General features: G+C 56.0%; 46 protein-coding genes and 1 pseudogene (1 of these 47 running past the window's edge). 32 read left to right on the plus strand and 15 right to left on the minus strand.

The annotated features are described in order from the left end of the window. The 4 genes from OR1_RS14895 to OR1_RS14910 all read right to left on the minus strand — a co-directional run. Nucleotides 1-585: 4Fe-4S dicluster domain-containing protein (locus tag OR1_RS14895; protein ID WP_041972696.1), on the minus strand; the 585-nt coding region annotated here is incomplete at its 3' end. Between the two features lie 113 nt (nt 586-698). Beyond that, nucleotides 699-1,511: an electron transfer flavoprotein subunit beta/FixA family protein gene (locus OR1_RS14900; protein WP_041972697.1), complete on the minus strand. Its 813-nt coding sequence runs from the start codon at nt 1,509-1,511 to the stop codon at nt 699-701. A 41-nt stretch (nt 1,512-1,552) separates the two neighbouring features. Next, a complete protein-coding gene (locus tag OR1_RS14905; protein WP_041972698.1) occupies nt 1,553-2,368 on the minus strand; it encodes a GNAT family N-acetyltransferase in 816 nt (271 codons plus the stop codon). Nucleotide 2,369: 1 nt separating this feature from the next. Continuing rightward, complete coding sequence (locus OR1_RS14910) at nt 2,370-3,233, minus strand: radical SAM protein (RefSeq protein WP_041972699.1); 864 nt, start codon at nt 3,231-3,233, stop codon at nt 2,370-2,372. 358 nt (nt 3,234-3,591) lie between these two features. On the opposite strand from OR1_RS14910, the gene OR1_RS14915 reads away from it, so the two are divergent. From OR1_RS14915 to draG, 3 genes are read left to right on the plus strand one after another with little or no spacing between them, the layout of a single operon-like run. After that, nucleotides 3,592-3,825, plus strand: coding sequence for a hypothetical protein (locus tag OR1_RS14915; RefSeq protein WP_041972700.1), 234 nt, complete (start codon nt 3,592-3,594; stop codon nt 3,823-3,825). Next, on the plus strand, nt 3,816-4,112 hold the full coding sequence (locus tag OR1_RS14920) for a hypothetical protein (RefSeq protein ID WP_041972701.1): 297 nt from the start codon (nt 3,816-3,818) through the stop codon (nt 4,110-4,112). The genes OR1_RS14915 and OR1_RS14920 overlap by 10 nt, the downstream gene beginning before the upstream one ends. After that, nucleotides 4,109-4,975 carry an ADP-ribosyl-[dinitrogen reductase] hydrolase gene (gene draG / locus OR1_RS14925; protein WP_272946200.1) on the plus strand — a complete coding sequence of 289 codons (867 nt, stop codon included), beginning with the start codon at nt 4,109-4,111 and terminating at the stop codon, nt 4,973-4,975. The genes OR1_RS14920 and draG overlap by 4 nt, the downstream gene beginning before the upstream one ends. 23 nt (nt 4,976-4,998) lie before the next feature. On the opposite strand, the gene OR1_RS14930 is transcribed toward draG, so the two are convergent. The 4 genes from OR1_RS14930 to nifX all read right to left on the minus strand — a co-directional run bounded on the left by OR1_RS14930 (nt 4,999) and on the right by nifX (nt 6,919). Continuing rightward, nucleotides 4,999-5,793, minus strand: a complete 795-nt coding sequence (locus OR1_RS14930) for an NAD(+)--dinitrogen-reductase ADP-D-ribosyltransferase (protein ID WP_041972702.1) — start codon at nt 5,791-5,793, stop codon at nt 4,999-5,001. Nucleotides 5,794-5,839: 46 nt separating this feature from the next. Continuing rightward, on the minus strand, nt 5,840-6,169 hold the full coding sequence (locus OR1_RS14935) for a NifB/NifX family molybdenum-iron cluster-binding protein (RefSeq protein WP_041972703.1): 330 nt from the start codon (nt 6,167-6,169) through the stop codon (nt 5,840-5,842). A gap of 66 nt (nt 6,170-6,235) precedes the next feature. Continuing rightward, complete coding sequence (fdxB, locus tag OR1_RS14940; RefSeq protein WP_041972704.1) at nt 6,236-6,499, minus strand: ferredoxin III, nif-specific; 264 nt, start codon at nt 6,497-6,499, stop codon at nt 6,236-6,238. Nucleotides 6,500-6,532: 33 nt separating this feature from the next. Then, a complete protein-coding gene (nifX, locus tag OR1_RS14945) occupies nt 6,533-6,919 on the minus strand; it encodes a nitrogen fixation protein NifX (protein ID WP_041972705.1) in 387 nt (128 codons plus the stop codon). 275 nt (nt 6,920-7,194) lie between these two features. Here nifX and OR1_RS14950 point away from each other — a divergent pair, with 275 nt between their 5' ends. Further along, a complete protein-coding gene (locus OR1_RS14950; RefSeq protein ID WP_052440492.1) occupies nt 7,195-9,585 on the plus strand; it encodes a PAS domain S-box protein in 2,391 nt (796 codons plus the stop codon). Nucleotides 9,586-9,658: 73 nt separating this feature from the next. On the opposite strand, the gene OR1_RS14955 is transcribed toward OR1_RS14950, so the two are convergent. The 5 genes from OR1_RS14955 to OR1_RS22120 all read right to left on the minus strand — a co-directional run bounded on the left by OR1_RS14955 (nt 9,659) and on the right by OR1_RS22120 (nt 17,076). Then, nucleotides 9,659-12,340 (minus strand): sensor histidine kinase KdpD, encoded by a 2,682-nt coding sequence (locus OR1_RS14955; protein ID WP_152609929.1) that lies wholly within the window; start codon nt 12,338-12,340, stop codon nt 9,659-9,661. Further along, the gene (kdpC, locus tag OR1_RS14960) at nt 12,340-12,909 is read right to left on the minus strand and encodes a potassium-transporting ATPase subunit KdpC (RefSeq protein ID WP_041972707.1); all 570 of its coding nucleotides are present in this window, start codon (nt 12,907-12,909) and stop codon (nt 12,340-12,342) included. Before kdpC ends, OR1_RS14955 begins: the two co-directional genes overlap by 1 nt. An 84-nt stretch (nt 12,910-12,993) precedes the next feature. Continuing rightward, nucleotides 12,994-15,060 carry a potassium-transporting ATPase subunit KdpB gene (gene kdpB, locus OR1_RS14965; RefSeq protein WP_041972708.1) on the minus strand — a complete coding sequence of 689 codons (2,067 nt, stop codon included), beginning with the start codon at nt 15,058-15,060 and terminating at the stop codon, nt 12,994-12,996. A gap of 2 nt (nt 15,061-15,062) precedes the next feature. Then, entirely contained in the window at nt 15,063-16,847 is a 1,785-nt protein-coding gene (kdpA, locus tag OR1_RS14970; RefSeq protein WP_041972709.1) for a potassium-transporting ATPase subunit KdpA, read from the minus strand. 19 nt (nt 16,848-16,866) lie between these two features. Further along, nucleotides 16,867-17,076 carry a hypothetical protein gene (locus OR1_RS22120; RefSeq protein ID WP_152609925.1) on the minus strand — a complete coding sequence of 70 codons (210 nt, stop codon included), beginning with the start codon at nt 17,074-17,076 and terminating at the stop codon, nt 16,867-16,869. Between the two features lie 411 nt (nt 17,077-17,487). On the opposite strand from OR1_RS22120, the pseudogene OR1_RS14980 reads away from it, so the two are divergent. The 5 genes and pseudogenes from OR1_RS14980 to OR1_RS15000 form a co-directional block, all read left to right on the plus strand. After that, nucleotides 17,488-17,724, plus strand: a pseudogene (locus OR1_RS14980) (chemotaxis protein CheW); the annotation flags it as partial. A 217-nt stretch (nt 17,725-17,941) separates the two neighbouring features. Further along, on the plus strand, nt 17,942-19,480 hold the full coding sequence (locus OR1_RS20995) for a response regulator (protein ID WP_052440493.1): 1,539 nt from the start codon (nt 17,942-17,944) through the stop codon (nt 19,478-19,480). A 27-nt stretch (nt 19,481-19,507) separates the two neighbouring features. Next, a complete protein-coding gene (locus OR1_RS14990) occupies nt 19,508-20,152 on the plus strand; it encodes a response regulator transcription factor (RefSeq protein ID WP_041972711.1) in 645 nt (214 codons plus the stop codon). Nucleotides 20,153-20,317: 165 nt separating this feature from the next. After that, nucleotides 20,318-22,291, plus strand: a complete 1,974-nt coding sequence (locus OR1_RS21000) for a response regulator (protein WP_052440494.1) — start codon at nt 20,318-20,320, stop codon at nt 22,289-22,291. A 100-nt stretch (nt 22,292-22,391) separates the two neighbouring features. Then, entirely contained in the window at nt 22,392-24,017 is a 1,626-nt protein-coding gene (locus OR1_RS15000; protein ID WP_041972712.1) for a methyl-accepting chemotaxis protein, read from the plus strand. A gap of 87 nt (nt 24,018-24,104) precedes the next feature. On the opposite strand, the gene OR1_RS15005 is transcribed toward OR1_RS15000, so the two are convergent. After that, a complete protein-coding gene (locus tag OR1_RS15005; RefSeq protein WP_041972713.1) occupies nt 24,105-26,864 on the minus strand; it encodes a bifunctional nitrogenase iron-molybdenum cofactor biosynthesis protein NifEN in 2,760 nt (919 codons plus the stop codon). A 357-nt stretch (nt 26,865-27,221) separates the two neighbouring features. On the opposite strand from OR1_RS15005, the gene OR1_RS15010 reads away from it, so the two are divergent. The 20 genes from OR1_RS15010 to OR1_RS15105 all read left to right on the plus strand — a co-directional run bounded on the left by OR1_RS15010 (nt 27,222) and on the right by OR1_RS15105 (nt 54,287). Beyond that, the gene (locus tag OR1_RS15010; RefSeq protein ID WP_041972714.1) at nt 27,222-27,401 is read left to right on the plus strand and encodes a hypothetical protein; all 180 of its coding nucleotides are present in this window, start codon (nt 27,222-27,224) and stop codon (nt 27,399-27,401) included. A 151-nt stretch (nt 27,402-27,552) separates the two neighbouring features. Next, entirely contained in the window at nt 27,553-29,331 is a 1,779-nt protein-coding gene (locus tag OR1_RS21005) for an MASE3 domain-containing protein (RefSeq protein WP_152609926.1), read from the plus strand. Between the two features lie 65 nt (nt 29,332-29,396). Continuing rightward, nucleotides 29,397-31,370 carry a PhnD/SsuA/transferrin family substrate-binding protein gene (locus OR1_RS15020; protein WP_052440496.1) on the plus strand — a complete coding sequence of 658 codons (1,974 nt, stop codon included), beginning with the start codon at nt 29,397-29,399 and terminating at the stop codon, nt 31,368-31,370. 50 nt (nt 31,371-31,420) lie between these two features. Then, complete coding sequence (locus OR1_RS15025) at nt 31,421-32,887, plus strand: PAS domain S-box protein (protein WP_041972715.1); 1,467 nt, start codon at nt 31,421-31,423, stop codon at nt 32,885-32,887. Beyond that, a complete protein-coding gene (locus tag OR1_RS15030; protein WP_041972716.1) occupies nt 32,884-34,968 on the plus strand; it encodes a TonB-dependent siderophore receptor in 2,085 nt (694 codons plus the stop codon). Before OR1_RS15025 ends, OR1_RS15030 begins: the two co-directional genes overlap by 4 nt. A gap of 31 nt (nt 34,969-34,999) precedes the next feature. Further along, a complete protein-coding gene (locus tag OR1_RS15035) occupies nt 35,000-37,075 on the plus strand; it encodes a TonB-dependent siderophore receptor (RefSeq protein ID WP_041972717.1) in 2,076 nt (691 codons plus the stop codon). A 16-nt stretch (nt 37,076-37,091) separates the two neighbouring features. Continuing rightward, nucleotides 37,092-37,976, plus strand: coding sequence for an ABC transporter substrate-binding protein (locus OR1_RS15040; RefSeq protein WP_041972718.1), 885 nt, complete (start codon nt 37,092-37,094; stop codon nt 37,974-37,976). Next, the gene (locus OR1_RS15045; RefSeq protein WP_041972719.1) at nt 37,973-39,259 is read left to right on the plus strand and encodes a HAMP domain-containing protein; all 1,287 of its coding nucleotides are present in this window, start codon (nt 37,973-37,975) and stop codon (nt 39,257-39,259) included. The genes OR1_RS15040 and OR1_RS15045 overlap by 4 nt, the downstream gene beginning before the upstream one ends. Before the next feature lie 71 nt (nt 39,260-39,330). Beyond that, nucleotides 39,331-40,365, plus strand: a complete 1,035-nt coding sequence (locus tag OR1_RS21010) for a response regulator (protein ID WP_052440498.1) — start codon at nt 39,331-39,333, stop codon at nt 40,363-40,365. Nucleotides 40,366-40,420: 55 nt separating this feature from the next. Further along, nucleotides 40,421-42,397, plus strand: a complete 1,977-nt coding sequence (locus tag OR1_RS15055; protein ID WP_041972720.1) for a PAS domain S-box protein — start codon at nt 40,421-40,423, stop codon at nt 42,395-42,397. Beyond that, nucleotides 42,322-43,269, plus strand: coding sequence for a PAS domain-containing protein (locus tag OR1_RS21015; protein ID WP_082002983.1), 948 nt, complete (start codon nt 42,322-42,324; stop codon nt 43,267-43,269). Before OR1_RS15055 ends, OR1_RS21015 begins: the two co-directional genes overlap by 76 nt. 8 nt (nt 43,270-43,277) lie before the next feature. After that, the gene (locus OR1_RS15065; RefSeq protein WP_052440502.1) at nt 43,278-44,156 is read left to right on the plus strand and encodes a phosphate/phosphite/phosphonate ABC transporter substrate-binding protein; all 879 of its coding nucleotides are present in this window, start codon (nt 43,278-43,280) and stop codon (nt 44,154-44,156) included. After that, complete coding sequence (locus OR1_RS15070) at nt 44,157-45,446, plus strand: PAS domain S-box protein (protein ID WP_041972721.1); 1,290 nt, start codon at nt 44,157-44,159, stop codon at nt 45,444-45,446. It abuts the gene before it with no gap. 10 nt (nt 45,447-45,456) lie between these two features. Then, a complete protein-coding gene (locus OR1_RS15075) occupies nt 45,457-47,055 on the plus strand; it encodes an ASKHA domain-containing protein (protein ID WP_052440504.1) in 1,599 nt (532 codons plus the stop codon). A 41-nt stretch (nt 47,056-47,096) separates the two neighbouring features. After that, the gene (locus OR1_RS15080; protein ID WP_041972723.1) at nt 47,097-47,762 is read left to right on the plus strand and encodes a B12-binding domain-containing protein; all 666 of its coding nucleotides are present in this window, start codon (nt 47,097-47,099) and stop codon (nt 47,760-47,762) included. Further along, nucleotides 47,759-48,802 (plus strand): uroporphyrinogen decarboxylase family protein, encoded by a 1,044-nt coding sequence (locus OR1_RS15085; protein WP_041972724.1) that lies wholly within the window; start codon nt 47,759-47,761, stop codon nt 48,800-48,802. The genes OR1_RS15080 and OR1_RS15085 overlap by 4 nt, the downstream gene beginning before the upstream one ends. Then, nucleotides 48,799-49,392: a DUF1638 domain-containing protein gene (locus OR1_RS15090; RefSeq protein ID WP_041972725.1), complete on the plus strand. Its 594-nt coding sequence runs from the start codon at nt 48,799-48,801 to the stop codon at nt 49,390-49,392. The genes OR1_RS15085 and OR1_RS15090 overlap by 4 nt, the downstream gene beginning before the upstream one ends. Further along, nucleotides 49,389-51,770 (plus strand): PAS domain S-box protein, encoded by a 2,382-nt coding sequence (locus tag OR1_RS15095; RefSeq protein ID WP_041972726.1) that lies wholly within the window; start codon nt 49,389-49,391, stop codon nt 51,768-51,770. Before OR1_RS15090 ends, OR1_RS15095 begins: the two co-directional genes overlap by 4 nt. After that, nucleotides 51,742-52,143, plus strand: coding sequence for a response regulator (locus OR1_RS15100; protein WP_041972727.1), 402 nt, complete (start codon nt 51,742-51,744; stop codon nt 52,141-52,143). The genes OR1_RS15095 and OR1_RS15100 overlap by 29 nt, the downstream gene beginning before the upstream one ends. Next, entirely contained in the window at nt 52,140-54,287 is a 2,148-nt protein-coding gene (locus OR1_RS15105) for a response regulator (protein WP_052440506.1), read from the plus strand. The genes OR1_RS15100 and OR1_RS15105 overlap by 4 nt, the downstream gene beginning before the upstream one ends. A 13-nt stretch (nt 54,288-54,300) precedes the next feature. Here the strand turns inward: OR1_RS15105 and OR1_RS15110 are convergent, their stop codons facing one another. Then, nucleotides 54,301-55,734: a PLP-dependent aminotransferase family protein gene (locus OR1_RS15110; protein ID WP_041972728.1), complete on the minus strand. Its 1,434-nt coding sequence runs from the start codon at nt 55,732-55,734 to the stop codon at nt 54,301-54,303. A gap of 197 nt (nt 55,735-55,931) precedes the next feature. Here OR1_RS15110 and OR1_RS15115 point away from each other — a divergent pair, with 197 nt between their 5' ends. From OR1_RS15115 to OR1_RS15125, 3 genes are all read left to right on the plus strand, one after another. Continuing rightward, nucleotides 55,932-56,192 carry a carboxymuconolactone decarboxylase family protein gene (locus OR1_RS15115; protein WP_052440508.1) on the plus strand — a complete coding sequence of 87 codons (261 nt, stop codon included), beginning with the start codon at nt 55,932-55,934 and terminating at the stop codon, nt 56,190-56,192. Nucleotides 56,193-56,212: 20 nt separating this feature from the next. Next, the gene (locus OR1_RS15120; RefSeq protein ID WP_041972729.1) at nt 56,213-56,965 is read left to right on the plus strand and encodes a hypothetical protein; all 753 of its coding nucleotides are present in this window, start codon (nt 56,213-56,215) and stop codon (nt 56,963-56,965) included. Between the two features lie 661 nt (nt 56,966-57,626). Then, nucleotides 57,627-57,671, plus strand: the start of a protein-coding gene (locus tag OR1_RS15125) for a peptidoglycan-binding protein (RefSeq protein ID WP_041972730.1). It continues 222 nt past the right edge of the window; only the first 45 of its 267 coding nucleotides appear in the window; the start codon lies at nt 57,627-57,629; its stop codon lies beyond the right edge, outside the window.

Raw genomic sequence — 57,671 nt, forward strand, 5'->3', positions numbered from 1 at the left:
TTGGCCGATGAGGTGACAGACGCACCGCAGGTATGATTCGGTGCGGTAATGTTTTAATACCGGGGCGTCGATGAGGTAGGCCCGGTCGGCGCCATGGGCAAAGGCTTCATGGCAGAGCGGTTCGACCTGATCGCCTAATACGATGGCACTAAGGGGTACGCCGATGGCGTCGGCAAGTTCCCGCCCTTTGCCGAGCAGTTCCCAGGAGACTTTGGCCGCCTCGCCTTCGGTCTGTTCGATGAAGACCCAGACCCCGCGATAGGCGGAGAGCATGGCGGCCAGGGCCGTTGCTTCGTCGTCGGGCTCTTCTTCGGCAACCGCCCCACCCTGCTGCCGGGCAAGCTCTTCAAGCAGGGCCAGCTCTTCGGGGGTGAACTGGATCTCTAATGCTTCGGCCGGGCAGACTTTGATGCATTTCAAACAGCCGATGCATTTGTCGCTTAAGATGACCGGTTCGCCGGCGTCGGTCATCTCGACGCAGTTGACCGGACAGGCGCTCTGGCACCGGGCCCCGCAGGCGATGCATTTGCCCGGAATCAGCCGCGCTTTGCCGCGGGGTTTCTTCGGTTTCTTCGCTTCGGTCATTTCAAATTCCCTTTGTGAATGGTGAATATAATAAAAACTGTGAATGGTGAAAGGTGAATAGTGAATATAACCAAGGCATTTTTCACCTTTCACTATTCACCATTCACAGCTTTTTATACCGCCAATAAATCTTTGGCCAGCAGCTTGTCGATCAGGAGCCGGGCGGTGCCGTCGGGATCGTTCATCCCGTCGCCGATGATCTCGCCCTGGTCCCGCTCGGGGGAGAAGATCTTGGCGACCCAGGTGGGCGACCCTTTGAGACCGATCTCGTTGACGTCGAGCTGCAGGACTTCGTTGTTCCAGAGTTCGACCGCAGCATCGGCAGCGGCCAGCCGCATCGGTACGGTCGGATACCGGGGCCGGTTCAGTTCCCGCACTACGGTGAGCAGCGCCGGAAACGGGGCTTCGACGATCTCGTGCCGCCCTTCGAGCTTGCGGCTGACCCGCAACCGCCGGGATTCAAGATCAAGGTCGAGGATCTTGTCGACCAGGGTGAGCTGGATGCAGCCAAGACGGGTGGCAATGCCGGGCCCGACCTGGGCGGTGTCGCCGTCGATGGTCTGTTTGCCGCATAATATCAGCGCTACTTCGTCTTCTTCGTTCAGCTTCCGGATGGCGGCAGTTAATACATGACTGGTGGCCAGGGTGTCGGCGCCGCCAAAGCAGCGGTCGGAGAGCAGCACCACCCGGTCGGCACCCAATGCCAACGCCTTGCGCAGGGTCGCCTCGGCATTGGGCGGCCCCATGGATATTACCGTTACCTTGAACCCGTACCGGTCCCGAAACCGCAACGCCTCTTCCAGCGCATGCGTGTCGTACGGATTCATGATGAACGGTATCCCTTCCCTCACCAGCGTGTTCGTCTCCGGATCGATCTTTACCTGCGTCGTGTCAGGTACCTGCTTGATACATGCTACCAGTTGCATTTCGCGTGTCCTTTGGAAGGCTAAATATGCAAATCAGGCTGTCAGCCGATGCTTCCCATTGAGGCCAGGGCATAAATTGAATCGGGTCGATAATCAGGTGCAGCGCCACGATACATCAGCAGCGTTTCGCCGCCCTTGGTAAAACCTTTTGCCTCGAAAATTGCCGCAGCAGCACTGTTCCCGGCCGGAGCGTCCAGATAGGTTGTACCGGTTTCAGATAAGCCGGTGAGCACGATATCCAAAAGGTCGCCAGCGCCTGCTATTGTCCCGCTCCAGGGGCCGATGTTGGTTCTTGACCCGGTATTATGGATAACCAGGGCGGAACGGTCATTACGGATTAACTTCCCCAGCCGGGCCTTTTCCCTGCAGATGAGGGACCGGTCATCCCCCCACCCCAGCCTATCGCTGCAGAGGAGTTCATGGATTTCGAGTTCCGAAGGTGTATATCCCATGCCAGCATCCAGTGAACCATTTAATTGCCATCTTGCAACACGATCTATGATTCTGAAGCCGAGTTTTTCATAAAGCGGCGCACCGGCTGCTGATGCAGTCAGCCAGATCGTGCGTACCCCTGAAGTGCAGAGGATATCCAGACAGCTGTTCATCAGTAATGCTCCAATACCAAGGCGCCGAAACTTCTTACGCACAATGAGATTGCCGATCCAGCCGCTTTTGCAGTAGGCAACGCCAGTGGCAAACCCAACCGCCGATCCGCCGGTCTCCCGCACGACAAGACATCCCTGCGGATAGGTGCGGATAAGGAATTCGAACTCCCAGGGATCGCATATCCAACCTTCTTCTGCGGCAAGGTCGAGAAATGGGCCGATGTCGAACATCCTGAAGGAATCGAGAACCATTTCAATTCCCGGAACAGGCGGCTTTGGCAAATTGCATCTCATCGCCAATCAAGCCAACCGCATCGGCCCGGCACTGACGACAATGCTTGAACTGGCCGATAATCCTTTCATTGGCGTTCCGAACCGACTCGAGCATTTCCGCCGACGGAGGGACAAATCGAGCAAAATCGGCCTGCGGAATGAGCGGCATCACGTTCATGACAAATGCCCCGAGTTCCTTGACCTTTTCGGCAATGGCCGGAACTTCCTGATCATTTACGCCGGGTATCAGAACGGTATTGACCTTGATCGTCATGCCGAACTTGGCGGCCTTTCTTAACCCCTCTATCTGGTTCGCAATCAGTATCCGCGCCGCTGCCTCACCGGTGTATCTGTGGCCATGATAGTTGATATAGCTGTAAATCCGCGCGCCCACCTCAGGATCGAGCGCATTCAGGGTTACGGTGAGAGAGTGCAGACCCAGCTCATTGAGCGTGTCGATCTTTTCCGGCAACAGCAGGCCATTGGTGCTCAGGCACTTGATAAGTTGTGGAAACTCTTCACCCACAAGCCTGAAGGTTTCAAAGGTCTCTTGATTGGCAAGCGGATCTCCGGGTCCGGCAACCCCGATGACCTTTATTATCGGCCCCATTACCTCGCTGACCATCACCTGCCTGACTTTAGCGATCGCCTCTTCCGGCGTCAGCAGCCTGCTGGTTACCCCTGGGCGCGACTCGTTGGCGCAGTCGTGACGCCGGGAACAGTAACCGCACTTGATATTGCAGCGGGGAGCGACGGCTAGATGCATCCGGCCGTTTTTGTGGTGATTACCGCCAAAACAGGGGTGACCTTGAATATTTTTCTTTTCGGAACATGCTGTGGCCATAACTGCCTCCCTTGCCGACAAAAAAAGCCCGGCGCTGTCGGGCACCGGGCTTCTTTGCATGAATGTGAATACGCCATCGTATTCAATTGTGATTGTTGTAATTTACGTATTTCATTAACACGAATCGTGCCACAAGATGCAATATTGCCGGAACAGCGCTAAAGCAGCAGCTTATGGGAAAATGCCGGTTTACTGTTTACGAGATCTGCCGGGTGACGGGGCATTTCTGATTACAGATTAGGCACCACAGGCAATATTTACATATCAACCAGGCAAAAGAGCTGCCATTACAGCTGTTCACCCTGTGGCACGCTCCATGTAATACCATGTTGAAATAGATCAAATCAGGAGGGCCCTTATGAACAGTGGCACAGCTAACATACATATAACAGAGGCAGCGGCAGAGCTGCAGACAACCCAACTGAAGGTATTGATGCTGGTGAAGAACAAGGCAATCCTCGGGGAAGAGATCAGAGGAGAGTGGTACGTGAACCGGGACTCGCTGAACTGCTTCAAGTCTCACGGCAGCGATATCAAGATAGAGATGGGATGCAAAAGTAACTGCTCGTCCGGAGGGTGCGGATGCCGCTGATCAGCGTTAAGGGGTCTGACCTGTACAATAAATACCAGAAGGATACCGAAAACCGGTTCAAGCCGAAGTTTTCCGGGAAACCCGATCCCAATCGTTTCAATCGCGATGACATTTACGAGGTCCTGCCGATGCTTTCTGCAGTCATGAGCGAACTCGGCCGCGATGACCAGCGCACGCTGCATCTCATGGAAGAACTGATGATCAGGGACATGCCGGCTTTCATATCCAGCCGGGAAGAGGTGTTCGATTTCCTGGTCAGCTGCATGAAGGAGATTCTGGCAGGGTGAGCGATGACACGCTCTCCCGGATAAGAGGCGCATTCTTCGGGATGGCGGTCGGCGATGCCCTCGGCGCTCCGGTTGAATTCATGATGCCGGGTGAAATCAAGGCCAGACACGGCATTCTCAGGGAGATGACCGGCGGGGGTTGGCTCAGGTTGAAACCGGGACAGGTTACCGATGATACGGATATGTCACTCTGTATTGCGCGGGGAATATGCGCCGGCAATGGCTGGGATATTACAAGAATTGCCACTGAGTTCGCTTCCTGGCTCAAGACCAGGCCGATCGATGTCGGCGATACCTGCCGCCGCGGCATAAGAAATTTCATGCTTCACGGCCAGCTCGAAACACCCCCCAATGAATGGGATGCCGGCAACGGGGCTCTCATGCGGATGGTTCCGGTGGCAATCTATACGGTCAGTGACGATGCTTTACTGCACCGGTGCGCAATCGAACAGGCACATCTGACTCACAACCATCCCCTCTCCGACGCTGCCTGCGTCTGCTACGGCAAGATGCTCCACCTCGCAATTTCCGGCGCGTCACGGAACCGGATCAGGAGGGAGGTAAACCTGCTGGCAGAAGAATTCCCGAATTTCAACTTCGAGCCTTACAAAGGGCTGGCAACCGGCTACGTTGTCGACACCTTCCAAACCGTATGCCACTATTTTTTCCGTGCCAAAGGTTTTGAGGAGTGCGTTGTTGCCACCGTAAATCAGGGTGGAGATGCGGACACCACCGGCGCGATAATCGGCGGTCTGGCGGGCGCCTATTACGGCTTTGAAAGCATACCTGGCCGCTGGCTGAAAAAACTCGACCGGTCGGTTGCCAAAGAGATTGAGGATCTGGCCCTGAGTCTCGTCAAATAGCCCCCTTACCCAGGGTCTCCCGGTCACAATGTACATAAAATACGCTTTACCCGGTATTCCCCACCGATGACCAGACACTCCCCCTCCCCCTTCAAAATGCTGTTCGGCAACAGATCGTCATAGAAAAATATCTTGGCAACCGGCGCCTTGATCTCCCAGACCGTGTCACCAAACTCCCAGGCCCGCTCCTCATCGCCGGTAAAGGAAACCAGATTGTTCAGCCGCACTACCTGTTCCCGTTTGCCGAGCTGCTCGATAACATTATAGTCGTTGGCGTCATTGGTGCCACGATAAAGGGTTACGACCCCATCGCTTGGTTTGGACTTCCCGAGTTCGTACTGGCAGTATTCGTACAGAAGATCCAGCTGCGAGTTTATGGCATTGGTCCGGGCGCTCCCTTTAGTCCGGTCAATGGCAAAAGTCATATACTCTTCCGAGTGGATGCCCGGAATTCGGATCTTGTGGAATGTTGGCGGAATTCCGATGCGGCTTTCCACCCACCCCTTGAGCACCGCCCCCTCGACTGAGTTAGAGTCCATCATCCAGCCGCGCAGAAAACGGAGATAGCTGTTCTTCAAACTTTTGCGCGCCGAGTCGGTGTGGCTCTGCCAGTGATGCAGCTGATATTTTACGGACATATAATCGTTGAAGATGATTGCCCGCTCGGCAGCGCTGGCAATGGTGTCCAGCTTGGCAAAGAAATGACGGTTGGCCAGGCGCACCCCCTGGATCTCAAGCGGTCGGGGGTGCTCATTGAAGTGGCGCGAAGCGATGACCCAGGGAGGGAGATTGCAGAGATTGAAACCTAGGCCGGTCATGGGGCATCACCTCGTCGTGATTATTGGGAGCAGATTTCGCAGCTGCCTACAAAGCTTTTGCGAGTTCTGTAAGAACTGTCTTTATCGGGCCGCTGACCACAAAGGTCTCGACCCCGAGATTCGCCATCTCCTGCTGCGGACATTCGCCGATCTGACAACAGGCCACCACCCGGCACCCCTTCAGTGCTTCGGCTATGGCCCGGAGTAGATGACCGCGCAGCGGATGGTCCGGATCATACGAACAGTAACGCTCCACCTTCTTCTCATCAACCAGCTGTATCGATTCCCCGTCGACATCATAGATCAGGAACCGCTCGGCATGGCCGAAGTGCTGGTTGATATCCCGTCCATCTTTCGATGCAACTGCGATGAGCATATTAAACCTCCTGAATGGGCGGCCACATACGGCCGCCCATGATCAGGGCAATCACAGGGGGTTGCCCTACAACACCACCGGCTCAAAAGAAAAGCACTTCTTCGAGCAGGTCCGGCCGCACGCCTGGCAACCGATGCAATTGCCGGGATTCGCTACCTTCATGAACATCTTCGCCGAATCATCCTCGTCCAGTTCTTCATAAGCCAGCACGTCGTGAACGCAGACCTTGAAACAGCGGCCGCAGCCGATACAGGTTTCCTCGTCGATCGACATTATGAACTCGGGTGTGTATTCAGTTTTATTCCTGCGTAATCCGGTGATGTATGCCACTTTTCTTCTCCTTTCCTGTTTGACAGCGCCGTATTAATCGTCGAGAAATGATGAGCAGTTATCCTTGTTAAGCGCCTTTTTGAGCCAGGGAGGCGGGTTACCCCGCAACACCTCCTGAAGCTTGGCGACGATTTCAGCCACCGGGACTTCGGTGTTGGTCTTCATCGGGTGGATTTTTTTCGCCACCAGCTTGGCTGCTGCAGGGCCGCCGATCTGCATGGTGTAAACAATGGCACAGCCGGCAAGGGCGCCGGCCCGCGCCGCTATCCTGTCTTCCTCGTCCTCAGCGGTAGTTACGGCAGTGACGATATTCAGCGCTACCGCCTGTTCCGGCCCGATCTCCCAGATATGGAAGTTCTGGCACTGGCCGAAATGCTGGTCGATCATTTCTCCATTGGAGGAGCTAAAAGCAACTTTCATGACATATTATCCTTTCACTGCAAGGTCAAAACAACAAAGGCGCACCATCTGGAACGATGGGGCGCCTTTGCCGTTGTTGCCGTTAACCGTCATATTCTGTTTTCCGTGTTATAGCACATGATATGCCAAGAGGTAATGCCACTGATTTAAGGCACTTTGACAGCAGTCTTGTCCCTCTGTTGCTTTGGCATTGCCTGGATAATGTGCATTTGTATGTTAAAATGTCACTGTTTTATTCTTGTCTCAACTTATCGGAGCCGGGCAGCGGAGGGGTAATGGACGATGTATCAACCATGTCGAGACAGCAACTCGAAGAAGCGCTTTATGCTGCCGACAACCGGTTCCAGGAAGCCCTGCAGAGTGCCCGTCACATTCTCTACCGCCTGAATGTGCACAAAGGGGGGTATGACTACCTGAGCCCCTTTTTCGAGGAGTTGACCGGCCACCCCCTTTCTGTCTTCATGCAAATCACCGTTGACGAACTAGAGGAATATTTCCATCCCGACGACCGGAAGCGGATTTTTGGGGACGATGGTGAACTCGCTGCGACTTTCCGGACCAGAACCGGTCCGTCGGTCAATTTCGTGCTGGAATATCGCCTGCGCAAGGCTGACGGCAGTTACTGCTGGCTGAGTGACCGGAATACCGCATACTTTGACGACAACAACGAACTCCTCTGTTTTGTCGGATCGGCAAACGACATTACCGAGCAGAAAAAGGCCCAGCAAGCCATTATCCGCAGCGAAGAACAGTTGCGCGTCCTGTTTGATTCCTCGAATGCCGGGATCATCCTTGTTGATCCAACCGGCATCATCACCGTTGCCAATCTGAGAATGGCGGAGATGTTCGGCTGCAGTCTGACTGACCTGATCGGCTCACGTTACCCGGACCACCTGCACCCGGACAACCGTTATGCCGGCGGCGAACGGATGCAGCAGCTCATAAGCGGCGAGATCGATCGTGTCGGTTTAGATCGCCATTACCTGCGTAAAGAGGGCAGCGATTTCTGGGGGTACTTGTCTGGCCGGCGCCATGAGGATGAAAACGGCACCCTGATTTCGCTTGTTGGACACATTACCGACATTACCGAGCTGAAGAAGGCCCAGGTTGCCATTCAGGAGAGCGAAGAGCGGTTCCGGAGCATCATGGCCCTTTCTCCGGATATCATCAGCATTATCGGCAAAGACGGCACGCTCATCTACAACTCTCCTGCTGCACTTAAAATCCATGGCTATATCCAGGAAGAGATGATCGGGCGCAACACCTTTGACCTGATCCATCCCGATGACCAGCGGCAGGTGGATAACACCTTCAAGGAGGTATTAAGCTCTCCTTCGATGGCGGTCAGCACCCAGTATCGTTACCGGAACAAGGACGGAAGCTACATCTGGATGGAATGCAGCGCCATCAATCAGCTCTCGAACCCCCTTATCGAAGGTGTGATCGCCATCTCCAGGTGCATAGAAGACCGAAAGAAATTGGAAGAAGAGCACCTTAATCTTGAGCGTCAGCTCCTTCACACCCAGAAGCTGGAGAGCCTCGGTGTCTTGGCCGGCGGCATTGCCCACGATTTCAATAACATCCTCACCACAATTATCGGCAATGCCGAGCTGGCACTGATGAGGCTCAACCCGGAATCGCCCGCACTGGAGAACCTGCAGCGGATCGAAAATGCCGCGGCACGGGCAGCGGACCTGGCGAGGCAGATGCTGGCCTACTCAGGCAAAGGTAAATTCGTGATCGAATACATCGATCTGAACCGCCTGGTAGAAGAGATGGGGCATATGCTGGAGGTCTCCATCTCCAAGAAGGCGATCCTGCGCTATCACCTTACCCTACCCCTCCCTTCGGTCGAGGCCGACGCCACCCAGATCCGCCAGATCATCATGAACCTGGTTATCAACGCCTCTGAAGCGATCGGGGACAAAAGCGGGGTCATCGCAATCACTACCGGTTGCCTGAACTGCAATGAAGAGTACCTGAAAGAGGCATGGATGCCAGAACGGATTCCCGAAGGTAATTACGTCTTTCTGGAAGTTGCCGACACCGGCTGCGGCATGGACAAGGGGACGCTGGGCAAGATCTTCGATCCCTTCTTCACCACCAAATTCACCGGCCGCGGCCTGGGGATGGCTGCTGTCCTGGGCATCATCCGCGGCCATAAAGGGACCATCAGAGTTCAAAGCGAACCGGACAAGGGAAGCAGCTTCACCATACTGCTGCCGGTCAGCGGGCAGCCGGTCGCAGTTGTCAACGAAGCGAAAAGCACCAGCAGCTGGCATGGTAGCGGAATTGTGCTGCTGGTAGACGACGAGAATACCGTGCGGGCTGTAGGCAGTGAAATGCTGCGGGAGCTCGGGTACGACGTCATCACGGCAAACGATGGCCGTGAGGCGCTGGATGTCTATAAAAGCAGAGATGACATCTGCCTGGTCATCCTCGATCTGACCATGCCGCATATGGACGGCGATCAGTGCTTCCGGGAACTCAGACAGATCGACCCAGGGGTCAAAGTAATCATATCGAGCGGTTTCTGCGAACACGAAGTCGCCCAAAAGTTTTCCGGTCAGAGGTTCATCGGGTTTATTCAGAAACCGTACCGGATGACCGATTTGAGCGAGTCCATACGGCAGGTCCTGCAACACCCCGCAGAGGATGAGGATTAAGACGAATCGCACAGCAGACTGTCGCCACCCGGCGCTTCAGTGATGATGTGACACGTTTGGAAGGCGTCACTTGCTACCCCTTGGCTGTATTCAACGGCAGACGCAGCTCGATCCTCAGACCGCCGGAAGGGAGATTTTCCGCCACAATACGACCATTATGAGCCTCCACTATCCCCTTGCAGATCGAGAGCCCCAGGCCTGTACCACCAGCCCCTTCAGGGACAGGGATACGGTAAAACTTGTCAAAGATGCGTCGCAGGTCATGCTCGGATACCCCAGGGCCATGGTCTCGAAGTTCTAGGGTCAACCACTCAGAGTCAGCCGCAGCAGTTATCTCTATCGGCGTTCCTACAGGCGAGTATTTCAGGCTGTTGTCCACCAGATTGACCATAACCTGTGTCATCAGTACCAAATCCATCGGCACCAGCGGCAAATCCGACAGCATCCGGAATGATATTTCTCTCCCTTCTATGCGCGATTCCAAGGCAGCCAAGGCGCATCCGACCAGATCCTGAACATCGCACGGCTCACGATTCAATCTGACGGCGCCGGCCTCGATACGGGTCATATCCAGGAGATTGCCGACAAATCTGTTGAGCCGCTCAGCCTCGTTGCAGGCATTGTCAAGCAGTTCCTGCCGCGCATGGTCACTTAGATGTTCGCCCTCATCCTTCAGGCAGGTAAGAACCCCGGTTACAGACGACAGAGGCGTGCGCAGATCGTGAGAGATGGAGTTAAGCAGCGCCCGTTCCAGGTTTTCCCGGGCCTGAAGTATCTGAGCCTGCTCAGCCTGGCGGGAGAAGCGGATACGCTCCATGGCCATGGCGGCCTGGGTGGCAAACGCCTCCAGCAGCCGGCGGTTATCCTGGGCGTGGTAATCCTGCTCTCGTTGCATCAGTACGCCCATTACCCCGAGCACGCCGGTCGTTGTCTGCAACGGCAGGTAGATCAGGTTTGCGGATACCAGAGTATCAGTGGCCCGTCCGGCCTGATGGTTATTGCGGAATGCCCAGTCGGCAACTGCCTGCTCCTTGATATCGAGAGTGAGTTCGTCGGAAGCCGCCATGATGTCGAGCCGCTCTCCTTCAGGGAGAAAAATCACCACCTGGGCATTAAGGGCTTCCTCAACATTTCTGACCACGGCCTTCAGCACGGCATCGGTATCAACGGAGGCCGCAAGGTCGCGACTCAGGTAGTAAAGGCTGGCTGTCTGGACCTCGCGGGTACGCATCGCCTCGGCCCGCTCTCGAGCCCTTGCCACCAGGGAACTTATAACAACACCCACTACGAAAAGGCCTAGAAAAGTCAGCAGATACTGGGTATCGGCCACCACAAAGGTCAGACGCGGCGGGACAAAAAAGAAATCGAAGGCCAGCACCCCGAAGAATGCCGTGGCAATGGCCGGTTTGCGGCCGAGCCTTACCGATGCGACAACTACAGCCAGCAGGTAGAACATGACCATATTGGTCGGAGCGAGGAATGGGCGCAGCAGTTCGCACAGTAACGTGGCAGCTGCGATAAGCATCAGACAGCCTGCATAGCCGGTCAGTTTCAAGGGGCGGCTGCGCCTGTGTACGGATGCTGTAGCGGCAGTGTCCTCCTGGTCAAAACTGACAATAACGACATCAACGGCGCCGCTTCTCCGGATAATGCGATCAGCGATAGGCGTCTGCAGAATTTCCCGCCAGCGAGGCTTGTTAGGCTTGCCCATAACGATCTTGGTGACATTGTGCCGGACAGCGTATTCCATAACCGCATCAGTAATATCGGCCGCTGTTACGGTTGCCACCTGGGCACCCAGGCTTTCTGCCAGGCGCAGGTCGCGCCAGATCCGTTCCCGGTTCTCCTGGAGCTGGCGCCCGCCCCCCGGGGTTTCGATATAAACCGTGAACCACTGCGCCTTCAACTCTTCAGCCAGCCGGCAGGTTGAACGGATCAGCCTTTCGCTGAAGGGGCTGCCGCTGACGCAAACCAGCAAACGCTCTGCCGTGGGCCACGGTCCGGCTATAGACTGGGTCTCCATGTAGGCCCGCATCTGGTCGTCAACCCTGGCCGCAGCGCGGCGCAACGACAGCTCACGAAGCGCCATCAGGTTGCCGAGCCGAAAAAATTTCTCCATCGCCTTGGCAGCCTGGGCCGGAATATAGACCTTTCCTTCTTTCAGCCTCTGTAACAGGTCTTCGGGAGAGATATCGATCAGTTTGATCTCGAATGCCAGGTCCAGCAACCGATCAGGAACGGTTTCCCGAACCACTACCCCGGTGATCTGTGCCACCACGTCATTCAGGCTCTCGAAATGCTGGATGTTGACCGTGGTATAGACATCGACCCCGGCCGCCAGCAGCTCTTCCACATCCTGCCAGCGCTTCTCGTGACGGCAACCGGGAGCGTTGGAATGTGCCAGTTCATCAACAAGAACGATCTGGGGCCTGCGGGCCAGAATCCCGTCAATGTCGAGCTCCGCAAGCTGCACACCCTGATACTCCACCAGCTTTCTCGGCATGATCTCCAGACCGGTGAACGCCAGCAGCGAATCGGTCTCGAACCGGCCGTGGGATTCCACATAGCCGACCACCACGTCACGCCCTTCCTGTTTCCTCAGATCCGCTGCCTCCAGCATGGCATAGGTCTTTCCTACTCCCGCGGCATAGCCGAGAAAGATCTTCAGCTTTCCCACCTCGGCCTTGACCTCTTCCGCCTGGGCCAGCTTGAGCATCGCCTCCGGAGAAGGGCGTATGTCGTCACCGTTTGTCATCATCTGGAAACTGTATCCAGTTTCAGGTTAAGCGCAAGGACATTGACCCGCGGCGCCCCCAGAATAGAGAACTGACGCCCTTCTGTATGGTCGGCAACCAGCTTTTTCAGGGCATCCTCGCTCATGCCCCGCATACCGGCAATGCGGGGAACCTGTACCATGGCCGCTTCCGGCGTGATGTCCGGATCGAGGCCGCTGGCCGATGCCTGTACCAGATCGGCCGGGACAGAACCAATCACTCCGGTATCCCGGAGGGCCTTGACCCGATCCATGACCGTCTTCAGGTAATCGGGATTGGTCGGGCCGGCATTGGAACCACCGGACCCGGCCGGGTTGTAGCCGAAATCAGTGGTGGCGGAAGGGCGCGGCCAGAAGTATTGAGGCCTTGAGAAGGGCTGACCGATCAGGTCCGAACCGATCTCCCTGTTTGATTTATCAACAATAAGGCTACCCTTGGCCTGCTTCGGAAATACGGAATTAGCGAAGCCGGTGACCACGGCCGGATAGATGCCGCCGCAGATAATGGTGAAAACTATGAGCATCAGAATTGCAGGTCTTATATCTTTCATTGGTTTTCCCTTTTGTAGGGGCGGCCCCCTGTGGCCACCCGTAATCTGGGCAACCACGGAGGGTTGCCCCTACATTGTATAAACTTACACAACCATCCCGATCATCAGATCAATTGCCTTGATACCCACGAACGGAGCGATAATCCCCCCCACCCCGTAGATAAGCAGATTGTGGATCAGCAGCTTCTCCGCTGGCATGGGGCGAAACCTGGTCCCTTTCAGGGCCAGCGGCACCAGCATCGGAATGATGATTGCATTGAAAATGACCGCCGAGAGGATCGCACTGAAGGGGCTCGCCAGATGCATGATATTCAACACTTCCAGCTGCGGGTAGATGGAGAGCATCATCGCCGGAATAATGGCAAAATACTTGGCAACATCGTTGGAGATACTGAAGGTGGTCAGGTTGCCGCGGGTCATAAGGATCTGTTTCCCGACCTCGACGATATCCAGCAACTTGGTCGGGTTGCTGTCAAGATCGATAATGTTGGCAGCCTCACGGGCCGGCTGGGTGCCGGTGTTCATGGCCACCGCCACGTCCGCCTGAGCCAGGGCCGGGGCGTCGTTGGTGCCGTCGCCGGTCATGGCCACCATGAAGCCGCCTTCCTGGTACTCGCGGATCAACCGCAGTTTCTCCTCGGGCTTGGCCTGGGCGAGGAAGTCGTCCACCTGGGCTTCGGCAGCGATAGCAGCGGCGGTCAAGGGGTTGTCTCCGGTTATCATCACCGTCTTGATCCCCATGCTGCGCAGCTGTAGAAAGCGCTCCTGGATACCGGCCTTGACGATGTCTTTCAGGTTTATCACCCCCAGGATGTCGCAATCACGGGATACAACCAGCGGAGTGGCCCCGGCCCGGGCAATCCGGTCCACGAGACCTCTCAAATCTTCTGGAATTGCTGTACATCCGAGCTTGGTGACAAAGGAGACGATCGAATCGGATGCCCCCTTTCGGAAACAGCTGGCGCCAATATTGATTCCGGAGAGACGCGTTTCGGCGCTGAACTCAACAACTTCGGCATCCAGGGGTTTTTCCATCCCCAGTCCGTATTTCTGTTGCGCTAATGCAACCACGCTGCGACCTTCCGGGGTCTCGTCAAACAGTGATGCTGACAAAGCTGCCAAGGCGAGCTCTTTCTCGTTATGCCCCCCGACCGGGACAAATGATACCGCCTCACGGTTGCCGTGGGTGATGGTGCCGGTCTTGTCGAGCAACAGCACGTTGACATCGCCGGCCGCCTCAATGGCCCGGCCGGAAAGGGCAATGACGTTCTTCTGGAAAAGCCTGTCCATGCCGGCGATACCGATGGCTGGAAGAAGCGCGGCGATGGTGGTGGGCGCCAGGCAGACAAAGAGCGCCACAAGTATGGTCAGAGACACCGGTGTCCCCTGCCCGGCAGCCTTGACGCTGTAAATCGAAAGCGGACTGATATTGGCGCACACAAGCAGAAATACCAGGGTCAAGGCGATGAGCAGCACCTCCAGGGCGATCTCGTTGGGGGTCTTGCGCCGTTTGGCCCCCTCGATAAGGCCTATCATCCGGTCCAGGAAGGTCTCGCCCGGATTGGCGGTGATTCGCACAATAATGGCATTGGCAATGACTGTTGTGCCGCCGGTGACGGCACTCCGGTCCCCGCCCGACTCCCGCACCACCGGGGCCGACTCACCGGTGACTGCCGACTCGTTCACCAGGGCCGCGCCGGCAACCACATCACCGTCACCGGCAATCATATCGTTGGCTTCAACCAGGATCAGATCCCCCTTACGCAGCTGACTGGCGCCGACCGTGGTGTAATTGCCGCCAAATTCAGGTTTGTCCAACCGCTTGGCAGTTACGTCCGTGCGGCTCTTACGTAAAGATGCGGCACGGGCCTTGCCCCGCCCTTCGGCCAGCGCTTCGGCAAAGGTGGAGAATAGAACCGTCAACCAGAGCCAGATGGAGACGGTACCGGTGAACCAGGCCGGTTCACGGTTAGCTCCGGTAAGAGACATGATAAAGGTAATCAGGGTGATGACGCTGGCGATCTCGACACAGAACATGACCGGGTTGCGCCAGAGAATACGGGGATCGAGCTTTTTTATGGATTCGGTCAGGGCGGGCTTCATTATCCGCAAGTCGAAGATGGATATCGGTTCGGCTGTATGTTTCGACATTGCTATTTACCTCCCAGCATGGTCAGGTGTTCGACAATCGGTCCGAGCGACAGGGCCGGAAAGAAAGTGAGCGCACCGACTATGATGATGACCAGTGTCAACCAGATGGCGAACGGAGCCTTGTCTGTGGGGAGGGTCCCCAGGCTGGGGGGGACGTACTTCTTTTCCGCCAAAGACCCGGCCATGGTCAGAACCGCGATGGCCGGAACATAGCGGCCGAGAGTCATGGCCAGCGAACCGAGGATGTTATAGAAGTTGACGTTGGCGTTTAAACCAGCAAAGGCGCTGCCATTGTTGTTGGCCATGGAGGCAAAGCCGTAGAAAACCTCGGAGAGGCCATGAGCTCCTGGGTTGGCCATGGATGACACCGCCTGCGGGGTGATCATGGCAATACCGGAGAGGATCAGTACAACGACCCCGGCGGTGAGGATCGTCAGGATCGACAGCCACATCTCCCGCACTTCAATCTTCTTCCCCAGGTATTCCGGGGTGCGACCGATCATCAGCCCGGAGACAAAGACGGCGATGATGGCGAAGGCGAGCATGGTGTAGAGTCCGGAACCGACCCCGCCGAACACGATCTCACCCAGCAGGATCAGACTTAAAGGGATCATACCGCCGAGAGGTGTGAGGGAGTCGTGCATGGTATTGACTGCGCCGCAGGAAGTGCCGGTCGTCGCCACTGCGAACAGGCTGCTGCCTGCCAGGCCGAAACGCACCTCCTTCCCTTCCATGTTGACACCCCGTATCCCCAGCTCGGCAACCAGAGGATTTCCGTTGGTTTCAACAATTTGCAGCACACCAAACGAGACGGCCAGCAACAGCAGCATCCCCCCCAGGATCGCCCACCCCTGGCGGGTGTTACCCACCATAATGCCGAAGGTATAGGTCAGGCTGCCCGGGATCAGCAGGATCAGCAGGATTTCCAGCATGTTCGTGAGCGGTGTCGGGTTTTCGAATGGGTGAGCCGAATTGGCATTGAAAAAGCCGCCGCCGTTGGTCCCCAGTTCCTTGATCGCCTCCTGGGAGGCGACCGGTCCCATGGGGATAGAGACCTCCTTGACGATCACGTTCTCGGTGACCGGGTTCCCTTTGGCATCCTTGAGCGGGCTCCCCTTGTCGTCCAGTTTTGGTTTGTCATAGCTGGTTGACTGCACCAGCGGCACGGTCTTGTAAGGGGTGAAGTTCTGGATCACCCCCTGGGAGACCAGGACGAGAGCGGCGACCAGGGAGATCGGCAGGAGTATATAGAGGGTGCTGCGGGTCAGGTCCACCCAGAAATTGCCCAGCATAGAGGTCTTGCGGCGGCTAAAGCCGCGGATAAGGGCAATGGCAATGGCCATGCCGGTGGCGGCGGAGACGAAGTTGTGCACTGTCAGTCCGGCCATCTGGGTGAAGTAGCTGGCAGCCTGTTCGCCGGCATAGGCCTGCCAGTTGGTGTTGGTAGTGAAACTGATCGCCGTGTTGAGCGCCAGTTGCCAGGAAAAGGCCGGCAGTTTCTGCGGATTGAGCGGCAGCAGGTGCTGGGACATCAGGATGGTGAAAAGCGCCGCGAAGAGCGCCAAATTGAAGAAAAGCATCGCCAGGGCGTAGCGCTGCCACCCCATCTCCTCATCTTTCTTCACCCCGCAGATCCGGTAGATCAGGTTTTCGCAAGGGGCAAGTACCGGGGACATGAAGGTTCTTTCCCCTTGATAGACCTTGGCCATGAAGCTGCCGAGCGGCTTGATCAGTGCCAGCAGGACGACAAACAAGAGGATCGTTTGCAGCCAGTCATATGCGTTCATGGTGCTTACTCCGTTGTGTCTATGGTGCTGTTATTAAGCAGTAGCCGGGCAATACTGACCGGGCCACGGTCCACTCATTCTTCTGACGGTCGAAAACCGGAACCTGTCCATGTGCATATGCTGGAGGAGCAAGCGTTGTAGCCCCATCATTAATATCAATGATACCACTCTCATCAAATGTTTCCCCCTCATACACTCCGTTCCCCGGGTCAAACAGATACAGTTTCATGAAGTGACACCTCCCCTACTTGATGATTCCATGATAGCGGTACCGGTATCAAAGCAGGGTCAAGATTCAGCTGATTTCCATCAAGAAAAGATAAATATCTACTTGAAGATAACTTCCCATCTGTTTCATCCCCAGATGAATATGCTGAGCGATGCGGTAAAGTTCTTATGCAACGTATGTTGCTTTATAAGTTGCCGTCATCAGCCGGAGGGTCTCCTATCAACTCCCCTCTTCTACTGGCAACAGCGCGCGGTGACGATCAGAATTCCGATTGCGGACATTTCAGCCGAATAGGCAGGGACCACTTTCGTGAACATTAGAGTACTGCTGGTCGATGATCATAAAATCATGCGCGACGGTTTGATTTCGGTCCTTGGTGCTGCCGAGGAGATCGAGGTTGCTGCCGAAGCCCTGGACGGCGAGACCTCCATAGTCGGGGCATTGGCGGATTCGGTTCAGGAGGTCCTGGAATTGGAACCGGAGCAGATCGAAGCGGCGCCGCGGATCGGGACCAAGCTCAACACCGAGTTCCTGGTTGGCATGGGCAAGCATAACGAGACCTTTATCATGATCCTCAACATCGACAAGGTCTTTACCTTTGAAGATCTGGAATCGATGCAGGGAGGTTGCAGCCAGGCCGCTGCCTGACAGACGGAAACCAGGGGAAACATATATTCAGGAATATGATTGACAGCGACACGGCTGCATGACTGCATGATCGATTGACCGGGGGCAATCGCCGCTCGAAGCATCTAAATAATTGTAATATCACTCCGCAATGACTAAACTCAGTATATTGGCTGCCAGGAATTGCCATAAATGCAGCCGTGGACAACGATCAACCGAATCACCGGACCCGACACAGATGAAAATACTTATTGTCGACGACAACATAAATGATCGAAACATTCTTCGCTACACTGTTGAAGCGCACGGCCATGAGGCGGTGACGGCATCAGACGGTGAGGAGGGACTGTTGATAGCAGCAGCTCAGACACCTGACCTTGTCATCTCCGATGTCCTGATGCCGGTAATGGACGGTTTCCAGTTCCTCAGATCATTCAGAAAGACCAGCGCCACCCCCTTCATCTTTTACTCCGCGGTATATGAAGGTGACCGGGAGATGCAGCTTGCCGCAGCGCTGGGAGCAGACGCCTACCTGATCAAACCGAAGGCACCGAACGAGTTGATGGCGCAGATCGAACGGATAATCAGCTCCGGAATAAGGCCGGCGCCCCGGCCGATCGTGGCGGATGACGAATACCTGAAAACGTACAGCCAGGTCCTGTTCACCAAGCTGGAAGAAAAGGTGACCGAATTGGAACACTCCCTGGCCGAGCACAAATTGACCGGGGATGCGCTGCGTGAGAGTAACGAAAGGCTTAATTCAACGCTTGAAGCAGCTCGAATTGTCGCATGGGAAGTTGATCCGTTCACCCGCAAACACCATGAAGCCGGACCGGTCGCCGAGCTGTTCGGCCGCGGCCACCCCACTCTTGCGGATTTTCTTGCCGGGATATACCCTGACGATCTGGAACGCGTCATGGACGCCTTGGACAAGGCGCTACGTGGCGAATCCGGCTTTAACGTCGAATACCGTATCATGCATCCGGATGGCGACATCCGCTGGATCGCAGCACACGGCGATCTCCAGTATAATTCTGAAGGCCGCCCAGCCAGACTGCTCGGCATTGCCGGCGATATTTCCATGCGTAAAGCGTCGGAACAGGCATTGCGGGACAAACAGCAGCGGCTGTCCGACCTTGCTCTGGAACTCTCCATGACCGAGGAACGCGAACGGAGGCGAATAGCCACAGACCTGCACGATAATATCGGGCAGTCGCTGACCCTCGCCAGGATCAAGCTCGGAGTCCTGGCAAAATCGATTCCAGACATCCTGATAGACGAGACCAGAGGCTTGCTTGATGGCGTAATCCGTGACGTCCGCGCCCTCACCCACAGGATAAGCCCACCGATTCTGGAAAGCGGCAGCCTTGAGACCGCCCTGAAATGGCTTGGAAGGCAGATAGAGACCGACTACGGAATAATGGTGCGGTTTTCCGACGATTCCAGTGCCCGGACAATGCCGGCAGAACTGCGTTCGGTGCTTTATCATGCCGTGCGCGAACTGCTCATCAACATCGCCAAACACTCGCAAGCGGAGACCGCCAGTCTATCGGTCTCCTGCGAAAACAGCGATTACGTCATAAAAGTCGAAGACAAGGGTATCGGCTTTGATCTGGATACCATCGATGAAAACCTCGCCGTGGATGAAGGCGGATTTGGACTGTTCAATATCCGGCGCAGAATCCATTATCTCGGCGGGAAACTGGAAATTACGTCGGCTCCTGGCGAAGGAGTACGGGTAACAATCCGGATTCCCACTGGCTGTAGTTGCCAATGACAATAGCCGTGCAAAGGGAATGGAATAATGAGCATTAAAGTGCTGCTGGTTGATGACCACAAAATCATGAGAGACGGCCTGGCTTCGCTTCTGAGCCCGGCGGAAGAGATCGATGTCGTGGCTGAAGCCGCCACCGGTGGCGAGGCTATTGAAAAGGCCCGGGAGTATTCACCAGATGTGGTCGTTATGGACCTGACACTCCCGGACATTGGGGGAACAGAGGCAACCCGGCGGATCGTGGCGGAACATGCCGGCATCAGGGTATTGGTCCTCTCCATGCTGCTGGACAAGAACTGTCTGCTGGAAAGCCTGGAAGCAGGCGCCAAGGGATACCTGATCAAAGACTGCGCCGCAGAAGAACTGGTGACCGCCATACGGAGCGTGTTCGCCGGGAAACCATACTACTGCGCCGATGCCATGGATATCCTCATCAAAGGCCTGGCCCCTCACCCCCCTGATGAACGGATCGCGCCAACACTTACGAAAAGAGAACTGGAGGTGCTCAAACTGACGGCCGAAGGGAGCAACACCAAGGAGATCGCCTTTGACCTCGGCATCAGCACCAAGATGGTTGAAATCCACCGGATGAACATCAGGAAGAAACTCGGCCTGAAGAGCATTGCCCAGCTGACCACCTATGCCGCCCGTATCGGACTGATCTCCATCGATTAGAGACCAATTACACCTTTCGTTTAATCGTATTTCCCTCTAAAGAATCCGCCTATTAGGGATTTCCCTACCCCATTACGTTCCGACAATAGAACGTTGTCCACAATGATCACACATGGCAGACTGATACCATAACCTGTTAAAATTTTGCCACAAAATTAGACAAACATGAAAAACCTGAACGCAATTATTGACGCCATGCCTATGCCGATGCTGCTGCTGAATGACCGGTTTGAAGTGATACGAACCAATGCAGCGCTCAGGTCGTATTGTGTCGGCTATGACGAAACCTTGGACATACGGTGCGGCGCGATCCTCAGATGCACCAACGCCCGCCGGGAAACGGACGGGTGCGGCAGGTCCCCGGCATGCCAGTCCTGCTGCCTCATGCGCGCACTGCGTGAGACAGCTCTGAGCAAGCATCCCCGGAGCGGAGAAACGGTTATTAGCACCATCGGGGCTGAAGGCAGGATAACCGATGCCTGGCTGATGTTCAGCGTGGCCATGATTACGATCAATGATACGGACCTTCTGTTGACATCATTCATGGACATTACTGCCAGCAAGCAGATCGAAAAAAAGCTGCTGACCCGTGAACAGGAGTTCCGCGCACTGGTGGAGAATTCGCCGGACGCCATCGCCAGGTACGACCGGCTTTGCCGTCGCACCTATGTCAATCCAGCACTGGAGCGCCTTGCCGGCAAATCTGCCGCTCTCCTAGTCGGCAAAAACCCTGCCGATGCCTTTGTTGCCGATCCCCATGTGGGGCGTCAGGTTGCCGATGCCGTTAGCGAGACATTTGCCAAAGGCGCTCAGGTCAACGTCGAGTTGGCCTGGAAGGATGAAGGCGGGAAGCCGCATTATTACCAGTCGAGCTTTGTCCCCGAATGCGACGAGACCGGGGAGATGCGGAGCGTTCTGAGCATCTCGCGCGACATTACCTCCTTGCGCACAACTGAGGCCATGCTGCTGCATTCCCAGAAGATGGAGTCCATAGGCACTCTTGCCGGAGGGCTCGCCCACGACTTCAACAACCTCCTCACCGTTATAGGCGGTTATTCCGAGCTATTGGCTTTTTCTCTCCAGGGGGACGAAGGCAAGCTTTCATATGCGTACGAGATTACTGAGACAGTGAAACGAGGAGCGGAATTGACCAGGGGGTTGCTGGCGTTCAGTGGCAAACACGAAACAAAGAAAACGCGGATCGACCTCAATCAGATCGTGTCAGACCTGCGCAAGAGCATCTCCCGTCTACTGCGTACCGACATCAACCTCTCATTCGAACTTTGCCCAGAACCGTTGCCGATCTTCGCGGACCGGGTGCAGATCGAGCAAGTGTTGATAAATCTGATGGTGAATAGCCGCGACGCCCTCTGTTCCGGTGGCGCAATCGATGTCTACACATCAGTTGTATCGCTGCACAAAGAGACGATTTCCGAAGGGGTGACCCTCCATCCCGGCTCATATGCGGTAGTAGAGGTTACGGACAACGGAGAGGGTATGGACGAAAAGACCGCTGCCAGGATCTTCGAACCATTTTTCACCACCAAAGAGATCGGCAAGGGAACCGGGCTGGGCCTCTCCATTGCCTTCGGCATCGTCGGCAGTCACAACGGCTGCATCTCCGTGGCAAGCGAACCGGGGAAAGGCTCAAGATTCAGGATCTATCTGCCGCTATATCCTGGAGAGGAAACAACGGATCACTCACCAGTACCGGAGGAGATCGGTATTTATGGCACCGAGACCGTACTGGTGGTGGATGATGACCCGACGATTCAGAGCCTGCTCCGCGAACTATTGGAAAACTTCGGCTATACCGTCCTGACCGCCTCCAACGGCGAGGAAGCGCTGGAGGTGTTCGAGTCGCACCGCGATGATATCCGGATAATGGTGACCGACCTCATCATGCCGCGTCTGAACGGTCGGGAGGCCATTGAGCTGATTCGGCGGGAAAAACCTAAACTGCCGGTAATACTCATGAGCGGCCATACATATAACTGCATCGACCATGAAGCTATAGAACAACTCAATATCGTCTTCATGCAAAAACCGGTATCTCACCGCAGGCTGTTGGAAACCATGCGCTCTAAACTGGGAAACAGCACGCCAGAGTATCGGATGGCCGAAGGATCGAAGCAATGATGAAGTAAAATGCGACGCGATCAATATCCGGTTTCCGATTCCCGGTTTCTGTGTGGCATCGGGGAACAGAACTACAATCAACAACAGGAGGTAAAAGGAGATGAAAATCGAAACAAGGCTGATCTTGGGGTTTAGCGCTTGCCTCGCCTTTCTGTTGTTTCTGGGCGGAGTCGGTATTTACGAAATCAAGGACCAGGCAGCAAAAAGCGAAAGAATGATAGAGGTGGACTCGCAAGTTGTTGAACATGCCCAGCGAATGCGGGCCAACATCAACATGATGCGGCGCTACGAGAAAGACGCCTTTTTCAATATCGCTGACCCGGCCAAAGTCGATGACTATCTGAAAAAGTGGCAAGAGGCCCGCAATCATGCCGCCAGCCGGCTGGAAACACTCCAAAAGCTGGAAGATGAGCCCCAACACCGGGAGACCCTGACCGCCATAAGAAAGAGTCTGGATGATTACGAGGCGGGGTTCGGCAAGGTAATCGCCCAGATAAAATCCGGAACAATTTCTGCCCCGCAGGATGCCAACGAGGCGATCGGCGCTTACAAGGAAGCCACCCACCTTGCCGAAAAAAACATCATTGACTTTGCCAGTGCAAACGATGAAACCATGAAAGCAAAGTTGAGGATACTCAAGACCGATGAACGGCACGCCGTCACCCTGACCGTAACCATTGTGGCCGTCTCCCTTGCGGTGGTACTGGTACTGGTGATTCTGCTGATCCGCTCCATCAAGCGGCCGCTCAACCAGATCCAGGCCATCGTTGACGATATCGCCCAGGGAGAGGGAGACCTGACCAAACGGCTGGATTATACCGGCAGGGATGAACTGGGAGCCATCTGCAACAGCTTCAACCGTTTTATCGAAAAACTGCAAGGGGTCATTGCCCTGGTAGCCGATTCCGCTTCTGAGGTGGCCTCGGCAGCCAACCTCCTCCACTCCACATCAGGACAGATTGCCACCGGCGCTGAAGAAGTAGCCACCCGAACCATTACGGTTGCAACGGCAGGCGAGGAAATGGCGGCAACCTCGGGAGACATTGCCCAAAACTGCCAATTAGCCGCCGAAGGGGCAAAACTTGCATCCCAAACAGCGCAAAACGGCGCCCAGGTAGTGGAAAAGACCGTTAACGTAATGGGGTTGATAGCGGCAAAGGTCCAGGAAACGGCCAAAACAGTTGAACAGCTGGGGGCACGAAGCGACCAGATCGGAGAAATTATCGGCACCATAGAGGAGATTGCCGATCAGACCAATCTTCTGGCACTGAACGCCGCCATTGAGGCAGCCCGGGCCGGCGAGCAGGGGCGTGGCTTTGCCGTGGTTGCCGACGAAGTCCGGGCACTGGCAGAGCGGACAACAAAAGCAACGCGCGAGATCGGCGAGATGATCAAGGCGATACAATCGGAGACCAAGGGTGCTGTAGCGGCAATGGAACAGGGAGTCTGCCAGGTCGAAACCGGCACGTCAGAAGCGTCCCGCTCCGGCGATGCCTTGCGGGAGATCCTGGAGCAGGTCAATGACGTGGCCCTTCAGGTCAACCAGATAGCCACTGCCGCCGAAGAACAGACCGCTACTACCAACGAGATTTCACAGAGCATGCTACAGATTACCGCCGCAGGAAGGGGCGCCTCCTGCGGCGCCCAGGAAGCAGCTACCGCAGCCGCTCAGCTCCACGGAAATGCCCGGACTCTGCAGGAGCTGGTGGGTCATTTCAGAGTGTAGGATCGGGACTATATAGAAGCATTGCGTCAATTATTCATAAGATCGGAAGGGACCTATAATCCCAAATAGTACCGGTAAGTTCGTGCATCAATTATGCGCCAGCTTCTGGGCCTCTTTAGCATTAGCCTGGAATATATTAGCAACCTCGAAGACCAGGTTCATGGTGCCGCGGTAGCCAACCCACATCTTCTGATGGGCGCCCAGACGGTCAAAAACCGGCAGTCCGGCCCGCAGGTGGGCGCCGATCTTGAGTTTTGCCGCAGCCTGCCGGCCGTTGGAGTTGGCCACCAGCAGGTCGGCGCCAACCGCAGCCGACTCCAGATCTTCCAGGTCGCCGACAACAACATTTGCGCACGGCAGCCCATCAAGCCCCCTGGTGCGGGTAGCGCTGATGGCAACCTGGATTTCGCATCCCATTCCGGATAGAAATCCGGTAATGGTCTTAAGATTGTCGGCTTCCAGCGCCAAGGCGACCTTCTTGTTGCCAAACTGGTAATGGCTGTCAACCATGGCATCCATCAGCCTGCTCCGCCAACGGAGCTGCTTTTCCGGAACCGGTCGCCCGCTGATCATCGAAAGGGATGCCATCAGAAGATCGACCTCTGCCAGGCCGGTAACAGAGGTGAAACCGTAGGCCGGAATGCCGAACTTTTCCTTCAGTGCCAATGCCGCCTTGGCCAACGAATCGCCGGCATAGAGCGTAGCAATGCTGCGACCGGCCATTTTTATCTCATCGACTGTGATACCGCCCGTGGAAAGCGGCGACACCTCGGCATCGATATGGCCGTCGAGCGCATTGGCTATGTCCGGGATACAGAGCGCCTTCAGGCCGAATGCTTCGATCAGCTCCTTCAGTTCCTCCACGTCCGCCGGGGTAAGATGGGCTCCGGGGAGCAGGTTGACCTGTTTCGGGACAGGTTCGCCCCCTTCAGGCAAGTCAGCGACGATAGCCTCGACTGCGCGAGCGTACCCCTCCTGCAACGAACCGCAGTAATCTGGGGTTGATGCCCAGACCACCGGGACATTGTCGTGCTCGGGATGTTCCCGGCGGAAATGGACAATGGCGCTCCGGACATCATCCCCCATGGTCTCGGTCAGTCCGGAGGTCATCACCCCCACTACTCCGGGATGAAACTTTTCAATGACCCGGCCGATCCCTTTCTTCAAGTTCTCCCAGCCGCCGAAGATGGCGGTATCTTCACTCATTGCCGTTGAGTTGAGGGCAATGGATTCCTTAAAGTGTCGCGACAACTGTAACCGGATAAATGTCGAACATCCCTGGGCTCCGTGAAGTAACCCCAGCATCTGATCGATGCCTAGAAAGGCAAGGGTCGCGCCAAGCGCCGGAGAGTTTTTTTGCGGGTTCACGGTGGCGAATTTGGTTGAAACCTTGACCCGAGAGACGGAAATGTCTTCACCAAGAAAGGTTTCGGCATGCCGAACTGCGGTCTGCAACAGCTCCTGTAGCCGCTCTTCACCCTGTTCCCATGGCGCCGGGGTATTGAGCACCGGCCAGATCGGGTTGTTGACGGTCAGATCCAGCTGCCTGGCAAAGGTGACCATCCCTTCATAGCCGGCATAGGGGTGGGAACGGCCGTGGTTGATATCCAGAAACGGTGTCTTGGTCTTCAGGGCCAGGAATTTGGTCTTGCCGCCGGCCACGATCAGGTCCGGCATCTTCTCCCGCATGACGCCCAGCAATCCGGCGGTGGAGGTATCCTCGATGATCCTGGCGTCCTGGTGCATCAACCCCTTCATCCGGTAAAAATCTTCCAGAGTCGAATTCTGGGTGCCGGCTGCCAGGATTTCTACCCCCAACTCCCGCAGCGCGTTCACCATTGACCAGGTCTTGACCCCACCGGTAAAGAGGACCGACCTCTTCCCCTCAAGCCTGGCCCGATACGGGGCGAGCCGTTCGCGGCATTTCGCCTCTTCCTCTTCCAGCAGCCGTTCCACCCGGTCCTGCAGCACCCGTTTCTCCAGCCCGCCGACCGCATCATCCAGTTCCCGGGCTATGTCGCGCAGCGCCTTGGCAGTATCGGTCATGCCATAGAACGACTCCTCAATGTACGGCATACCATAGGTTTTCTGCATCTTCTTCGCCAGGTTGGTGAGTGACTTGGAACAGATGATGATGTTCAGCTTGGCCCGGTGGGCGTAACGCAACTCCTCGAACCTGGCATCGCCGGAAAAGCAGGATAGCACCTGGATTCCCAGCCGGTCAAAGAGCGGGAGCATCCCCCAGAGGTCTCCGGCAATGTTGTACTCTCCGATCAGGTTGATCGGGTACTCACCCAGTACCGGCGGCTCGGCCGTGCCGATGACGTACTTGAACAGGATCTCGCCTGCCAGCCGGTTGCCGATGTTCTTGTCGCCGATAAAGCCCGGGGTATTCACGGGGATTACCGGCATCGGCACTTTTTCCGCAGCAGCCTTGCAGACCGCTTCCACATCATCGCCGGTCATGGCGGTCACGCAGGTGGCATAGACAAAGAACGCCTTTGCCTCCGGATAACGGCCGGCCAGGTCGAGGATCGCCTTGTACAGTTTCTTCTCCCCACCGAAGATCACATCGTTTTCCAGCAACTCGGTGGTGAAGCCGCGTCGATAGAGCTGGGAATCCGAGGAGCGCGCGCCCCGGTTATCCCAGGAGTTGCCGGCACAGGCGATCGGGCCGTGAACGAGGTGAATAACGTCGGTGACCGGCATCAGCACAACCCTGGCGCCGTCATAGGCGCAGGAGCGCTCAGCCCCCTCCCCTGGTTCGGATTTTTTACAGAACTTGGGCGCACCCTTTTCCTGGTGGGTGTCACACTCCGGGGCATCGTAATAGTCTGGTCTGGCCATAAGTTTCCTCGTCTTTAATAAAAAAACCGCCCCATTACGAGAATGGTGGCGCCTTTGCCGATCGTCTCAACCCTGCATCACAATGATTTCGATATCAATAAGCATTCCACATGCCAAACAGACAACCAACCTGTTTCCAGGCTGTTACATCTGCCAGCCTCCGGCAACCAGCGGCATCACTCCGGGCAATGTACATTTATTAGGCAATAATACATGCACGTTCATCAACAATCATCAGCCCGTGACCGTTGCGGGCAATTCTGAGTTATTTTTCATTTTACCTGTTGAAATACCGTCACTATCCGATAAAATTATCGGACTAAATTGCCGGAATAATATGCAAAGGAGATGAACGCCATGAAACTCGATGAAATCAAGGAAATCGCCAAGGTTCATAGCATCAAAACAGCTAAGGCAAAAAAATCGGAGCTGGTAAGGGCGATCCAGAACGCTGAAGGCAACGAGCCCTGCTTTGATAACGGCAAAGCGGCACAATGCGGACAGGAGAGCTGCCTGTGGCGTAAAGACTGCGCCTGAATACGGTCGAATGGCCAGAAAATGCAATAGTAAGCCAAGAGATCGTCCTGCGACGCAAACTATAAGTTAAGGACTGTTCTCAGCAAAAGAACGGGTTGAAGGAGTCGCTACGAAACCTGGAGAACAAATCCAGCTTGAGTTGAAAGGCACATTGCCCGAAAACAGCCGGATCGACATAATCGCCTGTATAGGCGCCATTACGGCCATTGTACTGGGTCTATACCTTACGAGCATCTACAGTTACCTTCTGTTCCACACACTCATCGAAATCATCACAATTGCCATCGGTTTCACCCTCTTCATCCTGACCTGGAACGCGCGTCCCGTTCTGGCAAACGACTGTCTCAAGATTCTCGGCATCGGCTACGCATTTATCGCCATGATCGACATGCTTCATACCCTTTCCTACAAAGGGATGAACATCTTTCCGGCCTTTGGTGCGAACTTGCCGACCCAGCTCTGGATAGCTGCACGTTTCCTGCAAGCAGCCACCCTTTGCCTGGCCCCCTTGTTTGTCCGCCGCAAAATCAACGAGTATTTTTTAATGGCCGGATATTTTCTTGTCGTCTCAACAGTTGTGGCAATGATTTACTCCGGTAATTTCCCGGACTGTTACATCGAGGGTCAAGGTCTCACCACTTTCAAGATCGCCAGTGAATACGTCATCACCGTTATCCTGCTCTCGTCGTTGCCGCTCTTCCACAATATGCGGACCGGATTCAGCAGGGGCGTTTACGCCCTCATCGTTTCATCGATTATCTGCACGACCCTGTCGGAGCTGGCATTCACCGCATACCTGAGCGTATATGGCTTTGCCAACATGTTCGGTCATCTTCTCAAGCTGGCAGCCTTTTACCAGATCTACCGGGCACTGTTGGTGACCGGACTCAAGCGGCCGTTTGAGCTTACTTTCCGTGAACTCAAACAAACGGAAGAAGCGCTCCAGAAGGCACATGACCATCTCGAAGAGCAGGTCAGGGAACGCACTGCCGAACTGGAAAACGAAAAACTGCTGCTCAAATCATTAGTCCAGACCATACCCGACCCGGTTTGGCTCAAAAACACGCAAGGGGTGTTTCTGATCGCTAACTCCTCCTTTGCCCGGTTGTTCAATGTTTCCGAATACGAGCTTATCGGCAAGAGCGATTTCGATTACCTGGAGCCGGCACAGGCGGAATTCTTTCAGCATAAGGACAGAGACGCCATTGCCGCCGGACATACCCAGACCTATGAGGAATGGGTGACATTCGTCGGGGACAACCACCGCGAACTGTGGGAAACAAGCAAGACCCCCCTGCACAATGCCGCTGAACGCGTCATCGGCGTGCTCGGGGTTGCGCGCAACATTACCGGCCGCAAGCAACTGGAGGAATCCCTTGCCGAGCGCGAGCGGGAATTCCGGTCGCTGGCGGAAAACTCGCCCGACAATATTGCCCGCTACGACCTGCAGTGCCGTCTGAAATATTTCAACCCGTCACTGAAAAAGAGTGTGCATCTCGATTTTGACCACAAGTTAGGGAAAACGCCACGGGAGGCTGACGAATATGACCGCAAGGAAACCGGAATATACGAGGATATGCTCCGTAAGGTCATGGAAAGCGGCGAACCCGGGGAGATCGAAATTAGTATGCCGCATCTGTCGGGCGAACCGCATACCCATCATATCCGTTTCGTTGCCGAACGGGATCAGCCCGGCAACATTGTCGGGGCTCTGACCATCGGCAGGGATATCACTGAACGCAAACGGATGGAAGAATCCATACTCAAATTGAACGAAGAGCTTGAAGAACGGGTACTGCAGAGGACTGCCGAACTTGAGGCAAAAAACGCCGAACTGGCACGGCTGAACAAGATCTTCGTCGGCCGGGAGTTGCGGATGATCGAGCTGAAAGAGCGGATCAGGAATCTGGAAGCAAAGACGACGGAATAACGGATTCCCGCCCTCCCTGTTTCAGGAGACCGGGAATGGAGTAGGACATCGACGAGAGGTAGCACATGAAGCGCCTCATTGCCGTCATAACTCTGCTGCTGGCCGCCTTTGCGGCATTCGCAGCGCAAGGTCCTCCCCCGCTGAAACTGGGCATACTCGCCTATCGCCCCAAGCCGCAAACCATGACGCTATGGCAACCGGTGGCAACCTATCTGCAGTCAACTCTTAAACGCCCCGTGGAACTCGCTGCATACGATCATAGCGAACTGAGCGCCGCAGTGCGCCGGCGCATGGTGGACGTGGTGGTCACCACGCCGAACCATTTCATTCTCCTCCAACACACTGCAGGCCTTTCGGCGCCTTTGGCGACGATGATCACCCACGAAGGGACGCACGAACTGAGCGGTTACGGCGGCGTCATCTTTGCCAGAGCCGATCGCAGCGACATCTCGTCGCTCGCGGATCTTTCCGGTAAACGCATTGCCGCCGTAGCCACGGATGCATTCGGCGGTTATCTGATACAGATGTTTGAGTTATTGGAAGCGGGGATGCCGCTGCCAGCAAGCGATCGTCTTTTACTCACCGGTCAGCCACAAGACCGTGTCGTCGAAGCGGTCCTTGCCGGTCGCGCCGAGGCCGGTTTCGTCCGCGCCGGATTGATTGAATCCCTTAGCCTGGAAGGGAAGCTCGATCCGAACCGGGTTAAGATCATCAACCGGCAGAAACTCCCGGCCTTCCCTTTTATACTCTCCACCCGCCTCTACCCTGAATGGCCGGTAGCAGTGATGCCGCAGATCGACGAGGAACTCGCCGGACGTCTGGCAGCCGCCCTATTCCTGATGCCGCGTGGCAGTTTCCCGGGTCCGGCTGCCGACATCCACGGATTTGGAATCCCCGCCAACTACGACGGCGTCGAGAACCTGCTGCGCCGGCTGCGCCTCCCACCATTTGACAGCGCCCCGGAAATCACCATGGCAGACCTCTGGCGCCGATATGCCTCATGGATCGTCGTGCTGACCGGATTGCTGCTGTTGCTGACGGTAACAAGCGCCGGCCTTGTCGTCATATACCGGCGCTCCCGGCAATCGCTGCGCGACGTGGAACGATTGGCGGAAAAAGAGAAGCTGCTGCTGGCAAGCCTGGCCGAAGGTGTGTACGGCGTGGATATGCAGGGAAACTGCATGTTCATCAACCCCGGCGCCTTGACCATGCTGGGGTTTACCGAGGGCGAAGTAATCGGACACAATGCGCACCATCTGTTCCATGTCCGGGAAGAGGAGAACTTCCCCTCCTCCTACGAAAACTGTCCGGTTTCCCTCACCCTGCAAGATAGCTTGAAGCGGAACAGTGAAGATACGTTCATCCGCAAGGACGGTATCGTGCTCCAGGTTGCACTTGCCGTTTCCGCCATGCGGCACGAAAACGCCGTTGTCGGCGCTGTGGTGGTATTTCAGGACATCACCGAGCGCAGGCGTACCGAAGAGGCTTTGAAAAACAGCGAAGCCCGATTCCGGCGCCTGGCCGAGAATGCCAGGGATGTCATCTATAGAATGTCGCTGCCAGACGGTGCCTACGAGTATATGAGCCCTGCCGCAACAGAGATTTTCGGCTACGCTCCTGAAGAATTTTACGCATCGCCGAGCCTGGTCCGGAAGGTAATTCATCCGGATTGGCAGTCATATTTTGAAGAAGAGTTGACGAAACTTCTACGCGGGGAGATGCCTCCCACTTACGAGTACCAGATCATCCATAAGTCCGGGGATGTGCGCTGGGTGAACCAGCGAAACATCCTGATCCGCGACGAGGACGGACGCCCGGTTGCCATTGAAGGGATTGTCACCGACGTAAACGAGCGGAAGAAGTCCGAGGAAGAGCTCCGCGGCCTCAATGTGGACCTCGAAAAGAGAGTGAAGGAGCGAACCGTGGAACTGGAGGCGAAAAACACCGAACTGGCACGACTGAACAAGATCTTCGTCGGCCGGGAACTGCGGATGGTGGAGCTGAAGGAGCGGATCAGGAAGCTGGAGGATGGGAGGTAAGATTTAATGCCGGGAAGATGTGCTTCAGATAGAAACGAGGGAATGGGGCCATGAGCGATCAACCCAGAATCGACGCCCTGAAGCGGGCGGAACAGGAATTGACACGGGAGCGCGAATTCAACCGCTGTCTGCTCGAAAGCATGGCAGACGGCGTGGTAGCCTGCGATGCCAACGGGATACTGACGCTGTTCAACTGTTCGGCACGCGAGTGGCACGGTCTCGACCCGCTGAGACTACCCCCCGAAGAATGGGCGCAGCACTACGACCTGTTCCGGCCGGACGGGATCACCCCGCTCCAGACGGACGAGATCCCCCTTGCCCGCGCCTTCAGGGGAGAGAGTGTCAGAGATGCGGGAATGGCGATCAAGGCGAAAGGCCAGCCGATTCGATTCATCATCGCAAACGGCAGTGTGATAAAGGATGAGACCGGGCAAAAGCTAGGAGCGGTCGTTATCATGCGCGACGTGACGGAGTTCTGGCGAATGGATCAGGAACTCCGAACGGCGAACGAAGAGCTCGAAAAGCGGGTAGAGGAGCGAACCGACGAACTTCTAAAGGTCAACCAACAGTTACAGCTCGAACTGGACGATAGGGCCATGATGGAGAAAACCCTTCTGCTGACCCAGTCCTCAGTTGATCACGCTGCCGATAGCATTATGTGGATAAAACCGGATGGGAGGTATTGCTACATAAACGAAGCGGCTACCCGTCTCCTCGGTTACAGCATTGAGGAATTTCTGGCAATGAAGACCTCCGACGTCAACCCCGCTCACCCCATTGAGATGTGGCCGTTGCACTGGGAGGAGCTCAAGCGCCTGAAGACGCTCTTCTTTGAGGCCGAACTCCTCAGGAAGGACGGGTCGCAGGTCCCGGTCGAGATTCATGCGAACCATGTCGTGTTTGGAGACCAGGAATACAACTGCGCCTCGGTGCGTGACATCAGCGAGCGCAAGCAGGCAGAGGAGTCCTTGCTAAAGAAGGCCAGGGATCTTAATGAAGCCCAGCGCATCGCCCATCTGGGGAGTTGGGAATTGAATCTCCTAACAAATCAGCTCACCTGGTCGGATGAAATCTTTCGCATATTCGAGATCGATCCACGCGCGTTCGGCGCATCGTATGAGGCTTTTCTGCAGACAGTTCATCCCGATGACCGGGATGCGGTCAACGCCGCATATTCCGATTCGGTCAGAACCCGGATACCGTACTCCATTGGCCATCGGCTGCTATTGCCGGGGGGCCGGATAAAATATGTCCATGAGCAATGTGAAACTTTCTATGAAAATGACGAACCGCTCCGTTCGGTAGGTACCGTTCAGGACGTTACCGAGCAAAAGCTGGTGGAGAATGCGCTGCGTAAACTCTCCGAAGAGCTGGAACAGCGGGTGCAGGAACGGACCGCCGAACTGGAGGAGAAGTACGCAGAGCTGGAACGGCTGAACAAGATCTTTGTCGGCCGGGAACTCAAGATGGTTGAACTGAAGGAGCGGATTCGAAAATTGGAGGAAGCCAGCCCATGAAAAACCGATCGCTTTTCGCAGTGCCGTTGCTGTCGTTGATCTGCCTTGCACTATTCGTTACCCCTGTCAAGGCCGCTGAAAACGCACCTACAGGTTCCGCGGAAAGCGTGTCCGCCGACGAACAGGCCGAACTGCAACTCCTGTACGAAGAAAGCGACCTGGTCACCGCCACCAAGAGGTCAACGCCGCTCCGCAAGGCGCCGGCCATCGCCACCGTCATCACCGCCGACGAGATCAGGAACATGGGGGCGCGCAACCTGCTGGACGTTTTGAAAATGGTGCCGGGGATCGGAATCAGTACCACCGAATACGCGGCGAACATGATCGAGGTGCGCGGTATCAGGACTGCCTTTAACGAGAAGATTCTGTTGATGATTGACGGTCATCCCTTGAACAAGACTTCTTCCGGCAGTGGTCTGTATATGTTGGCGGACATGCTACCGGTGGAGAACATCAGGCAGGTGGAAGTGGTGCGCGGCCCCGGCTCGGCCCTTTATGGCAGTAATGCCTTCATGGCTACCATCAATATCATCACCCGAGACAGCGACGACATCGATGGGTTAGAGACAAAGATCGGCGGTGGCAGCTTTGACACCTTCAAGGGAAATCTGGTCGGTGCTGTTGAGTACGGAGACAATCTCAAAGTTTCCGGGAGTGCCGATTATTTTCGGACCAACGGGCCCAAGCTCCGCGTGGAATCCGATGTTTTGAGAAGTACGGCGTTTTCCAATGCGCCCGGAACGGTTCATCTCGATGCTGAACAGACCGAGGGTTTCCTGAAGCTACTGTATGGAGATTTCACGTTCCGGGGGCACTATCTTTGTGTGAAAAAAGGGTTTTTTATCGGTATGGGCTATGCCCTCACCAACGATACCCAAAACTATTACGACACTGACAACTACTGGGGCGAACTGGCGTACAGCCGGAGGATAACGACAAGCCTGTCCGCTACACTAAAGGTATCCTACGACCACTATCAGCAGCAACCGTATGTAAAATCGCTTCCCGATGGTTACAACAACAGCTTCCCCGCGGGAAAAATCGGACGCCCCCTCGTGCAGGATCAGTCGATCAACGCCGAATTGCAGCTTGATTGGGATCCTTTTCCGGGGAATCACATTATCGCCGGTGTTGTCTCTGAAAGTATGAAACAGTACGACGTTCACCGGATTGCCAACTTCAATCCCCTGACCGGAGCCTATCTTGGCTCGCTCCAGAAGGTGGCCAACTGGAACAAGAATGCGGAGCGGCAAACCACGTCGTTTTATCTCCAGGACGAATGGCATTTGCTGAATCAGGTCGCCCTGACTGCCGGGGTACGCTACGACCACTACAGCGATTTTGGCGGCACGGTCAACCCGCGAGCCGGTCTGGTCTGGAACGCCCTGGATAATGTCGATTTGAAACTGCTGTATGGTCAGGCGTTCCGTGCCCCAAGTTTTGTTGAAATGTACAATATCAATACCGTCTCCAACACCGGCAACCCTAACCTGAAAGCGGAGCGGATCGCCACCTGGGAGGGGAGCGTGGCCGTCCGTTTCTCCCGTGCCCTCAACCTCGACTTCAACTACTTCTACAGCGCCATTGACGATCTGATCGTTCGTGACGGCAGCGTGACCCCCACCAGCTTCAACAATGCCGGCAAGGCCGTGACACAGGGGATAGAAATGGGGCTGAACGGGGCTTTCGAACTGTTGCAATGGAAAACCACCTATGCCTGGCAGGATCCCCGTGACGATGTGACCGGCAAACGGCTTGCCGATGTGCCGTCACAGCGGGCCACCGCCAGCCTCAACTATGCACTGACGCAGTATCTGAACCTGCATACCGGCCTCATCTGGACAGGCCCGCGGCCGCGCGACACCGGCGACACCAGGAAGGAGATGCCGGATTACACCACCGTGGATATGGCGCTGACGGCCCATGACTTCCTCAAGGGGCTGGAGATCCAGGTGGCACTGTTCAACCTGTTCGACAAGCGCTACTCCGATCCGGATACATCCGGCGCCGCCCAGAAGATTCCGGGCGATTTCCCCCGCGAAGGGATCTCGGTGCTGGCGAATCTGCTGTACAAGTTCTGAAGATGAGGCGGGAGCTGAAGGGAGTAAAGCTATGAGAGTCCAAACGTCAATCGCGGTGTCATTGCTGTTGTACCTGATGTCAATTGGCGCACATGCCAGGGCGGTTGAGAGCGCTGTACCTCAGGACCAAGTGGCGGCACCCGCCGACGAACAGGCCGAACTGCAACTCCTGTACGAAGAAAGCGACCTGGTCACCGCCACCAGGCGGGTTACCCCGCTGCACAAAGCCCCGGCCATCGCCACGGTCATCACCGCCGACGAGATCAGGAACATGGGGGCGCGCAACCTGCGGGACGTGCTGAAGATGGTGCCTGGAATCGGGATATCGACCAACGCGTGGGGGGTCAACATGGTCGAGGTGCGCGGCATCAGGACGAGCATGAACGACAAGATCCTCGTCATGATCGACGGCCATTCCCTGAACAGGAACATTAACGGCAGCGCCTTGTATCAGGTGGCGGATGCGCTCCCGGTGGAGAACATCAGACAGATGGAGGTGGTGCGCGGCCCCGGTTCGGCCCTCTACGGCAGCAGCGCCTTCGTGGCCACCATCAACGTCATTACCCACGATGCCGACGAGATCGACGGCGTGGAGGCAAAGATCGACGGCGGCAGCTTCGACACCTTCAAGGGGAATCTGGTCGGCGCCGTATCCTCAGGCGACAAGCTGGCCGCCTCGGGAAGCTTCGACTATTTCCGGACTAACGGCCCGAAACTGCACGTGGAATCCGACGCCCTGAGAAGCACACCCTTTTCCATGGCGCCCGGCACGGCGCATCTCGATGCCGAACAGACCGATGCCTTTCTGAAGGTGATCTATGGCGACCTCTCCTTCCGGGGGCACTACCTCACCTCGCGTAAAGGGTACTACATCGGCATGGGCAATGCCCTCACGGACGACTCGTACAGCGATAAGGAGAACTACTGGGGGGAACTGGCCTACGACCTGCGCCTCTCCGGCACCCTGGCTGCCCATATAAAGCTCTCCTACGACCACTATGGCCAGGACTCGCACGTCAAGATTTTCCCGAACGGTTTCGGCGGAGGCTTTCCCCAGGGGATGATCGGCAATCCCCAGGTGAAAGACAGGACGTTCGGCACGGAGATTCAGGTCGATTGGGCCCCCTTCAAGGGGAACCGGCTGATCGTCGGCCTAGCCTATGAAGGCATGCAGCAGTACTACGTCAAGCAGATGGCCAACTTCAATCCGCTGACCTACGCTGATATCGGGGCGTTCCAGGAGGTTGCAGACTGGAACAGGGAGACAAGCCGACAGATCTGGGCGACCTATCTGCAGGACGAGTGGCAACTGCTGGAGAGGCTCAACTTGACGGCGGGGGTACGCTACGATCACTACAGCGACTTCGGCGGCACGATCAATCCGCGCGCCGCCCTGGTCTGGAACCTGCTGGACGAAGTGGATCTGAAACTCCTCTACGGCCGGGCCTTCCGGGCCCCCAGCTTCCAAGAGTTGTATGACATCAACAACCCGGCAGTGCTCGGCAATCCGGCGCTCAAACCGGAGCGGATCGAGACTTGGGAGGCCGGCGCCACCTACCGCCTTTCCCGGGCGCTGAACATTGACCTGAACTACTTCTATAGTGCCATCGACAACCTGATCAATAAGGACAGCTCCGTCACACCTGCAGTGGAGCGCAATATCGGCAAATCCGTGACCCAGGGAGTGGAGCTCGGCTTGAACGGCAGCGCCTTTACCACCCTGCAATGGCGGGCGACCTATGCCTGGCAGGCCCCCCGCGATGATCTCACCGGACAGCGCCTCCCCTACGTACCTGCCCATCGCGCCACCGGCAGCCTGAATTACGCCCTGACCCGCAATGTGACTCTGCACACGGATCTGCACTGGACCGGTCCGAGGCCGCGCGACACGGGCGACACCAGGGCGGAGTCGCCGAGTTATACCACCGTGGACCTGGCCGCTACGGCCCATGATTTTTACAAGGGGCTGGAGATTCAGGTGGCGGTACACAACCTGTTTGACAAGCGCTACTCCGATCCGGACACCTCCGGGGCCGCCCAGAAGATTCCGGGCGATTATCCCCGTGAAGGGATCTCGGTGCTGGCGAACCTGCTGTACAAGTTTTAAGTAGTTAGAGGTTTTGATGCAAAAATTATCTGCCCACATACTGACCGTGCTCCTGATCCTGTTGACTCTGGCCATGCCTGCGTCACAGGCCACGGCGGCAGAGGTCTTGATTATCGGAGATACCCGGCTGAAGCTGGTCGCCGAAATCATCTCCGGCATCAGGAAAACCCTGAAAAGCTCCATAACGGTCTATTCCAGCGACGATGTCAAAGGGACACTCCGTTCGGTGGTTGCCAAGGAGCAGCCACGCATCGTAATCCCGCTTGGCAGGGGCGCGCTTGCCGAAGCCCAGAACCTGCCGGCACACATCACCGTTATTTACGGCTTTGTCCTCACCCCTTCTGCGCTCAAAAGACCGAACACAACCGGTATTTACATGGCCACTCCTGCCCGAGAGTATGCCGATCTGCTCAACAGACATCTCCATTCCATAAAATACGTAGCCGTTGTCGGCAGCGGGGAGCAGTTACGTCTTCTGAACGGCGGCAGCAAGTCGCGTCTTGATTCCTACAGCGTGGAAAGCAGTATCGAACTGGTTGATACCCTGAAAACGCTCAGTAATACCGATGCTATTTTGCTCCTGCCAAACGCGCAACTGCTGACCCCCGCGACCATGGAAGAGGTCTACCTGCTTTCATTCAGAAAAAGAATCCCGCTGCTGGGGATTTCGGAAAGGCAGGTACGCGATGGCGCCCTGCTCGCTCTGGTAGCTGATTTGACCGACATGGGGAGGGAAATCGGTGAATATGCATCGCTGGTAATAAGGGGGGCGCACGCCGATCAACTCCCCCCCGCGCCTGCCAGACGGTTCGATGTATACCTGAACACGGAAACCGCTAAAAAAATGGGCATTCAGGTGCCGGATGGGCTTATGCGAGCCGCCAAGGGGATCGTCCCATGAAAATAACCGTCAAAATAGAAGCGCTTCTTTTTACCATTGCCGTCATTGTCAGTATCTCGCTCATCTATACCTACGAGTCGATCAGAACCGAGAAAGGGATCATACGGAGCGAGATCGTCAAACGTGCAGAAGCCATAACTTCAATGGCGACCAAGAATGGTGAATTGCCCCTTCTTTCGGGCAGCCCGCGGCTTTTGAAGGATATCACTTCATTCCTGAAAGCCAGGGGCGATGTGGCAGCCGTTACGTTCTATGACAGCAGCATGAAGGAGCTGATTCATGAAGGCCCACGGATCTCCGGAACAGTGCCGCAGTTGACGCCGAAGGTGCCGGTTGTCATCTCGGAACGGGAAGATTCCTTTGTTTTCTATGCCCCGATTTTTGCGGAGAGAGTGCCGGAAGATACGGATATCCTCCATGAAACCGACAGCGATAAGACGTTCAGAGAGCATATCGGCTGGGTCAGACTGGTATTTTCAAAAGCCTCAATGTGGGCCGCCGAACAGAAGATTGTCGAGCGGAGTGTGCTGCTGCTGCTTCTCTTTGCCGGAGGGAGCAGCGCCATAGTGTACATTCTGATAACTCTGGCACTCCGGCCGCTCACCAGGATCGTACAGATTGCCAACGGCATAGCCGACGGGGAGTTCAGCCAGGACCTGGAAAAACATCGGCACGATGAGATCGGTACACTGGCCAACGCATTTCAGCGGATGAAAATGATTATCCAGCAGGTGCTGCGCGAGACTGACGCTCTTGTTGTGGCGGTCAAGCAAGGGCGACTGGATTGCCGAGGCAACGCCGAGTCGTTCCGTGGCGAGTGGCGCAACCTGATGAACGGAGTAAACCTTCTCACTGAAGCCTTTGCCAATGGTGCCGCTGAGCTGCGGGAAGCAAAGAATTCCCTGGAAAAACGAGTTGAGGAACGAACCGCCGAACTGGCCGAGATCAACAGCGCATTGCAGGCCGAGGTCAACGAGCGCAAACGAGCCGAGGAGACGCTGCATCTCCAGACGACAGAGCTGGAAGAAGAGGTCGCCGAACGGCAGAGGGCGCAGGAAAGCTTGCAGGAGAAGGCTCTTTTGCTGGAAGAAGAGATTGAAAAACGGCAAAAGGCGAAGGAAGAACTGGAGCGATTGAACGAGAGCCTTGAACAGCGGGTAAAGGAGCGCACGGCTGAGCTGGAGGAGAAAAACGCCGAGCTGTACAAGATGAACCGGATTTTCGTCGGCAGGGAGCTGAGAATGGTCGAACTGAAGGCGCGGATCAGGGAGCTGGAGAACTAAATCAAAGGATAACATGCAGCAGATGCTGAGCTTGGTTGCGGCATTACTCCTGTCAGTGAGGGGGCAATAAAATGACTGAAAACACCAAGATACCGGTCCTGCTGGTTGACGACCGAGCCGAAAACCTGACCGCCCTGGAAGGGATCCTGGAAAATATGGGGCTTGATATTTTCAAGGCAACATCAGGTAATGACGCGCTGCGCCTATCACTGAAGCATGATTTCGCGATCGTTCTCATGGATGTCCGGATGCCTGACATGGATGGTTACGAGACCGCCGAGCTGATGAGGGCAAACCCGAAAACCAGCCGGCTGCCGATAATTTTCGTCACCGCGGCCATGAATGACACGGAACATCAATTCAAGGGGTACGAGGCCGGGGCGTTCGACTACCTGCTGAAGCCGATTGAGCCGACCATCCTTCGGAGCAAGATCCGCCTGTTTTGCGACCTGTATCAACAGCGTCTGACGATCGAGATGAACGAACAGCAGCTTGAAGCACTGGTTGCAGAGCGTACCGCTGAACTGAATGCGACATTGAATAACCTGCGAGAAAGCGAGGGCCGTTTCCGGGACCTTCTTGCATCGGTCACCAGCTACCTGTACACGGTTGTCATGGAAGACGGCAAGCCTGTCTCAACAGTGCACGGTCCCGGCTGCTTGTCGGTAACCGGCTTTTCGGCCAAGGAGTACACAGACGACCCCGAGCTCTGGTACCGGATGATTCATCCGGATGACCGGCAGGCAGTTGTTGACGCTGCCCAACAAGTACTTACATCCAGAACCACCGATACCTTTGAACACCGGCTTCAACACAAAGACGGCTCGATCCGCTGGGTCCAGACCACGCTGGTTCCCCGCATCGGTCCGGAGGGAGAGCTTCTGTCGTACGATGGAATTATTACCGACATAACAGAGCGCAAACTTGCCGAAGAGAAACTGCTCAGATTCAACGAGGAACTTGAACAAAGGGTCAGGGACCGAACCAGGGAGCTTGAACGGAGAAATCATGATCTTGAAGAGATGAACAAGGCCTTTGTCGGCAGGGAACTGCGGATGGTGGCTTTGAAGGAGAAGATCGCGGCGCTGGAGGGGAAGCAGGCATAGCCGAACCCAGAGATCCTGGAGGCTTCGCGGGACTACGCCAATTTCGAGGAAAAGTATGCGAGCTGCAAACCCGAATTCGCTCATCCATAAGGTCCGGGCCGCCATTATACTCCATGACAGCCAGGGCCGCATAATGGACAGCAACCCTCTGGCGCAGGAGCTGCTCGGGTTTTCCGCCGGCCAGCTCCTCGGCAAGGAGTTGATCGATCAGGAATGGCGTTTCCTGAGGGAGGACGGCTCGGTGTTGCAGGTCGCCGAATATCCGGTAAGCCTGGTTCTCTCCACCCGGCGGCCGCTCAGGAACCATCTGCTGGGAATCTACCGGCCAGACTTGGATCATGCTTTGTGGGTGCTGGTGAATGCCGAACCGGAATACGACGATTCCGGGGAGATAACGATGATTATCGTTTCCTTTGTTGATATCACCGAGCGCAAGCAGGCGGAAGAACTGTTACGGACCAGCCTGGGGAGTTATCGCATGGCACAAGCCATAAGCCATGTGGGAAACTGGGAATACAATCTTCAGACAACCGAGTTCTGGGGATCGGATGAAGCCAAGTGCATCTACGGCTTCGATCCCGGCCAGGACAGCTTTTCAACCGATGACGTCGAACAGTGCATCACGGAACGGGAACGGGTTCATAAGGCATTGATCGACTTGATTGAAGCCGGCACGCCATACAACCTGGAATTTGAAATCAACCCCCGAAACAGCTCGGAACCGAAAATCATAGCATCCATCGCCGAATTGCATCGGGACGAGCACGGCGACCCATTGAAGGTCATAGGGGTCATCCAGGATATTACCGAACGGAAGCGGGCCGAGGAAGCCCTGCATCGGCTGAACAGGGAACTGCGGGCCATCAGCAACTGCACCCAGATTCTGATGAAAGCCTCCGACGAGCAAAGACTGCTGAATGACCTCTGCCGGATCATCTGCGACGAGGCCGGATACCGCATGGCCTGGGTGGGATACCCGGAAAACGACGACGTCAAGACCATCCGTCCGGTCGCCTGGGCCGGAGTAGAGGAAGGGTATCTCACCGAGGCCAGAATCACCTGGGGCGATACGGACCGGGGACGCGGCCCTTCCGGCAAAGCTATCAGAGACGGCGCAATCAGCTGCATCCAGGACTTTGCCAGCGACCCGCAAGCCCTTCCCTGGCGCGATAATGCTGCACAACGGGGCTACCGCTCGTCAATTGCCCTCCCCCTAAAAAATGAAAACGAAACCCCCTTCGGAGCATTGTGCATCTATGCCGCGGAAGCCAACGCCTTCTCCCCCAATGAAATCAGGCTGCTTGAGGAACTTGCTGGCGATCTGGCATTCGGTATTACGGTGCTGCGCACACGCACTGCCGTCAAACAGACTGGCCAGGACGCGGCGCTAATGGAATTTGCCCTGAACAACGTGCATGAGGCAGCCTTCCTGATCGATGAGCACTCCCACTTTCAATACGTGAATAAAGAGTCTTGCCGGATCCTGGGCTATAGCCGCGACGAACTGCTCGGCATGGGGGTTGCTGATGTAGACCCCGACTTTCCACCGGAACGCTGGTCCGAACACTGGAAGGAACTCGCGGCCCAACGCACGATAACCATGGAGGGGCGCCACAAGACCAGGGACGGTCGCATTCTTCCCGTCGAGATCAACGCAAATTTCATTAAATACAACGAACAGAGCTATAACCTGGCGCTGGTGCGCGACATGACCGACCGCAAGCGGTTGGAACAGGAGCGTCTCGCTCACCTCCGATTCTTTGAAAGCATGGACCAGGTCAACCGGGCGATGCAGGGAGCGAACGACCTTGAACAGATGATGAGCGATCTGCTCGATGTTGTGCTTGCGATCTTCGAGTGCGACCGGGCGTGGCTGATCCATCCGTGCGATCCCGAGCGTCCTTCTGGCAAGCGCTCATTGAACGCACCAAGCCTGAGTATCCTGGCAATCTGGCCATGGGAACGCCCTATCCGATGGACGAAGAGGTCGCCAAGCTGTATCGGGTGGTGCTGGCGACAAACGGCCCGGTGAAATTGGGTCCCGGAGCAGAGGAGTTGGTGCCTGTACAAGTGGCTAAGGATTTCGGTTGGCGTTCTCAAATTTGCGAGGCTATCCACCCCAAAATCGGCAAACCTTGGATGTTCGGGCTGCATCAGTGCTCTTACGCGCGTGTCTGGACCGAAGAGGAGGAAAGAATCCTTCAGGAGATCGGCAGACGGCTTGCCGACACAATGACCGGTTTGTTGATGTATCGTGATCTGCATGAGAGCGAGGAACGGTATCGCATGGTCTTCGAAAACTCGCCGGTCTCGATCTGGGAAGAGGATTTTTCCGCGGTTAAGGCCATTTTCGATGACCTGAAAAATCAGGGTGTCACCGATATCGAGCAGTACTTAACCAAGCATCCCGAAACCGTTCTGCATTGTGCGGAACAGGTAAAGATCATTGATATAAACCAGGCTACCCTGGCATTGCACGGGGCAGCAACCAAGGAAGAGCTGTTCGCAGGATTGGTCAACACTTTTACCCCGGAGTCGTTCGAGACATTCCGGAAGGAACTGGTCTGCCTGTGGAACGGGGGAACGAATATGACGCAAGACGCCGTGGTCAAGACCCTTACGGGCGAGCCCCGGCAAGTGACCGTGTATTTCTCCATATGCCCCGGCACTGAACAGACATTTTCCAAAATCCTGGTTTCGCTCATAGATATCACCGAGCGCCATCAGGCCGAAGAACAGATCATGGCGCTGAACGAGCAGCTCGAAAACCGGGTTCGGGAACGGACCGCGGAACTGGCAGCCAAGAATACGGAATTAGAACGGATGAACAAGATATTTATCGGCAGGGAACTCCGGATGATCGATCTAAAGAAACGGATCAGGGAGCTGGAAACGGAAACTTGAGGTGCAACATGATATTGATTCCGGATAAGCGGATATTCTCGTCTGGCCGGCTAAAAATGTTTATTCTGGTCAAATTTCTGGTCATTTTCTTGATTTGGGCCGTTCCCCAGGCGAATGCGGAACAAGGGAAATTGTACAGCATTGCGGTCATCCCTTCTGCACAGACGGTTGCCATGCATACACAATGGACCCCCGTTCTGGAGCGATTGACGGAAAAGACCGGCGTCAGGTTCAACCTGAAACTGTTCGTGCGGATGGCCGACTTCGAGCGGGAGATCGGCGACGGCACGCCGGATTTCATCTTCGCCTCCCCGATCCAGACTGTTATCGCTTACCAGACACACCGGTACGTTCCCCTGGTGCGGGGTGCTAAACCTGTTTCGATCGGGCTGTTCGTGCGGAAAGATTCCCCCTACAGGACCATTGACGATCTCAGCGGCAAGACCATCTCGTTCGTGGGGAACAAAAACCTGTGCAGCGTCTTTGTCCGCCATCTGCTGGCCAAACATGAACAACCGTTATCATTTGCCAGTAATTACGCCGGTTCGACGAGAAACGTGATTAAAAGCGTTCTACTGGGCAAGTCGGCCGCGGGTGCGGTGTTTATTCCGGAACTGGAACGGGAGCCAAAGGAGAATCAAGAGCAGCTTCACTCCATAATCGAGACCCCGAAGATTGCTCCCCATCCGCTCTCCGCGCACCCCAGGGTTTCGCAAGAGGTTCAGGATCGCATAATAAGGGCTATACTTGAAATAGCCTCGGACAAGAACGGGGCCGAACTGTTACGTGCCATCAGGCTCCCTGCTCCGGTTGTTGCCGATTACCGGAAAGACTACCAGCCCCTGGAGATTATCGACATCAGGGCACTGACTGATTGGGGCAAATAAATGACCCTGCTCCCTGGGCGGCTGAACAACCGCATGATCCTTCTGGTCTCGATTGTGCTTTGCATTACCGGAATTCTCTCGGGATGGGTGACTGCAACGCGCCATTCAGACAGGCTAATCACGGAGATGCGTGAGCATTCGTCGGTCATGGTCAAACATTTTGCGGAGAATTGCGCCCGGTATCTGATTCTCCAGGATTACTCCGAGTTGGAAGCATTTCTCCTCAAATCTGCGGAGCTGCCAAACGTAATCAGTCTGCAGGTCTGCGAACCTGACGGCCGGATCGTCGGTGATGTCATACGAAGATCCGATGGCAACCTGGTTTCGAAGTCGGGGATCCGACAGACACGCCCTCCCGCTACTACCGTACCATCCCATGTAATCACCGGGGACATCATGACCTTCTGGTACCCGATCTCGGCCGGAAGCCGACTCGGCTGGATAAAGGCGGAGTTCTCCCTGGCGTCCATCAAACAGGCTCAGGTGGCGACATGGACGCAGAGTCTGATCCTCGCCCTGCTCTGGATCATCGGCAGCGCCGCCATGATTTTCATCGTACTCCGGCCAACCGCGGTTGCACTCGACAAACTGGCTCAATTTGCCCGGGAGCTGCATGAATGCAAAGGGAACCTGATTCAGGTCGAACATGATGCAATCGAGATAGAAACACTTGAGAAATCATTAAATTACGCCTCAACTGAACTCATTGCCGATATCACCGAGCGGAAAGAGGCGGAACTGCAGCTCCACGCCAGCGAGCAGGCCTTTCGCGCCGTGGTGGAGAATTCGCCCGATGTCATTGTTCGTTACGACCGGGAAGGGCGACGTATCTACGTCAACCCGGAATTCGAACGGGTGAATAATCTCACTTCTGAGCAGGTGCTGGGCAAATCGCCGATCGAACTCTCAACCGAGTTGTCGCCGATGGCTGTGGCCTTTACGGAAAAGCTGATGGAAGCCATGGACTCCGGCATTGTAACCAAAATCGACCTTTCCTGGACCAAGGAAGGCAATCCGATCTGCTGGTATGTCCGCGTAGTCCCGGAGTTCGATGCCAACGGGACGGTCATAAGCGCCCTCACGATCTGGAGCGACATCTCGGAACGCAAACAGACCGAGGAACAATTGAAGGTTCTCAATGAAAAGCTCGATCAACGCGTTCAGGAACGGACCGCGGAGCTGGAGGCTAAAAACAGTGAACTGGCTCGGCTGAACAAGATCTTTGTCGGCAGGGAACTCCGTATGATCGAGCTGAAAGAGCGGATCAGGGAGCTGGAAAACGGCAAATAGGACAACGAGCTTGGCATACTTACGGATAATAACCGACAACGGGGAACATGTTGTTCCCTGCCCCCCCGGGATGTCACTGAGGGAGATCCTGGTGAACGCTGGGTTCCCGGTGCGCGCCGGCTGCGGTGGGATTGGGGCCTGCGGGCTCTGTATCGTGCGGATCCAAGCCGGGGACACAGATCCCCCTGCAGCGAACGAACTGCGAAGACTGCGGCCGGAGCAGATCAGCAAAGGGGATCGGCTTGCCTGCCAGGTATACCCATGCGGAGATCTCACCCTGACGATCCCGTCCCCTCTCCTGGCCGCTGACTGGCGAAGTTTACCACCGGACGCCGACTGGCAACCCTCCCGGGACGAGCGCCACCGGAAAGCAGAGACTGCCCTCGGCATGGCAATCGACCTGGGGACAACCCGGATACGCCTTGCCCTCTGGGACCTTAACACAGGGGAAAGACTGGCCGGCCGCATCGGCCCCAACCCGCAGGCGGTTTTCGGCAGCGACATCATGAACAGACTTAACGCCGCTTGCGAGTCATTGGAACGCGCCGCCGAGATCGGGCAGCTGACGCGGAATGCCATAGGCGCGGCACTGATCGATATTGCAGAAATCGAGGGGTATCGGCCGGCGAAGATCAACAGGGTTGTCATTGTCGGTAACAGCGTCATGCTCACCCTGCTGACAGGGAGAAATTACGATCTGCTCTTAAAACCTGCCCACTGGACCGGCGCAATCGATTGCCAGCCGGAGGAAACCGATTCCTGGCGCCGCCTCTGGGGCATCAGCGACCAAGCTTCCATAGATGTGGTAGCGCCGCTGGCAGGGTTCATCGGCTCCGACCTCCTGGCCGCGGCGCTTGCCACCCGGCTGACCGAACAAACAGCAGGCGCGCTTTTGATCGACTTCGGTACCAACTCCGAAATAGCACTCTGGGACGGCACTACCCTCTGGGCTACTTCCGCAGCAGGTGGACCGGCCTTCGAGGGGTGCGGCATCAGCTGCGGCATGCCGGCAGAGCCAGGGGCTATCCACAGGTTTGAACCGCAATCCCACCCTGCCGGCTTTCGTTTTGAAGTGCTCGGGGGAGGCGAACCACTCGGGATCTGCGGCTCCGGTCTGGTGGATATAATCGCCAACCTGAGAAGGGCTGGTATACTGAATAACATTGGAAAGTTTTTACCCGATATCGGCGACCAGGGACTGGCCATCATAAAGGGGCGAACCGGCCTGGCGCTGACAAAGCGCGATATCGACGGGTTCCAGCGAGCCAAGGCAGCCATCGCTGCTGGTATCCGGACCGTTATGAGCAAAGCAGGTCTGACTCCGGAGAAGTTGCAGCGCATCTGTATCTGCGGAGCTTTCGGCCGCTACCTCGATACGGGAAACGCCCGGGAGATCGGCATGTTGCCCCAAGTTGACCCTGACCGGGTCGAACTGTGCGGCAACAGCGCGCTGACCGGTTGCGAGATACTTCTTATTCACCCTGACCGCTCGGCAGCCATGGATAAAATGAGAAACATTGCCAGGATCATCAACCTGGCCCAGGTACCGGAATTTGAAGAGCAGTTCATATCGGCACTTTACCTGCGGCCGATGGCACTGGAACCCTGATAGCCATACCACGCTCACCGGCTGCCGCCACAGGAGGCCCCATGCTGGAGCAGATTATAAAATCGTACAACGAGGCGATCTTCGACACCGACCGGGAGCAGGCCCTGCATGTTATTCACTCAGCGATCACCCAGGGAGTTTCGCCGGAGGATGTGATCTTCAAGATCGTGATCCCGGCCATCGAACAGATGGTCAAGTCGATCAGCGAGGATTTCGACGCCAACCTGGCCCAGCACTTCATGACCGCGCAGATCGCAGCCGAGGTTACGGAAGAGATGCTTGCCCATTTCAGCAAGCCTCCCCAGGTGATCGGCAGGGTGGTTATCGGCACCGCCGAAGGAGACCTGCATTCCCTCGGTAAAAGGATCGTCATGGGATGCCTTAAGGCCCAGATGATCGAGGTGACCGATCTGGGGGTCAATGTGCCTGCGGAACGGTTCGTTGCTGAAGCTGTCGCCCATGGCGCCCGGGTAATAGGAATCTCGGCAATGATGGCCCATACCGCCCGGGGCGAAAACGGCTGTCTCAGGGTGCGGCAGCTCCTGCAGGAACGGGGGCTCGAAGGAAAGATCAAGATCATTGTCGGCGGCGCCCCTTTCCGTTTCGATCATGAGCTGTACCGGACCGTGCAGGCCGATGCCTGGGCAGAGGACGGTATCAGCGCCGGTAAGATCATCACCGACCTGATCCGGGAGGTGCAACCATGATTACCGGCATGGAGAGGCTCGTGGCAGCAATCAATGGGGGAGTCTCGGACCGGATTCCGGTGTTCTGCAACCTGATCGACCAGGGAGCGAAGGAACTCGGCATGCCGCTTAAGGAGTATTACGCCGACGGCGCCCATGTCGCCGAAGCCCAACTCAGGATGCGGGAACGCTACGGCCACGACAACGTCTGGAGCCTTTTCTATGTCGGCAAGGAAGCCGAACTGCTGGGCTGCCGGAAGATCAGGTATGCAGAGGATGGCCCCCCCAATGTGGAGGATTATGTCATCAAGGTGTACGACGATATCGCCGTACTCCGGATCCCCACTGACCTGAATGCGCATCCGGCGTTCCGGGAGGAGCTGAAATGCCTGCAGATCCTGAAGCGGGAAGTGGGGGGCAAGTACCCGATCTGCGCCTACGTCACCTCCACCATGACCCTGCCGGCCCTCCTGATGGGGATGGACAAATGGCTGGAACTGCTCCTGTGCGGCCCGCCAGACCTGCGTGACGCGCTCCTGACCAAGTGCCACGAGTTCTTTGTCAAGGAGATGACCGCTTATCGCGATGCCGGCGCCGATGTGCTGGTCTACTCGAACCCGTTCGGCTCGACCGATACCGTTTCGATGAATTATTTCCACGATCACTCCCTCCCCTGGATAGAAAGGGACATCAAGGCAGTCGGTACGGCGGGTATCGTCTATTACTGCGGCACGTCCCGCTTCAATCGGGTGATAGACTCAGTGCTGAAGAGGACCGGCATCGGCGTCTACTACCTGAGTCCTCTCGACGATCTCGTCGAAGGGAAAAAGATCATCGCCGGCCGGGGACTGACCTGCGGGGTGATCAACGATATGAAGCTGATCGACTGGACCCGGGAGGAGATCCGGGCCGAGGTTCGCCGGTTGATCGAGGCCGGCATGCCGGGCGGAAAATTCCTGTTCGGCACCGGGGTCATGCCGTACCAGATCCCGGAGGAAAATATCAGGACCATGCTCGAAGCAGCCTATGAATACGGCAGCTATGAAAAGCAGGGCTCATGACCGGCGACCGGCTGCTGCTCCTGGGGTGCGGTATCCTGAAAAAGGAGGTCGACTTCCTGATCGCCAGGAACAACTGGCCGATGGAGACACTCTTTCTCGACTCCGCCCTCCACGTCGACTTCGACAGCCTGGCCAAAGCGCTCACATCCTCCCTTGCCAGGCACCGGGAAGAGGATGTCATTGTTCTCTACGGCACCTGCCACCCCCTTATGGAGCAGATGCTGGCTAAAGCGGGCACCTTTAGAACCTGCGGGCAGAACTGCTGCGAGATGCTATTGGGTAATGATCTCTTCAGCAGTGAGCTTGCCAACGGCGCATACTTCCTTCTGGAAGATTGGGCTCGCCGCTGGGACCAGATCCTGACCAAGACATTCAACACGAAGAATCTGGAGCTGATCAGCGACATCTTTCAGGGTGACCGGAAATACCTTCTTGGGATCAGGACCCCCTGTTCCGGCGATTTCACAGCCGAGGCAGAGGCTGCAGGGCAAACGGTCGGGATGCCGCTCCATTGGCTGGACGTTTCCCTCGACCACCTGGAGTCGGTCCTCCTCGAAGCGATTACCCGCAAACAAGGCGAGGCCAGATGACTGATATGATCACGATATCCAGGGAAGAACTGGAGCACTTGAAGGAGCGCGCCGCCAAAAGCTCCATGGACAAGTCGTACCTCCAGCTGGTGATCCGGCTTATGAACAGGGTGAGCGCCGTTTCGGGGCTGGAGGATACGGTCGACTGCATGCTGCGCAACATCCTGGATGTCATTGGCGGTGCCAACATTATCCTATACTACTTCATAGACAGTGACATCTTCTCTGCCGATGCCTACGGCAAGAGGTTGCGGCTCGACACCATCGACGACGACCTGGTGCAACGGGTCATTGTTACAAAAGAACCGGTTGAGGCCGAGCATCCTTTCAGCGATACCATGATGCAAACCCCGGAATTCACCAAGGCCTACACCTGGGTCTATCCGCTCCTGGTCGGCCCCGATCTCGTAGGTGTCTTCAAAATGGAGAGCCTCCATATCGGTGTCCGCGATCTGTATCAATACCTGCCGACATTCTTCAGCTTCGTCGCATTGGTCCTGAAGAATGAGATCCTGGGCGAATCAAGACTCAAACAGGCCTATGATCAATTGAGCGAAATCAATGAAGAGCTGGAACTGGAAGTGGCTGAGCGCGAATTGATCGAAAATGAGCTACGCACAGCCAGAGACGAACTGGAAGATAAGGTTGCCAAGCGGACCTTTGAACTGAGAGAAGCGAATGAGCATCTTCAGCTGGAGCTTGACGAGCGCATAAAGGCGCAGGAGGCGCTGCGCAGGTATTCGGAAGAGGTGGAAGATCTGTATAACCGTGCTCCGTGCGGTTATCACTCCCTGGACATGTCCGGCAATTTTGTCCGGATCAATGATACGGAGCTGGAGTGGCTCGGTTACAAAAGGGAAGAAATCGTCGGCGTCAAGAACTTTAATGACCTGCTCAGCGAGAAAAGCCGGGAGGGATTCCGGGAAAACTTCCCTATCTTCAAAGCCCAGGGGTGGATCAAGGACCTTGAGTTCGAGATGGTTCGTAAAGACGGGTCAACCTTTCCGGTTCTCGTGAGCGCCACTGCAATCAAGGATAAAAACGGCATCCCGGTTATCAGCCGTTCGACCATGTTCGACGTCACCGACCGGCAGAAGATATCCGCATCGGAACATTTGCTGAGCGCCATCGTGGAATCGTCTGATGATGCGATCATGAGCAAGGATATGGATGAGATAATCCTCTCCTGGAACAGGGGGGCGGAACGTATCTACGGTTATGCGGCTGAGGAAATCATCGGGTGCAGCATAATGCTGCTGGTACCACCGGACCGGATTAAGGAAATTGATGATATCATGACCGCCCTGAAGCACGGGGAGCGAATCGAGCATTTTACGACAGAGAGGCTCCGTAAAAACGGGGAAAGGATTTTCGTATCACTTACTGTTTCACCGATCAGGGACTCGGCAGGTGACGTTGTCTCGGCTTCGATCATCTCACGCAATATTTCGGAACAGGTCCGGCTTGCAAATGAACTGCAAACGCAGCGCACCAACCAGGAAGAATTGATCCGGAAACGTACCGAAGAACTGCTGGAGCGGAGCAGCGAGCTTCAGGACAACCAGCAGGCGTTGATGAATATTGTGGATGATCTCAACCAGAAAACCGACGAACTTGAACAGGCCAACGCCAAGCTTATGGAACTCGACCGGCTGAAATCGATGTTTATCGCCTCGATGAGCCATGAATTGCGGACACCGCTCAACTCGATCATCGGCTTTTCCAGCATCCTCTGCGACGAATGGCTCGGCCCGGTGAATCAGGAACAGAAGGAGAATCTTGCCATCATCCTCCGTTCCGGCAAACATCTCCTGACCCTGATCAACGATGTCATCGATGTCTCCAAGATCGAGGCCGGCAAGATCGAGGTCAAGAACGAAGAGTTCGACCTGTTCGATCTGATGACCGAGGGAATCCAGTACCTGGAGAAAGATATCAAGGAGAAACAGCTTGAACTGCAGACACATCTGCGGCATCTCCTTATCTACTCGGACCGCCGCCGGCTGCTGCAGTGTTTCATCAACCTGCTTTCCAATGCGCTCAAGTTTACGGAATACGGGAGCATTGCCGTTGAAGTTGCTTCCGAGTGCGGGGATACCGGAGAGGGAACCGGACAGGTCATGATTTCCGTCCGCGACACCGGCATCGGGATCGTTCCGGAAGACATCCCGCGGCTGTTTCAACCCTTTGTCCGCCTCGACTCACCGATGAAGGCAACCGTGCCGGGAACCGGGCTCGGGCTGTATCTTACCCGGAAGTTGGTTGGCGAAGTCCTGAACGGTGATATACTTTGCGCAAGCGAGATTGGCAAGGGAAGCACCTTTACCATAAGCATTCCGGAGAGAATCGATGCAAAAGGTACTGGTAATAGAAGATAATAAGGATAACCTCCGCCTTATCACCTATGCGCTGGAGCGGCACGGATTCGAGGTAATAGCCGCGGATACCGGCATGAAAGGGGTCGAACTGGCGGTCAGCACCCACCCCTATTTCATCATCATGGACATCAACCTCCCGGACATCGACGGCTACGAAGCTACCAGACGGATCCGCGGGAGCAAGGCCAATGGCGACATACCGATAATAGCCATCACATCGTACGCAATGTCGGGCGACAGTGACCGGATCATCGCCGCAGGCTGCAACGGCTATTTCGAGAAACCTATTGATCCTCTGACCATCACCGACAAGATTCTGGAATTGCTCGACCAGATCAAGGGATATCCCGGTACTAAGAAGGAGCAGCCATGAATGTTCTCATCGTGGAGGACATCCCAAATGCGCGCAAACTGCTGCGGATCACCTTCGAGCATTACGGCTGCGCGGTCATAGAGGCGCAGGACGGCGTGGAAGGGCTTGAACAGGCGACGAAACACCTTCCCGACATCATAGTGTCCGACGCCCTCATGCCGCGCATGGACGGCTTCCAGCTCCTGCGCGCTCTGAAGGCCGAGCCACGGCTCAAGGCAATTCCGTTCATATTTTATTCATCGACCTATACCGGCGAAAAAGAGGCCGAACTGGCGTTTTCACTCGGCGCCGATGCCTTTGTCGCCAAACCTGCCGAACCCCAGGCCGTATGGGAAATAACCTGCACAGTCATGAAAAAATGGCGAGCGCGGCAAGAGGAGCCGGCTGCCTTTGCCGTCATCAACGAAAGCGACGAGCAGTATCTGCGCGAGTACAGCCGGATCGTCGCGACCAAGCTGGAAGAAAAGGTCCATGAACTCGAAACCGCCCTGACGCTTCGTCAGCAGGCAGAGGATGAACTCCGCCATCTCAATGCGGAGCTGACCAGGGAGATCGGGGAGCGCAAGCAGGCTGAAAATGCCCTTAAAGAGCAGGAACAGGAACTGGCGACGATCTTCGAGAACGCGCCTTTCGTCATGCTGTTGCTTGACGAAGAGCGTAAAGTGCGCCGGGTCAACGCCCTGGCATGTTCATTGACCTCATCTGAAGTTCACGAGATGGTTGCCCGTAAGAGCGGTGAAGCACTGCGCTGCGTTCGTGCCCTTGATTCAGCCGAAGGGTGCGGATTTGGCTCAATTTGCCAGGGTTGCATCATCCGGCAGACCATTATGGACACTTTCAAGACCGGCCAGAGCCACCATCAGGTGGAAACTACCATGCCGCTCCTTATCTCTGGAAAAGAAACCCCCAAGACATTCCTCTTTTCAACGACAAAAGTCACTGTCTCTCATCAGGCAATGGTTCTTCTCAGTCTTCAGGACGTCAGCGAGTACAAGAAGCTGGAAGCCCAGCTGCTGCACGCGCAAAAGATGGAATCGATCGGCACCCTGGCCGGCGGCATTGCCCATGACTTCAACAATATTCTGACCGCAGTCATAGGTTACGGGGATATTGCCCTCATGAACATGGGGCCGGAAGATCCGCAACGGCAGAATATCGAATTCATGCTGGCTGCGTCGCACAAGGCGGCGTCGCTGGCGAAGGACCTCCTCCTGTTCAGCCGGAAGCAGATCAGCGTCAAGAAGAATGTGGATCTGAATGAGATGGTACGGTCGATGGATAAGTTCCTGCAAAGGATCATCGGCGAAGATATCGACTGTTCCATCTCCCTGGATAACGAGGCGTTGCCGGTATTTGCCGATGAACACCAGCTGGAGCAGGTACTCATGAATCTTGCCGCCAACGCGCGCGATGCAATGCCCAATGGCGGCACATTATCGATTGCCACCGAAAGGATCAGGCCTGACGAGAGCCCTGCAGGGGTTGAACCCGGCGATGCGAAAGCGGTTTTGGTCGTTACGGATACCGGTATGGGGATGGACGAAGAAACTTGCATGCAAATCTTCGATCCGTTTTTTACGACCAAGGAGGTCGGCAAAGGCACAGGTCTCGGGTTGTCGGTTGTCTACGGCATCATCAAGCAACATGACGGCCATGTCACGGTCAGCAGCATACCCGGCCAGGGCACGACATTCCGGGTATATCTCCCTTTGACATCACAGCCGGCGAACAAACAGAATGCCGATCTGACCAACAATAAGCCGATTCGAGGGACAGAGACGATCCTTTTGGCAGAGGATGACGAAACTGTGCGCAACATGGCGCTGTCGGTCCTGCGTAATTTCGGTTATGAGGTCATCGTTAGCGTTGACGGCGAAGATGCGGTGCAGAAATACCTGGAGCACAAGGGGAAAATTCAGCTCCTGCTTTTTGATATGATCATGCCCAAAAAGAGCGGGAAAGAGGCCTATGACGAGATCATAGCGCATGAACCGGGGATAAAGGTCATCTTTACCAGCGGTTACGCAACCGATACCGTACAGCGGAAAGCCCAGGTCGGCGATAACGGCATGATGATCTCCAAACCGTACCTGCCGACCAACCTGCTGACAACCGTACGTTACTTGCTGAACAAACGGGCGTAGGATATCTTACTGTTCACTCGAAGCAACCCCCAGCCATCCCTCCCAGGGTCTTCACTGCCCGTTCGATCTCCTCCGACCAGAAAGCCGCATTCAAGCGGAAGCAGTTGCCGTATTTCTCCCCGAGCGTGAAGATCCGACCCGGTGCGATCCCGATCCCTTCGGCCAATGCCATCTCGTACAGCTTGAGCGCATCGAACCGGTCCGGCAGCTCGACCCAGAGCACAAAGCCACCTTCGGGGCGGCTCACCCGGGTTCCGGCCGGGAAATACCGGCCAACACTGTCACGGAGCTGGGTGACCTGGCGGGCATAGACCCTGCGGATCGTGCGGAGATGGTGGTCATAGCCGCCGTTGGCCAGGAACTCCGCTACTGCCATCTGGGTCGGGGTTGCCGTGGCGATATTGAAGAGGGTCTTGAGCTGCTTGATCTTCTGGTAATACCTCCCCGGCGCGATCCAGCCGACCCGATAACCCGGGGCAACAGTCTTGGAAAACGACGAACAATGAAGCACCATCCCCTTTTCATCGTAGCTCTTCAGCGCCGTCGGGCGAACAGCGCCGAATGACAGCTCACCGTAGACATCGTCCTCGATCAGCGGTATGTCATGCCGGCTGAGAAGCCTGACCAGTTCGCGCTTCTTTTCATCAGGCATCAGGCTGCCGAGCGGGTTGTTGAAATTTCCGATGCAGATGCAGGCAGAGATCGGGGTCTGCCTGATGGCATAGGTCAGCACTTCCAGGCTCATCCCCTCCTTGGGGGTGGAAGGGATTTCCAGCACCTTGAGCCCCAGCCACTGGATGAAGTTGAGAAAGGTGTAGTAGACCGGGGAGCCGATGGCAACCGTGTCACCGGGGCGGCAGATGGCCTGGAGCGCCAGCGTCATCGCCTCGATGCACCCAGAGGTGATCACGATCTCGTCAGGAGAGAGGGGGCAGCCCGAAGAAATCGACCTTTTGGCTATCTGGGCCCGGAGACGCTTGATCCCCTTGGCCGGCGCATAAGAGATGGACTGCAACGGCTGGCGGCGCGACTCGGAGGCGATCATCCGGGAGAGTTTCAGAGCCGGAAGCAGGTCCGAATTGGGGATGGAGCCGCCAAGCGGCACCAGGGATATATTGGAGACGTTACGCATCACCTGCAGCGAGACCTCATCGAGAATCACCGGGCTCGGCGCAACCCCCTCCCCCTCTTCCCGCTTGGCCGGGCGATCTTCCGGTTCAAGGATCGTTGACCGCACATAAAAGCCCGATTGCGGCCGCGCCTCGATCATCCCCCGGTTTTCCAGCAGCGCGTACGCCTCCATGACCGTATTGGCGCTGACCCGCATCTGACCGCTCAACTCCCGGATCGAAGGAATCCGGTCGCCGGGACGGTACGTACCGCTGTCGATCATACCGCCGATCCGGTCGGCAACCTCTTCGTACAACACTTTCCTGCCAGCCGTCATACCCACCCCACTCTCCCTTTCTCTGCATGATACCCAATTACGAAATTCAATACAGATACAATTGGGAGCAATTATACCGGTAACAGTTGCCATTTCCACTATCTGTTACCGTAACAAATCAGATCTGCTGTGTCTGGCGCTTTTAGCGGAATTGTCGCAATATCGACCTATCAAAACCACACAAGGAGGAGCGTATCATGGGAATGTCTGACAAGATCAAGGAACTGGTTGCCATCGGGGCGTCGTTCACCGTCAACTGCCAGCCCTGCCTGCAGTACCACGCGGAAAAGGCCGCCGAATACGGTGCCGCACCGGAAGAGATCGCCAGCGCCATTGAAATCGGCAGATGCGTGCGGAAAGGCGCCGGAGCCAAGATGGACAAGTTTTCTGCTCCCTTCAGCGCAACGGCGGAAACCGGGACCGGGAGAACACAGGAGGCCGGCTGCTGCATGAGATGAGGCTTCCTAAGGAGGGGATCATGCCAAGAATTGCTGCTGCCACTACTACCGATTATGAACCGCTTTATCAAGAGCTGTCCGGCCTGCCGGGCTGCGCCACTGCCCAAGATGCGGCGCAGATGCTTGTTGACGCACTGTTCAACCGTTTCAGCGAATCGCTGGTGCTGCTCCGGCTGTTCGTCACCATGCGCTACGACCGGCTCATGGAGCCGGACCGGCTGTTCGTGAATGCCCGTGGCCGGGACAGCGGTACATCGCACCTCATTCATGACGCAACGCCGATCTTCACCCTGTTGGCCTCAAGGGGAACCAGACCGGAATGGAACGACCGCACGAGATCGGAGCATTTCCGCTGTATCCCGCTGCCGTCCGCGGCATTCGTATCATCCCTCTCCATGCTCTCGCGGCAGTTTGCATCCGTTGGGCTCGATACAAGCTGTTTCGACGACTGGGGACAAACGGTCGTGGTAACCGGCTGCGCGGACAGGTTTCGCGGGGTCCTGCACATCCGCGACTCGGCAGCGGACACCGACGGCCAGGGGCGGAAGATCGTCCCCAGGCAGCAGTTCGTGGCAGAGCACAGGGTGAAGAGCTCGTTCGGCTTCGGCAGCGGCTACCCCAATCACCCGACCCTGGTGACGCTGTTCGCCTTCACCAGCGAAGAGCTGGGCGAACAGGCCATGGCGCCGGTCCCCGGACTGCTCGAAGCGTTTATCGCTGCAACCGGCCCGCTGGTCGGGGCCGGGCGATATTTTAAACAACCGGCTCAATAATATAAGGGGCTCCCGGCCTGTGGGAGCCCCGAATCGTTCATGAAACTGTCGTCAGCCGATCCAGCTCAGTGCCGCATTGCCGATTCCCCCCTCCCTCCTGTGTCAAATTGAGAAGCAGTGCCGCTTCCCTGCACCCCAATTCATAACAGATCGACACCATTCGACAATTCCGCGATAGACCATTTATTTTGCCGCGGTTCGGGCTACGCACTCCGTATTTCCCAGAAAGATATGAGGAGTTACTACGAAACAACGACGTGACCCAAGTTCTCTTCCCCCTTGACAGATCGCCATCGCCGCACTATTGTGAGCGCATGTTTATGTAATGGAGCCAATGATGGCATGGGAAGGGAACGATTCTACAGCAAGAAAGCCGCACGCCGGGTAACCCGGCGGAGCGGCTTTTTTTGTCTGTGAGGCAGTGCGCCTGCAATGCGTAGCATCAGGAACTCGTTGTGTGTTAAATCTGGGGAGTGTCCCTAGTTTTTCCCTAGTTGTGGAAAGATAAGTACGTAAGGTAGCTGGGGGACCCCAGCATTCACACCACCTGTTGGCCCGGAGAGCGAAAAGGGGTCAGCCCTTGAATGTGGAAAACTATTACCACTAACTCCTCAACATTCTTTTTTCAATGGCAGACCCCGAGATTGAATCAGGAGGGAACATGAAAATATTTCTTATCATAGCCATATCGTTAACCCTTTTTGCT

This window comes from Geobacter sp. OR-1 (assembly GCF_000813145.1).
Classification (GTDB): domain Bacteria; phylum Desulfobacterota; class Desulfuromonadia; order Geobacterales; family DSM-12255; genus Geoanaerobacter.

Excerpts from the sequence above, each read along its gene's own strand:
- OR1_RS14900 (WP_041972697.1), bottom strand. The coding sequence starts at position 1,511 with ATGCAACTGGTAGCATGTATCAAGCAGGTACCTGACACGACGCAGGTA.
- OR1_RS14905 (WP_041972698.1), bottom strand. The coding sequence starts at position 2,368 with ATGGTTCTCGATTCCTTCAGGATGTTCGACATCGGCCCATTTCTCGAC.
- OR1_RS14910 (WP_041972699.1), bottom strand. The coding sequence starts at position 3,233 with ATGGCCACAGCATGTTCCGAAAAGAAAAATATTCAAGGTCACCCCTGT.
- OR1_RS14915 (WP_041972700.1), top strand. The coding sequence starts at position 3,592 with ATGAACAGTGGCACAGCTAACATACATATAACAGAGGCAGCGGCAGAG.
- OR1_RS14920 (WP_041972701.1), top strand. The coding sequence starts at position 3,816 with ATGCCGCTGATCAGCGTTAAGGGGTCTGACCTGTACAATAAATACCAG.
- OR1_RS14930 (WP_041972702.1), bottom strand. The coding sequence starts at position 5,793 with ATGACCGGCCTAGGTTTCAATCTCTGCAATCTCCCTCCCTGGGTCATC.
- OR1_RS14935 (WP_041972703.1), bottom strand. The coding sequence starts at position 6,169 with ATGCTCATCGCAGTTGCATCGAAAGATGGACGGGATATCAACCAGCAC.
- nifX (WP_041972705.1), bottom strand. The coding sequence starts at position 6,919 with ATGAAAGTTGCTTTTAGCTCCTCCAATGGAGAAATGATCGACCAGCAT.
- OR1_RS14950 (WP_052440492.1), top strand. The coding sequence starts at position 7,195 with ATGGACGATGTATCAACCATGTCGAGACAGCAACTCGAAGAAGCGCTT.
- OR1_RS14955 (WP_152609929.1), bottom strand. The coding sequence starts at position 12,340 with ATGACAAACGGTGACGACATACGCCCTTCTCCGGAGGCGATGCTCAAG.
- kdpC (WP_041972707.1), bottom strand. The coding sequence starts at position 12,909 with ATGAAAGATATAAGACCTGCAATTCTGATGCTCATAGTTTTCACCATT.
- kdpB (WP_041972708.1), bottom strand. The coding sequence starts at position 15,060 with ATGTCGAAACATACAGCCGAACCGATATCCATCTTCGACTTGCGGATA.
- kdpA (WP_041972709.1), bottom strand. The coding sequence starts at position 16,847 with ATGAACGCATATGACTGGCTGCAAACGATCCTCTTGTTTGTCGTCCTG.
- OR1_RS22120 (WP_152609925.1), bottom strand. The coding sequence starts at position 17,076 with ATGAAACTGTATCTGTTTGACCCGGGGAACGGAGTGTATGAGGGGGAA.
- OR1_RS20995 (WP_052440493.1), top strand. The coding sequence starts at position 17,942 with ATGAAAATACTTATTGTCGACGACAACATAAATGATCGAAACATTCTT.
- OR1_RS14990 (WP_041972711.1), top strand. The coding sequence starts at position 19,508 with ATGAGCATTAAAGTGCTGCTGGTTGATGACCACAAAATCATGAGAGAC.
- OR1_RS21000 (WP_052440494.1), top strand. The coding sequence starts at position 20,318 with ATGAAAAACCTGAACGCAATTATTGACGCCATGCCTATGCCGATGCTG.
- OR1_RS15000 (WP_041972712.1), top strand. The coding sequence starts at position 22,392 with ATGAAAATCGAAACAAGGCTGATCTTGGGGTTTAGCGCTTGCCTCGCC.
- OR1_RS15005 (WP_041972713.1), bottom strand. The coding sequence starts at position 26,864 with ATGGCCAGACCAGACTATTACGATGCCCCGGAGTGTGACACCCACCAG.
- OR1_RS15010 (WP_041972714.1), top strand. The coding sequence starts at position 27,222 with ATGAAACTCGATGAAATCAAGGAAATCGCCAAGGTTCATAGCATCAAA.
- OR1_RS15020 (WP_052440496.1), top strand. The coding sequence starts at position 29,397 with ATGAAGCGCCTCATTGCCGTCATAACTCTGCTGCTGGCCGCCTTTGCG.
- OR1_RS15025 (WP_041972715.1), top strand. The coding sequence starts at position 31,421 with ATGAGCGATCAACCCAGAATCGACGCCCTGAAGCGGGCGGAACAGGAA.
- OR1_RS15030 (WP_041972716.1), top strand. The coding sequence starts at position 32,884 with ATGAAAAACCGATCGCTTTTCGCAGTGCCGTTGCTGTCGTTGATCTGC.
- OR1_RS15035 (WP_041972717.1), top strand. The coding sequence starts at position 35,000 with ATGAGAGTCCAAACGTCAATCGCGGTGTCATTGCTGTTGTACCTGATG.
- OR1_RS15040 (WP_041972718.1), top strand. The coding sequence starts at position 37,092 with ATGCAAAAATTATCTGCCCACATACTGACCGTGCTCCTGATCCTGTTG.
- OR1_RS15045 (WP_041972719.1), top strand. The coding sequence starts at position 37,973 with ATGAAAATAACCGTCAAAATAGAAGCGCTTCTTTTTACCATTGCCGTC.
- OR1_RS21010 (WP_052440498.1), top strand. The coding sequence starts at position 39,331 with ATGACTGAAAACACCAAGATACCGGTCCTGCTGGTTGACGACCGAGCC.
- OR1_RS15055 (WP_041972720.1), top strand. The coding sequence starts at position 40,421 with ATGCGAGCTGCAAACCCGAATTCGCTCATCCATAAGGTCCGGGCCGCC.
- OR1_RS21015 (WP_082002983.1), top strand. The coding sequence starts at position 42,322 with ATGGGAACGCCCTATCCGATGGACGAAGAGGTCGCCAAGCTGTATCGG.
- OR1_RS15065 (WP_052440502.1), top strand. The coding sequence starts at position 43,278 with ATGATATTGATTCCGGATAAGCGGATATTCTCGTCTGGCCGGCTAAAA.
- OR1_RS15070 (WP_041972721.1), top strand. The coding sequence starts at position 44,157 with ATGACCCTGCTCCCTGGGCGGCTGAACAACCGCATGATCCTTCTGGTC.
- OR1_RS15080 (WP_041972723.1), top strand. The coding sequence starts at position 47,097 with ATGCTGGAGCAGATTATAAAATCGTACAACGAGGCGATCTTCGACACC.
- OR1_RS15085 (WP_041972724.1), top strand. The coding sequence starts at position 47,759 with ATGATTACCGGCATGGAGAGGCTCGTGGCAGCAATCAATGGGGGAGTC.
- OR1_RS15090 (WP_041972725.1), top strand. The coding sequence starts at position 48,799 with ATGACCGGCGACCGGCTGCTGCTCCTGGGGTGCGGTATCCTGAAAAAG.
- OR1_RS15095 (WP_041972726.1), top strand. The coding sequence starts at position 49,389 with ATGACTGATATGATCACGATATCCAGGGAAGAACTGGAGCACTTGAAG.
- OR1_RS15100 (WP_041972727.1), top strand. The coding sequence starts at position 51,742 with ATGCAAAAGGTACTGGTAATAGAAGATAATAAGGATAACCTCCGCCTT.
- OR1_RS15105 (WP_052440506.1), top strand. The coding sequence starts at position 52,140 with ATGAATGTTCTCATCGTGGAGGACATCCCAAATGCGCGCAAACTGCTG.
- OR1_RS15110 (WP_041972728.1), bottom strand. The coding sequence starts at position 55,734 with ATGACGGCTGGCAGGAAAGTGTTGTACGAAGAGGTTGCCGACCGGATC.
- OR1_RS15115 (WP_052440508.1), top strand. The coding sequence starts at position 55,932 with ATGGGAATGTCTGACAAGATCAAGGAACTGGTTGCCATCGGGGCGTCG.
- OR1_RS15120 (WP_041972729.1), top strand. The coding sequence starts at position 56,213 with ATGCCAAGAATTGCTGCTGCCACTACTACCGATTATGAACCGCTTTAT.